General features: G+C 72.5%; 46 protein-coding genes and 4 tRNA genes (2 of these 50 only partly in view). 13 read left to right on the top strand and 37 right to left on the bottom strand.

What is annotated here, in order from left to right; all coding sequences use genetic code 11:
• The 11 genes from QSK34_RS10075 to QSK34_RS10025 all read right to left on the bottom strand — a co-directional run.
• Nucleotides 1-5,630, bottom strand: partial view of a type I polyketide synthase gene (locus QSK34_RS10075; protein WP_285582484.1) — the 5' end (the start) only. It extends 12,124 nt beyond the left edge of the window; the window shows 5,630 of its 17,754 coding nt (coding positions 1-5,630); its start codon is at nt 5,628-5,630; its stop codon lies off the left edge, out of view.
• Nucleotides 5,631-5,782: 152 nt separating this feature from the next.
• The gene (locus QSK34_RS10070) at nt 5,783-6,643 is read right to left on the bottom strand and encodes an alpha/beta hydrolase fold domain-containing protein (RefSeq protein ID WP_285582483.1); all 861 of its coding nucleotides are present in this window, start codon (nt 6,641-6,643) and stop codon (nt 5,783-5,785) included.
• A 2-nt stretch (nt 6,644-6,645) separates the two neighbouring features.
• Nucleotides 6,646-6,837 carry a ferredoxin gene (locus QSK34_RS10065; RefSeq protein ID WP_062343000.1) on the bottom strand — a complete coding sequence of 64 codons (192 nt, stop codon included), beginning with the start codon at nt 6,835-6,837 and terminating at the stop codon, nt 6,646-6,648.
• 26 nt (nt 6,838-6,863) lie between these two features.
• A complete protein-coding gene (locus tag QSK34_RS10060; protein ID WP_285582478.1) occupies nt 6,864-8,045 on the bottom strand; it encodes a cytochrome P450 in 1,182 nt (393 codons plus the stop codon).
• Entirely contained in the window at nt 8,042-9,190 is a 1,149-nt protein-coding gene (locus tag QSK34_RS10055; RefSeq protein WP_285582476.1) for an acyltransferase family protein, read from the bottom strand. The genes QSK34_RS10060 and QSK34_RS10055 overlap by 4 nt, the downstream gene beginning before the upstream one ends.
• 34 nt (nt 9,191-9,224) lie before the next feature.
• Nucleotides 9,225-10,814 (bottom strand): dipeptide ABC transporter ATP-binding protein, encoded by a 1,590-nt coding sequence (locus QSK34_RS10050; protein ID WP_285582474.1) that lies wholly within the window; start codon nt 10,812-10,814, stop codon nt 9,225-9,227.
• Nucleotides 10,811-11,617, bottom strand: a complete 807-nt coding sequence (locus QSK34_RS10045) for an ABC transporter permease (protein ID WP_161483958.1) — start codon at nt 11,615-11,617, stop codon at nt 10,811-10,813. The genes QSK34_RS10050 and QSK34_RS10045 overlap by 4 nt, the downstream gene beginning before the upstream one ends.
• Nucleotides 11,614-12,552, bottom strand: coding sequence for an ABC transporter permease (locus tag QSK34_RS10040; RefSeq protein ID WP_285582469.1), 939 nt, complete (start codon nt 12,550-12,552; stop codon nt 11,614-11,616). The genes QSK34_RS10045 and QSK34_RS10040 overlap by 4 nt, the downstream gene beginning before the upstream one ends.
• A complete protein-coding gene (locus QSK34_RS10035) occupies nt 12,549-14,180 on the bottom strand; it encodes an ABC transporter substrate-binding protein (RefSeq protein ID WP_285582467.1) in 1,632 nt (543 codons plus the stop codon). The genes QSK34_RS10040 and QSK34_RS10035 overlap by 4 nt, the downstream gene beginning before the upstream one ends.
• A gap of 52 nt (nt 14,181-14,232) precedes the next feature.
• Nucleotides 14,233-15,240 carry an LLM class flavin-dependent oxidoreductase gene (locus QSK34_RS10030; RefSeq protein ID WP_285582465.1) on the bottom strand — a complete coding sequence of 336 codons (1,008 nt, stop codon included), beginning with the start codon at nt 15,238-15,240 and terminating at the stop codon, nt 14,233-14,235.
• Nucleotides 15,237-16,670, bottom strand: a complete 1,434-nt coding sequence (locus QSK34_RS10025; RefSeq protein WP_285582463.1) for a DHA2 family efflux MFS transporter permease subunit — start codon at nt 16,668-16,670, stop codon at nt 15,237-15,239. Before QSK34_RS10025 ends, QSK34_RS10030 begins: the two co-directional genes overlap by 4 nt.
• A gap of 79 nt (nt 16,671-16,749) precedes the next feature.
• Here QSK34_RS10025 and QSK34_RS10020 point away from each other — a divergent pair, with 79 nt between their 5' ends.
• A complete protein-coding gene (locus tag QSK34_RS10020; RefSeq protein WP_161483962.1) occupies nt 16,750-17,403 on the top strand; it encodes a TetR/AcrR family transcriptional regulator in 654 nt (217 codons plus the stop codon).
• On the opposite strand, the gene QSK34_RS10015 is transcribed toward QSK34_RS10020, so the two are convergent.
• From QSK34_RS10015 to QSK34_RS09985, 7 genes are read right to left on the bottom strand one after another with little or no spacing between them, the layout of a single operon-like run.
• Nucleotides 17,398-18,441 (bottom strand): alpha/beta fold hydrolase, encoded by a 1,044-nt coding sequence (locus tag QSK34_RS10015; protein ID WP_285582462.1) that lies wholly within the window; start codon nt 18,439-18,441, stop codon nt 17,398-17,400. The two genes, QSK34_RS10020 and QSK34_RS10015, sit on opposite strands and share 6 nt — an antisense overlap.
• Nucleotides 18,438-19,172 (bottom strand): 2-oxo acid dehydrogenase subunit E2, encoded by a 735-nt coding sequence (locus QSK34_RS10010; protein ID WP_285582461.1) that lies wholly within the window; start codon nt 19,170-19,172, stop codon nt 18,438-18,440. Before QSK34_RS10010 ends, QSK34_RS10015 begins: the two co-directional genes overlap by 4 nt.
• Nucleotides 19,169-19,396: a hypothetical protein gene (locus tag QSK34_RS10005; RefSeq protein ID WP_285582459.1), complete on the bottom strand. Its 228-nt coding sequence runs from the start codon at nt 19,394-19,396 to the stop codon at nt 19,169-19,171. Before QSK34_RS10005 ends, QSK34_RS10010 begins: the two co-directional genes overlap by 4 nt.
• The gene (locus tag QSK34_RS10000) at nt 19,393-21,246 is read right to left on the bottom strand and encodes an HAD-IIIC family phosphatase (protein ID WP_285582457.1); all 1,854 of its coding nucleotides are present in this window, start codon (nt 21,244-21,246) and stop codon (nt 19,393-19,395) included. Before QSK34_RS10000 ends, QSK34_RS10005 begins: the two co-directional genes overlap by 4 nt.
• Nucleotides 21,243-22,265, bottom strand: coding sequence for a 3-oxoacyl-ACP synthase III family protein (locus tag QSK34_RS09995; RefSeq protein ID WP_285582455.1), 1,023 nt, complete (start codon nt 22,263-22,265; stop codon nt 21,243-21,245). The genes QSK34_RS10000 and QSK34_RS09995 overlap by 4 nt, the downstream gene beginning before the upstream one ends.
• Nucleotides 22,266-22,269: 4 nt before the next feature.
• The gene (locus QSK34_RS09990; RefSeq protein WP_030454064.1) at nt 22,270-22,674 is read right to left on the bottom strand and encodes an allene oxide cyclase barrel-like domain-containing protein; all 405 of its coding nucleotides are present in this window, start codon (nt 22,672-22,674) and stop codon (nt 22,270-22,272) included.
• Nucleotides 22,675-22,689: 15 nt separating this feature from the next.
• Nucleotides 22,690-25,200: an RHS repeat domain-containing protein gene (locus tag QSK34_RS09985; protein WP_285582452.1), complete on the bottom strand. Its 2,511-nt coding sequence runs from the start codon at nt 25,198-25,200 to the stop codon at nt 22,690-22,692.
• 276 nt (nt 25,201-25,476) lie between these two features.
• Here QSK34_RS09985 and QSK34_RS09980 point away from each other — a divergent pair, with 276 nt between their 5' ends.
• Nucleotides 25,477-28,179: an ATP-binding protein gene (locus QSK34_RS09980; RefSeq protein ID WP_285582450.1), complete on the top strand. Its 2,703-nt coding sequence runs from the start codon at nt 25,477-25,479 to the stop codon at nt 28,177-28,179.
• Here the strand turns inward: QSK34_RS09980 and QSK34_RS09975 are convergent.
• From QSK34_RS09975 to QSK34_RS09955, 5 genes are all read right to left on the bottom strand, one after another.
• Nucleotides 28,142-28,897: a thioesterase II family protein gene (locus QSK34_RS09975; protein WP_285582448.1), complete on the bottom strand. Its 756-nt coding sequence runs from the start codon at nt 28,895-28,897 to the stop codon at nt 28,142-28,144. The two genes, QSK34_RS09980 and QSK34_RS09975, sit on opposite strands and share 38 nt — an antisense overlap.
• The gene (locus QSK34_RS09970) at nt 28,894-29,667 is read right to left on the bottom strand and encodes an AfsR/SARP family transcriptional regulator (protein WP_285582446.1); all 774 of its coding nucleotides are present in this window, start codon (nt 29,665-29,667) and stop codon (nt 28,894-28,896) included. The genes QSK34_RS09975 and QSK34_RS09970 overlap by 4 nt, the downstream gene beginning before the upstream one ends.
• Before the next feature lie 112 nt (nt 29,668-29,779).
• Nucleotides 29,780-30,637 (bottom strand): LLM class F420-dependent oxidoreductase, encoded by an 858-nt coding sequence (locus tag QSK34_RS09965; protein ID WP_285582444.1) that lies wholly within the window; start codon nt 30,635-30,637, stop codon nt 29,780-29,782.
• 59 nt (nt 30,638-30,696) lie between these two features.
• On the bottom strand, nt 30,697-31,206 hold the full coding sequence (locus tag QSK34_RS09960; protein ID WP_285582442.1) for a TrmH family RNA methyltransferase: 510 nt from the start codon (nt 31,204-31,206) through the stop codon (nt 30,697-30,699).
• Nucleotides 31,207-31,322: 116 nt separating this feature from the next.
• Complete coding sequence (locus QSK34_RS09955; RefSeq protein WP_353051376.1) at nt 31,323-32,150, bottom strand: universal stress protein; 828 nt, start codon at nt 32,148-32,150, stop codon at nt 31,323-31,325.
• Nucleotides 32,151-32,258: 108 nt separating this feature from the next.
• Between QSK34_RS09955 and QSK34_RS09950 the strand changes: the two genes are divergently transcribed.
• Together QSK34_RS09950 and QSK34_RS09945 are read left to right on the top strand one after the other, a co-directional pair.
• The gene (locus QSK34_RS09950) at nt 32,259-35,036 is read left to right on the top strand and encodes an AbfB domain-containing protein (RefSeq protein WP_285582440.1); all 2,778 of its coding nucleotides are present in this window, start codon (nt 32,259-32,261) and stop codon (nt 35,034-35,036) included.
• 55 nt (nt 35,037-35,091) lie between these two features.
• Nucleotides 35,092-35,448: a YciI family protein gene (locus QSK34_RS09945; RefSeq protein ID WP_161483974.1), complete on the top strand. Its 357-nt coding sequence runs from the start codon at nt 35,092-35,094 to the stop codon at nt 35,446-35,448.
• A gap of 42 nt (nt 35,449-35,490) precedes the next feature.
• Here the strand turns inward: QSK34_RS09945 and QSK34_RS09940 are convergent, their stop codons facing one another.
• On the bottom strand, nt 35,491-35,910 hold the full coding sequence (locus QSK34_RS09940; RefSeq protein ID WP_285582436.1) for an SRPBCC family protein: 420 nt from the start codon (nt 35,908-35,910) through the stop codon (nt 35,491-35,493).
• Nucleotides 35,911-36,047: 137 nt separating this feature from the next.
• Between QSK34_RS09940 and QSK34_RS09935 the strand changes: the two genes are divergently transcribed.
• Entirely contained in the window at nt 36,048-40,091 is a 4,044-nt protein-coding gene (locus QSK34_RS09935) for an nSTAND1 domain-containing NTPase (RefSeq protein WP_285582434.1), read from the top strand.
• On the opposite strand, the gene QSK34_RS09930 is transcribed toward QSK34_RS09935, so the two are convergent.
• Nucleotides 40,092-40,496 (bottom strand): hypothetical protein, encoded by a 405-nt coding sequence (locus tag QSK34_RS09930; RefSeq protein WP_285582432.1) that lies wholly within the window; start codon nt 40,494-40,496, stop codon nt 40,092-40,094.
• A 235-nt stretch (nt 40,497-40,731) separates the two neighbouring features.
• On the opposite strand from QSK34_RS09930, the gene QSK34_RS09925 reads away from it, so the two are divergent.
• On the top strand, nt 40,732-41,160 hold the full coding sequence (locus QSK34_RS09925) for an SRPBCC family protein (protein WP_285582431.1): 429 nt from the start codon (nt 40,732-40,734) through the stop codon (nt 41,158-41,160).
• Between the two features lie 6 nt (nt 41,161-41,166).
• Here QSK34_RS09925 and QSK34_RS09920 read toward each other — a convergent pair whose 3' ends face one another.
• Nucleotides 41,167-42,219, bottom strand: coding sequence for an STM4015 family protein (locus QSK34_RS09920; RefSeq protein ID WP_285582429.1), 1,053 nt, complete (start codon nt 42,217-42,219; stop codon nt 41,167-41,169).
• Nucleotides 42,220-42,255: 36 nt separating this feature from the next.
• Between QSK34_RS09920 and QSK34_RS09915 the strand changes: the two genes are divergently transcribed.
• Entirely contained in the window at nt 42,256-42,597 is a 342-nt protein-coding gene (locus QSK34_RS09915; RefSeq protein WP_285582427.1) for a hypothetical protein, read from the top strand.
• 109 nt (nt 42,598-42,706) lie between these two features.
• On the opposite strand, the gene QSK34_RS09910 is transcribed toward QSK34_RS09915, so the two are convergent.
• Both QSK34_RS09910 and QSK34_RS09905 read right to left on the bottom strand, forming a co-directional pair.
• Nucleotides 42,707-46,183, bottom strand: coding sequence for a phosphodiester glycosidase family protein (locus QSK34_RS09910; protein ID WP_285582425.1), 3,477 nt, complete (start codon nt 46,181-46,183; stop codon nt 42,707-42,709).
• A 325-nt stretch (nt 46,184-46,508) separates the two neighbouring features.
• A complete protein-coding gene (locus QSK34_RS09905; protein WP_285582423.1) occupies nt 46,509-46,886 on the bottom strand; it encodes a VOC family protein in 378 nt (125 codons plus the stop codon).
• Nucleotides 46,887-47,347: 461 nt separating this feature from the next.
• On the opposite strand from QSK34_RS09905, the gene QSK34_RS09900 reads away from it, so the two are divergent.
• The 3 genes from QSK34_RS09900 (at nt 47,348) to QSK34_RS37745 (ending at nt 48,711) form a co-directional block, all read left to right on the top strand.
• Nucleotides 47,348-47,788, top strand: coding sequence for a hypothetical protein (locus QSK34_RS09900; protein ID WP_285582421.1), 441 nt, complete (start codon nt 47,348-47,350; stop codon nt 47,786-47,788).
• 454 nt (nt 47,789-48,242) lie between these two features.
• The gene (locus QSK34_RS09895; protein WP_285582419.1) at nt 48,243-48,452 is read left to right on the top strand and encodes a hypothetical protein; all 210 of its coding nucleotides are present in this window, start codon (nt 48,243-48,245) and stop codon (nt 48,450-48,452) included.
• Nucleotides 48,397-48,711 carry a helix-turn-helix domain-containing protein gene (locus QSK34_RS37745; protein ID WP_353051386.1) on the top strand — a complete coding sequence of 105 codons (315 nt, stop codon included), beginning with the start codon at nt 48,397-48,399 and terminating at the stop codon, nt 48,709-48,711. Before QSK34_RS09895 ends, QSK34_RS37745 begins: the two co-directional genes overlap by 56 nt.
• Before the next feature lie 218 nt (nt 48,712-48,929).
• Here the strand turns inward: QSK34_RS37745 and QSK34_RS09890 are convergent, their stop codons facing one another.
• From QSK34_RS09890 to QSK34_RS09880, 3 genes are all read right to left on the bottom strand, one after another.
• Nucleotides 48,930-50,411, bottom strand: a complete 1,482-nt coding sequence (locus tag QSK34_RS09890; RefSeq protein WP_285582417.1) for an MFS transporter — start codon at nt 50,409-50,411, stop codon at nt 48,930-48,932.
• A 112-nt stretch (nt 50,412-50,523) separates the two neighbouring features.
• Nucleotides 50,524-51,978, bottom strand: a complete 1,455-nt coding sequence (locus tag QSK34_RS09885) for an aldehyde dehydrogenase (RefSeq protein WP_285582415.1) — start codon at nt 51,976-51,978, stop codon at nt 50,524-50,526.
• Nucleotides 51,979-52,151: 173 nt separating this feature from the next.
• The gene (locus QSK34_RS09880) at nt 52,152-52,991 is read right to left on the bottom strand and encodes an oxidoreductase (protein ID WP_285582413.1); all 840 of its coding nucleotides are present in this window, start codon (nt 52,989-52,991) and stop codon (nt 52,152-52,154) included.
• Between the two features lie 158 nt (nt 52,992-53,149).
• Here QSK34_RS09880 and QSK34_RS09875 point away from each other — a divergent pair, with 158 nt between their 5' ends.
• Nucleotides 53,150-53,695, top strand: coding sequence for a TetR/AcrR family transcriptional regulator (locus QSK34_RS09875; RefSeq protein ID WP_285582411.1), 546 nt, complete (start codon nt 53,150-53,152; stop codon nt 53,693-53,695).
• A gap of 28 nt (nt 53,696-53,723) precedes the next feature.
• Here the strand turns inward: QSK34_RS09875 and QSK34_RS09870 are convergent, their stop codons facing one another.
• Nucleotides 53,724-54,113, bottom strand: coding sequence for a helix-turn-helix domain-containing protein (locus tag QSK34_RS09870; protein WP_285582409.1), 390 nt, complete (start codon nt 54,111-54,113; stop codon nt 53,724-53,726).
• Between the two features lie 391 nt (nt 54,114-54,504).
• On the opposite strand from QSK34_RS09870, the gene QSK34_RS09865 reads away from it, so the two are divergent.
• Nucleotides 54,505-54,666, top strand: a complete 162-nt coding sequence (locus QSK34_RS09865; protein ID WP_285582407.1) for a hypothetical protein — start codon at nt 54,505-54,507, stop codon at nt 54,664-54,666.
• Between the two features lie 77 nt (nt 54,667-54,743).
• On the opposite strand, the gene QSK34_RS09860 is transcribed toward QSK34_RS09865, so the two are convergent.
• From QSK34_RS09860 to QSK34_RS09840, 5 genes are all read right to left on the bottom strand, one after another.
• Nucleotides 54,744-54,818: transfer RNA gene (locus tag QSK34_RS09860), tRNA-Val, on the bottom strand.
• A 13-nt stretch (nt 54,819-54,831) separates the two neighbouring features.
• Nucleotides 54,832-54,903, bottom strand: a tRNA-Gly gene (locus QSK34_RS09855).
• A gap of 74 nt (nt 54,904-54,977) precedes the next feature.
• A tRNA-Cys gene (locus QSK34_RS09850) sits at nt 54,978-55,048 on the bottom strand.
• Nucleotide 55,049: 1 nt separating this feature from the next.
• A tRNA-Gly gene (locus QSK34_RS09845) sits at nt 55,050-55,121 on the bottom strand.
• A gap of 29 nt (nt 55,122-55,150) precedes the next feature.
• Nucleotides 55,151-56,539 (bottom strand): M14 family zinc carboxypeptidase, encoded by a 1,389-nt coding sequence (locus QSK34_RS09840; protein ID WP_285582405.1) that lies wholly within the window; start codon nt 56,537-56,539, stop codon nt 55,151-55,153.
• A gap of 67 nt (nt 56,540-56,606) precedes the next feature.
• Here QSK34_RS09840 and QSK34_RS09835 point away from each other — a divergent pair, with 67 nt between their 5' ends.
• Nucleotides 56,607-56,744, top strand: partial view of an amidohydrolase gene (locus tag QSK34_RS09835; RefSeq protein WP_285582403.1) — the beginning only. 1,251 nt of this gene lie beyond the right edge of the window; the window shows 138 of its 1,389 coding nt (coding positions 1-138); it begins with the start codon at nt 56,607-56,609; its stop codon lies off the right edge, out of view.

Raw genomic sequence — 56,744 nt, 5'->3', positions numbered from 1 at the left:
AGCTCCACGAGCGCCGTGCCGGGCAGCAGGACCGAACCGGCGATCCGGTGACCCGCCAGCCACGGGTGGGTCTCCAGGGAGACGCGCCCGGTGAGCAGCAGCCCGTCGTCGTCGGCGCGCACGACCGACGCGCCCAGGAACGGGTGGCCGGTGGGCGACAGGCCCAGCAGCTCCGGCCCGGCCTGCGGCCTGCTCGTCAGCCAGTAGCGCTCGCGCTGGAAGGGGTAGGTGGGCAGGTCGGCGGGCGCGGTGGCCGGGAGGTGCCAGTCGACGGGGTGGCCAGTGGTGTGGAGGGCGGCGAGGGTCCGGGCGATGGCGTGCGGTTCGGGGTGGTCGCGGCGGAGGGTGGGGTGGGCGTCGTGGTCGGGCAGCAGGGCGGTGAGGACGGCGTCGGGGCCGATCTCCACGAACGTGTGGACGCCGGTGCCGGTGAGGGTGGTGACGGCGTCGGTGAAGCGGATGGGTTCGCGGACGTGCCGGACCCAGTGGTCGGGGTCGTCGAGTCCGCCGAGGTGTCCGGTGCGGTCGGAGACGATGGGGATCGTCGGTTCGCTGAACTCCAGGGTGTCGAGGACCTGGCGGAACTCGTCGAGCATGGGTTCCATCAGGGGTGAGTGGAAGGCGTGGCTGACGGTCAGGCGTTTGACCTTCGCGCCGTGGGCGCGTTCGATGACCTGCTGGATCGCCTCCTCGGTGCCGGAGACAACGGTGGCCTGCGGACCGTTGATCGCCGCCAGGGATGCCTGGTCGGTCAAACCGGCCAAGAGTTCCAGCGCGGCGGTTTCACCGAGGGACAGTGCCGCCATGGCTCCGCCTGCCGGTAGTTGCTGCATGAGGCGGGCGCGGGCGGTGACGAGTTTGGCGGCGTTGGGCAGGTCCAGCACCCCGGCGACGTGGGCGGCGGCGATGGAGCCGACCGAGTGTCCGGCGACCGCGTCGGGGCGCAGGCCGTGGTGTTCCAGGAGCCGGTAGAGGGCGGTTTGGAGGGCGAAGAGGGCGGGCTGGGTGTGGCGGGTCTGGTCGAGCTGTGTGCCTTCGCCGAAGATGATCTCTTTCAGTCCGGGTTCGAGGTGGGCGAGGACGTCGTCGAGGGCGGCGGCGAAGACGGGTTCGGCCTGGTAGAGCTCGCGGCCCATGCCGGGGCGCTGGCTGCCCTGCCCGGTGAACAGGAAGGCGGTGCGCGGACGCCGCCCGGCCACGCCACGCACCAGCGCCGGGTGTTGTCCGTCGTCGGCCAGGGCCGTGAGCGCGGCCAGCAGTTCGTCCCGGTCGCCGGTGACGACGGCGGCCCGATGGGTGAGCGCGGCGCGACCGGTGGCCTGGAGATCGTTGGTGGTGAAGTGGTCCCGCAGACGGCGGGCCTGCGCCCGGAGGGCCTCGGGGGTGTGCCCCGACAGGAGCACCGGCACCAGGCCGGGCGTGGCCGGCGGCGCGGCCGCCGGTTCGGGTTCCTCCAGGACCACGTGCGCGTTGGTGCCGCTGATGCCGAACGACGAGACGGCGGCCCGGCGCGGCCGGTCGTCGTCATGGGGCCAGGCGACGGGCTCGGTGAGGAGCCTGAGGCCGTCGTTCCAGCGCACGTGCGGGGTGGGGGCGTCCACGTGCAGCGTCTTGGGCAGGAGGCCGTGCCGCATCGCCTGGACCATCTTGATGACGCCGCCGACCCCGGCCGCCGCCTGGGTGTGGCCGATGTTCGACTTCAGGGAGCCCAGCCAGGCCGGTCGTTCACGGTCCTGCCCGTAGGTGGCGATCAGCGCCTCGGCCTCGATGGGGTCGCCGAGCCGGGTGCCCGTTCCGTGGGCCTCGACGGCGTCCACGTCGGAGGGGGCCAGCCCGGCGTCGGCGAGCGCCTGGCGGATGACCCTCTCCTGGGCCGGGCCGTTGGGGGCGGTCAGGCCGTTGGAAGCGCCGTCCTGGTTGACGGCCGTCCCACGAACGACCGCGAGTACGGGGTGCCCGTTGCGGCGGGCGTCGGAGAGCCGTTCGACGAGCAGCAGGCCCGCGCCCTCCGACCAGCCGGTGCCGTCGGCCGCCGCCGCGAAGGCCTTGCAGCGGCCGTCGGCCGACAGTCCCCGCTGGCGGCTGAACTCCAGGAACATGCCGGGTGTCGCCATCACCGTCACCCCGCCCGCCAGGGCCAGGTCGCACTCACCCTGCCGTAACGCCTGGACGGCCAGGTGCAGCGCCACCAGCGAGGAGGAGCAGGCCGTGTCGACGGTGACGGCCGGGCCCTCCAGCCCGAACGTGTACGCCACCCGCCCCGACGCGATGCTGACCGTGCTGCCGGTGAGCAGGTAGCCGTCGAAGCCCTCGGCGGGTTCGTGCAGGCGGGGGCCGTAGTCCTGGGACGTGCCGCCGACGAACACGGCGGTCTTGGAGCCGCGCAGGGAAGCCGGGTCGATGCCGGCCCGCTCGAAGGCCTCCCACGCCGTCTCCAGCAGCAGCCGTTGCTGCGGGTCGACGGCCGCCGCCTCGCGGGGGCTGATGCCGAAGAAGTCCGCGTCGAAGTCGGCGGCGTCGTAGAGGAAGCCGCCCTGTCTGGTGTAGCTGGTGCCGGGGGTGGCCGGGTCGGGGTCGTACAACGCCTCCAGGTCCCAGCCCCGGTCGGCGGGGAACGGCCCGACGGCGTCGACGCCGCTGGCGACCAGCCGCCACAACTCCTCGGGTGATCCAGCGCCGCCCGGATAGCGGCAGGCCATGCCGACGATGACGACGGGATCGTCGGCGCGCGCCGCCCGCGCCGTGACGACGTGGCCGGCGTCTCCGGCCAGTTCCGCCCGCAACGAGGCGACGACCGCGTGCGGCGTCGGGTGGTTGTAGACCAGCCCCGCCGGCAGGTCCAGCCCGGTCGCCTCGGCGAGCCGCTCGCGGAGTTCGACGGCGGCCATCGAGTCGAAGCCCAGATCCTTGAAGGTACGGTCCCCGTCGACCGCGTCCCCCGTGACATGCCCCAGCACGATCGCGGTCTGGGTGCGGACGAGATCGAGCAGGTCGCCTCTGTCGATCGCGGTCCGCGAAACGGAGGCTTCGGGCGCGGAGGAGGTCGTCTCCTCGAACCAGTGGCGTTCCCGCTGGAAGGCGTAGGTCGGCAGCGGCACCGCCCGCCCGGCCGCGAACCCGCTCAGGTCGACGTCGACCCCGCGCACGTGCGCCGCCGCCAGGGCACGCAGGAGGGTGGCCCGCTCCGGACGTCCGCGCCGCAGCACGGCGTGACCCCCCGGCACCAGGGCCGACAACACCGCGTCGGGGCCGAGTTCGAGGAACGTGGTCACGCCGTCGCCGCGCAGGGTCGTCACGGCGTCGTGGAACCGCACGGCCTGCCGGATGTGCCGGGTCCAGTAGGCCGGATCGGTCAGCTCCTCCGCCGTCGCCACCCGCCCGGTCACGTTGCTCACGACCGGGATGACCGGCGGCCGGTAGGTCAGGGTGGCGGCGACGGCGTGGAACTCCTCCAGCACGGGATCCATGTGCGCCGAGTGGAAGGCGTGGCTCACCGTCAGGGCACGGGTCCGCCGTCCCCGCGCGGCGAACAGCCCGGCCACCCGCGCGACCGCGTCGGCGTCACCCGACACCACCACCGCGCTCGGCCCGTTGACCGCGCCGAGGTCCACCCCGTCGCCGAGGTGCGGCGTGATCTCCTCCTCGGTCGCCTCGACCGCCGCCATCGCCCCGCCCGAGGGCGCCGACCACATGAGCCGGGCCCGCGCCGCGACCAGCGCCGCCGCGTCGGCCAGGGACAACACCCCGGCGACGTGCGCGGCCGTCACCTCGCCGATCGAGTGGCCGGTGACGACGTCGGCCCGCACCCCACGGTGCTCCAGCAGCCGGAACAGCGCCGTCTCCAGGGCGAACAGCGCGGGCTGGGTGTAGCGGGTCTCGTCCAGGGGCCCGCTTTCGACGATCCCGGCCAGCGGCAGATCGAGATGGGGCGCGAACGCGGCGGCCACCTCGTCGAAGGCGGCGGCGAACACCGGCTCGGCCCGGTGGAGCTCGGCGCCCATGCCCGCGTACTGGCTGCCCTGCCCGGTGAACAGGAACGCCGTCCGCGACGGCCCCGCCTCCCCGCGCACGACCGACGGATGGCCGCGCCCCTCCGCCACCGCCCGCAGCCCGTCGGCGAACCCGTCGAGGTCCTCGGCCAGCACCACGGCCCGGCTCGCGAACCGGGTCCGCGTCACCGCCAGCGAGTACGCCACGTCGGCCGCCCGGCCACGCGCCTGGCCGGCCAGCCGCCCGGCCTGCGACCGTAGCGCCGCCGCGTCCCGCCCCGAAACGACGAAGGGCAGCACCGGCTCGCCTGCGGGAGCATCCGGAACCGGCGTCAGGCTCTTGAGAGCGGCAGCGGTCGAAGACGACGGCGCGTCGTTCTCCGGCAGGGCGGGCGTTCGTGACGGCGGCCCGGCCACCACGACGTGGGCGTTGGTGCCGCCCATGCCGAACGAGCTCACCCCCGCCACCGCGCGCCCCTCCACCGGCCACGCCACCGGCTCGGTCGCCACCCGCAACCCCAGGTCGTCGAGGGCGATGGCGGGGTTCGGGTCGCGGAAGTTCAGGCTCGCGGGCACCCGCCGGTGCCGGACGGCCAGCACCGTCTTGAGCAGCCCGGTCAGCCCGGCCGCGCCCTCCAGGTGTCCCACGTTCGTCTTCACCGACCCGACCAGCAGCGGGCGGGCCGAGCCGAGGGCGGCCCCCAGCGCCGCCGCCTCGACCGGGTCGCCCACGGGCGTGCCGGTGCCGTGCAGCTCTACGTAGCCGACGTCGTCCGGCGTGGTCCCGGCGCGGGCGTGCGCGGCGCGGATCACCGCCTCCTGGGCGGCCCGGTCGGGCACGGTCAGCCCGGCCGAGGCGCCGTCGTTGTTGACCGCGCCGCCGAGCAGCACCGCGTGCACGCGGTCGCCGTCGGCCAGCGCACGGTCGAGCGGCTTGAGCAGGACGGCCACCCCGCCCTCGCCGCGCACGTAGCCGTTGGCGCGGGCGTCGAAGGTGAAGCAGCGGCCGTCGGGGGACAGGGCGCCGAACCCGGCGCTGCGTGCCCCGCTGTCGGGGGACAGGATCAGGTTCACCCCGCCGACCAGGGCCAGATCCGACTCGCCCCGGCGCAGGCTCTCGCTCGCCAGGTGCACCGCCACCAGCGACGACGACTGCGCCGCGTCGACGGTCAGGCTGGGCCCGGTCAGGCCGAGCACGTAGGAGAGCCGGTTGGCGAGCACGCCCCGGTTCAGGCCGGTCATCGCGTGCCGGCCGGGCCGGGCGCCGCGCAGGTGGTGGAGGGTGGCGTAGTCGTCCCAGAGGGCGGCGGCGAAGACGGCGGTCCGGCTGCCCGCCAGGGAGGCGGGCACGATGCCGGCCTCCTCTATGGCCTCCCAGCCCAGTTCGAGCAGGAGCCGCTGCTGCGGGTCCATCGCCGCCGCCTCCTTCGGCGAGATGCCGAAGAAGGCGGCGTCGAAGCGGTCGACCTCGTCGAGGTAGGCCCCGGGCGCCTCGCCCAGGCCGCGCCCGGCGGGGGCGGCGCCGACCGCGTCGCGCCCTTCGGTCAGCAGCCGCCAGAAGGAGTCGGGGTCCGCCGCGCCCGGCAGCCGGCAGGCCAGGCCGATGACGGCGATGGGGGTGCTGGTGGGGGAGTCGGACATACAACGCAGCTTGGCCGGAACCGCTAAGGAAGGCCTTGAGGCGATCTAAAGGCCCACAGTCCTTCCGTTACGGCTCCCGCCTGGCCGGCCCCGCCCGCCGTCCCCGGCCGGGCCGGTGACCGGCGCCGACCGGTCGCGCACGGGCCGCACCGTCACGGCCACAACCCGCGCTTGAGCGCCGCCAGGTGCTCGACGGCGATTCGCTGTTGCTCCGACGGAAGGTCGGGCCCGCCGAAGGCGTGGTAGAAGCCCGGGTAGTTGTGCAGCTCGACCGGCACCCCGGCCTGCGCCAGCCGCAGCCCGTAGAGGATGCCTTCGTCACGCAGCGGGTCCAGGCCCGCCGTGGAGATGTAGGCGGGGGGCAGCCCCGACAGGTCCGTCGCCCGAGCGGGCGCGGAATACCCCGACGCCGCCGCACCCCCCAGGTAGAGACGCCAGCTCTCCAGCGCCAGCCCCCGGTTCCAGATCGGCGCGTCGGTCAGGGTGAGCATGGACGAGGTGTCGAGCCGGTCGTCGAGGGCCGGGGTCGCCAGGTGCTGGAACACCAGCGGCGGCCCGCCCCGGTCGCGGGCCAGCAGCGCCACCCCCGTCGCCAGCGCCGCGCCGGAGCTCGCCCCGGCCACGCCGAGCCGTCCGGCGTCCACCCCCAGAGCGCCGGCCTCGGCCGCGAGCCATTCGAGCGCCGCGTAGGAGTCCTCCAGCCCGGCCGGGTAGGGGTGCTCCGGCGCGAGCCGGTAGCCGACCGCCACCACGACCGCGGAGGCGTAGGCCGCCGCCTGCGCCGCCGCCTGGTGCACGTGGTCGACGTTCCCGAGGACGAACCCGCCGCCGTGCAGCCACAACGTCGCGGGCAGCGGCCCGGCCACGCCGCGCGGGCGGTAGACCCGCACGTGCACCGGCGCGGCGGGCTCGGTCACGTCCACGGAGTCGAACCGCGGCAGCGCGGCCAGCGGTTGTGGACGGGTTCCGGCGCGGTCGGCGACGGCGTCGGTGAGGGTTCCGCTGATCGGCATGGTCACGCCTCCAGTGACAGGGCCTGTGACGGGCAGAGGTCGAGGATGTCCCGGAAGCGCTGCTCGTCCCCTTCCGGCACCTCCGGATCGAGCACTTCGACCAGCCCGAGCTCGGACTGGTCGAAGCGGTCGGGCGCGGACAGCACGCACTGTCCCGCGCCCAGGCAGCGTCCTTGGTCGGCGCTGATACGCATGTGTGACTCCTGTTCACCGTTCCTGTTCACCAGGTGACGGGCAGTTCCCAGACACCCTGGACGCCGCCCGCCTCCTTGATCGGCAGGTCGGCGAGGTCCCTGGCCAGCCGCAGGCCGGGCAGCCTGCGGAAGAGCGTGCCCAGCGCGATCTCCATCTCGGCGCGCGCCAGGTTCTGGCCGATGCACTGGTGCACGCCGTGCCCGAAGGACACGTGGTGCCGCGCGCCCCGGTCGACCGCGAACGCGGCGGGGGAGGGGAACGCCTCCCCGTCGCGGTTGGCGGTGGCGATGACGACCACGACCCCGTCGCCGGCCCGCACCTGATGCCCGGCCAGGTCGGCGTCGGCGGTGGCGAACCGGGCGATGCCGTCGGCGATGGCCATGAAACGCAGCAGCTCCTCGACCGCCGTCGGCAGCAGCCGGGGGTCCGACCGCAACGCGGCGAGCTGGTCGGGGTGCTCCAGCAGGGTGACGACGCCGAGCGCGATGGCGCTCGCGGTGGTCTCGTGGCCGGCCACGAGCAGCAGCAGCGCGATGTCGACCAGCTCGGCGCGGGTCAGCCCGCCGGTCTCGACCTGCTCGGCGATGAGCGTGTCGAGCAGCCCGTCGCCGGGCTCGCGCTGCTTGCGCTGGATCAGGTCGTCCAGATAGGCCTTGAGCTGCGCGAACGCGTCGGCGCTCTCCTCCAGGGTGGTGCTGCCGGTGACCACCCGCCGCGACTGGTGCTCGAAGAACGCGTGGTCGGCGTACGGCACCCCGAGCAGTTCGCAGATGACGATCGAGGGCACCGGCAGCGCGAAGTCGGGCACCAGGTCGGCGACCGGGCCCTTGGCCTCGATCTCGTCGAGGAGCCCGTCGACGAGGGTCTGGATGCGGGGCCGCAGCGCGTTCGTCTTCTTCACGGTGAAGCTCGACAGCAGCATGCGCCGCTGCGCGGTGTGCTCCGGCGGGTCCATGCCGATGAAGTTGCGCACCTTGCGGGCCGACTCGAACCGGGGCGCCAGCGCCGGGTAGTGCGGGTGCACCCGGTCGGAGGAGTAGGTGGCCGGGTCGAGCAGCACCTGCCGCGCCTCGGCGTGCCCAGTCACCGCCCACACCTCGCGCCCGTTGTAGAGGCGCACCTTCGACACGGGGGCGTAGTCGGCGTATCCGGACGCCGGGTGGAAGGGGCAACCACGGGCCTGCGGGTACTCCGGCAGAACGGTCATTCGGCCGCCTCCTGAAGGGGCTTGGCAGCGGGCGCGGGCGGCCGTGGGGTCCGGTCCTGCCGGGACACGCTGAACCGCCGCACCGCCGGGGTCTCCACGAACGTGAACAGCGCCCACGCCAGCACCAGCGCGACCGCGAGGGCCAGCACCAGCAGCCCCGCCCCCGCGAGCGGCGTCAGGTCACGGCCGTCGACCAGGTACCGGTGCAGGTAGGTGACGGTCAGGCCGTGCACCATGTAGAACGCGAACGACCACTCCCCGAGCCGCACCAGCGCCCGCCCGCGGAACGGCGAGCGGGTCAGCTGGAGGTCGGCCCGCGCGGCGGCCACCACCAGCGGCGTCAGCCAGATGGCCGCGGTGCCCGCGATGCCCCACAGGTAGGGCACGTTCGCCTGCACCACATAGCCGCCGACCGCGACCAGCAGCGCGGGCGCCAGCCCGAACCGGGGCCAGGCCCCCTCCAGCGCGAGCCGCGCCGCGACCACGCCGAGCACGAACTCGGCCGCCCGGACCGGCGGGAAGAAGTACACGAACCAGATCTGCTCGAACGACAACGTCCCGTCGGAGATGAACGGCAGCGGCTGGCCGCCGATCAGGTACACCGACACCAGCGGCACGAGCAGCGTCACCGCCACCAGCGCGCCCGCCGTGATCCACAACGCGCGGGCCGAGAAGCGGTTCAGCAGCCGCAGGATCCACGGGAAGGTGAGGTAGAAGAACAACTCGCACGACAACGACCAGCTCACCGAGTTCATCGTGTTCGGCACGGTGAGGTCGGGGATCCACGCCTGGAGCAGGAACAGGTTCGCGAGCGTGCCGGTGGTGGTGAAGGCCTGCGCGGTCAGCAGCATCAGCGCCCCGGCCACGGCGAAGGTGACGAGGTGGTTGGGGAAGATCTTCACCACGCGCCGCCGCCACACCTTCGGCGCGGTGTCGCCGGGCCGTGCCGACCAGGTCAGCACGAACCCGCTGAGCACGAAGAAGAAGGTGACGCCGTAGAAGCCGGCGCTCTCGAAGACCGGGGTGTCGACGAACTTGGTCTGCCAGGTGGTGTGGAAGGCGAACACGAGCAGCGCCGCGAGGAAGCGCAGCCCGGTCAGCGACGGGAGCCGCGCGCCACGGGTCTGTTCAGGTGAGCTGGTCATGAGAGTGAGGCTGGCAGCGCGTTATTGGCCGGGTCTAAAGCCGTTCTTGTGCCGGTTCGCGAGCGGCGCGGGCCCGTCGCGGCACCGCCTCCAGCAGCGACTTCGTGTACGGATGGGCGGGCCCCGCGAACACGTCCTCGACCGGCCCCGACTCGACGACGACGCCGTCCTTCATCACCATCACCCGGTCGCAGACCTCGCGGACCACGGCCAGGTCGTGCGAGATGAACAGGGTGGCCAGGCCGAGTTCCTCCTGGAGGCGGCGCAGCAGGTCGAGGACCTGGGCCTGCACCGACACGTCGAGCGCCGACACCGGCTCGTCGCAGACCAGCAGCCGGGGCTTCGGCGCCAGGGCGCGGGCGATGGCCACCCGCTGGCGCTGGCCGCCCGACAACGCGGCGGGCCGCCGGTCGAGCAGGTCGGCGGTCAGGCCGACCCGCTCCAGCAGGACCACCGTGCGGTCGGCCCGCTCGGCGCGCGGCACCCCGCTCGCGGCCAGCGCCTCGCCGACGATCCGCGCCACCGGCCAGCGCGGGTCGACGGCGCTGAGCGGGTCCTGCGGCACGAGCTGGATCGTGTGCCGCCGCGCCCGGCGGGCCCGTTCCGGCACGCCGCTCCAGGGCCGGCCGTCGAGCAGCACCACGCCCTCGTCCGGTTCGGCCAGGCCCAGCACGACGCGGGCCAGCGTGGTCTTGCCCGAGCCCGACTCGCCGACCAGGCCGAGCGTCTCGCCCGGCCGCAGCGTGAAGTCGACGCCCGCGACCGCCGTGCGGCCGGCGAAGCGCTTGACCACTCCGGTGACGTCGAGCAGTGGCTCGCCTTCCGAGGGCCGGCCGCGGTTCGTGCGGGGCCGGCCGCCCGGCACGGCGGCGAGCAGTTCCTTCGTGTACGCGTGCTGGGGGTCGTCGAGCACCCGGTCGGTCGGGCCGGTCTCGACGATCACGCCGTGCCGCATCACCGCCACCTCGTCGGCCAGCGCCTCCACCACCGCGAGGTCGTGGGAGATCAGCAGCAGCCCGGTGCCCTGCTCCTTCAGCTCGTTCAGCAGGGCCAGCACCCGCGCCTGCACGGCGGCGTCGAGCGCGGTGGTCGGCTCGTCGGCGATCAGGATGCCCGGCTCGGCCGCGATGGCCGAGGCGATGAGCGCACGCTGGCGCAGCCCGCCGGAGAGCTGGTGGACGTACTGGCGGGCGCGCTCCTCCGGATCGGGCACGCCGACCCGGGTGAGCAGGCCGACCACCCGTTCGCGGGCCCGGTTCCTGGGCACGGTGCGGTGCGCCAGCAGCGACTCGGTGATCTCGGCGCCGATCGGGCGCAGCGGGTCGAGGGCGACCAGCGCGTCCTGGGAGACCAGCCCGATGTGCCGGCCGCGCACTCTGCGCCATTCACGCGGGCCGAAGTTCTGGGCGTCCTGCCCGGCGACGCGCAGCTCCGCGGCGGTAACCGTGGCGGTCGGCCCGGCCAGCCCGAGGAGCGAGCGGGCCAGCGCCGACTTGCCCGAGCCCGACTCGCCGACCAGGGCCAGGCAGCGGCCCGGCTCCAGCCGCACCGACGCGTCGCGCACGGCGTGCACGCGGCCTGAGGCGAACCGGACGTTGAGGTCTGTGGCCTCGACGAGACTCATGAGGCGTACCGTCCCTCGGATCGGTTCTGGGCGTGGCGACCGGCGACGGTCACCGCGATGACGGTCAGGACGAGCATCAGGCCGGGGAACAGCGCCGCCCACCACGCCAGGTGGAGGAAACCCTGGCTCTCGGTGAGCATCGCCCCCCACTCGGGCGTCGGCGGCTGCGCGCCGAGACCGAGGTAGCTCAGCGCCGCGCCCGTCGAGATCGACACGCCGAGCGTGACGGTGGCCAGCACCAGCAGCGGCCCGAACGTGTTCGGCAGCACGTGCCGCAGCACCACCAGCGGCCGGGGCACCCCCAGCCCGATGGCCGCCTCGACGTAGCCCGACCGGCGCACCACGAGCGCCTGGGCGCGCACGACCCGGGCGAAGCCGGGCGCGATGCCCACGGCCACCGCTAGCGTCGCGCCGACCACGCCCTTGCCGGTGATCAGCACGACGAGCAGGGCCAGCAGCAGGCCCGGCAGCGCCAGCAGCGCGTCGGCGACCCGCATCAGCACCGCGTCGCCGAACCGGCCCGACAACGCCGCCAGCAGGCCCCACACCACGGCGATGAGCAGCCCGCCCACGGTCGCCGCCGCGCCGATGGCCAGCGAGTGGCGGGCGCCGTGCACGACCCGGGTGAAGACGTCGCGGCCGAGCTGGTCGGTGCCGAACAGGTGCGCGGAGTCGGGCGGCAGGAAGGTGGCGAGCGGATCGGTCGCGGTCGGGTCGCCCCCCGCCAGCAGCCCGGGGAAGAGGGCCGCCACGACGAGCAGCACCAGGAACGCCGCCGCGGTCACGACGCCCACGTGTCTCATATCGCCTGCACCCCCGTCCTCCTGCGCAGGCGGGGGTCGACGACGGCGTACAGGAGGTCGACCAGCACGCTCACCGCGACGAACACCACCGCCGACAGCGCCACCACCCCCTGCACGACCGGCAGGTCCCGGTCGCCGACCGCCTGGAGGGTGACGCGGCCGATGCCGGGCCGGGCGAACACGTTCTCCACGATCACCGCGCCGCCCAGCAGCGTGCCGGTGAACCAGCCCGCCATGGTCAGCGCCGGCAGCGCCGAATGGCGCAGCGCGTGCCGGTAGCGCACCGCCGTCTCGGGCACGCCGCGCGCCCGCGCGGTCACCGCGAACGGCTGGTCGAGGGCGGCGAGCAGGCCCTCGCGCATCACCTGGCTGAGCACGGCCGCGATCGGCAGCGCCAGCGTGATCGTGGGCAGCACCAGCGACGCCACGCCGCCGGTCTCCGACACCGGCAACCAGCCGAGCCGGAACGAGAAGATCGTCAGCAGCATGATGCCGAGCCAGAACGACGGCGTGGACACCACCACGAGCTCCACCGCCGCCGACACCCGGCGCGGCCAGTTCCGCCGCCCCGAGGTCGCCACCGTCACCAGCACCGCCAGGAGCGGGGCCAGCGCGGTGGCCGCCAGCGCGAGCTGCACGGTCGGCCAGAGCTGGTCGGCCAGCACCGTCGCCACCGGCTGCTGGAGCTGGTAGGAGTCGCCGAACCGGAACGTCGCCAGCCGCACGACGTAGTGGAGGTACTGCACCACGAGAGGCTGGTCGAGGCCGTACTCCGCGCGGATCCGCTCGTGCTGCTCCTCGGAGACCAGCGCGTCGGAGCCGACGATGGCGTAGACCGGGTCGCCCGGGATGAGCTGCAGCACCAGGAAGGCGCAGGTGGCCGCGGCCCACACGACGAGGGCCGCGCTCACCAGCCGGGTCAGCACACCCCTCACGGGGCCTCGACCCAGGCGCCGTAGAACTCGGGGTGCGCCGAGATGCCCAGCCGCAGGTCGCGCACCTTCTTGCTGGCCCCGAGGTTCTGCGTGTCGACGTAGGTCGGCACCACCACCGCGTTGTCGATCGCCCACTTCTGCGCCTTGGCGTACTCGGCGGCGCGCTGGGCCGGCTCCTGGGCGGTCTGCGCCGCCGTCAGCCACGTGTCGACCTCGGGGTCGGTGACCTGGGCGAAGTTGTGGCCGCTGTTCTTGGACGTCTGGTCGGAGAAGAAGAAGTGGCTCAGGATGTCGCCGTCGCCGCGGGCCCATGACAACTCGACCACGTCGTAGCGGCCCTCGTCGAGGCGGCCGCCGATCTCGATCGCGTCGGTCGAGGCGAGCAGCTCCAGGTAGATGCCCGACTTCTTCAGGTCGCCCTGCACCGCCTGCGAGAACGTGCTGGCCTCGCCGTAGATCGGGGCGACCACGGTGAGCCGCTTGCCGTCCTTGGTGCGGTAGCCCTCGGCGTCGCGGCCGGTCCAGCCGGCCTCGTCGAGCAGCTTGGCCGACAGCGCCGGGTCGGGCGGCCAGGTGTTCTCCAGCGAGGCGTCGTAGCTGGCCGGGGTGGTCGGCGAGAGCGGGCTCCAGGCGCGCTGGTAGAGGCCCTGGAACACCGACTTCACGAGCGTGTCGATGTCGATGGCCCGCTGGAAGGCCCGCCGCACCCGCACGTCGGAGAACAGCGTGCCCTTCGTGTTCAGGTAGAAGGCGTTGACCGCCCCCGGCACCTGCTTGTCGAGCACCTGCAGGTTGGGGTCGGCCTTGAGCAGGCCGAGCTGGTTGGCCGGGATCGCGCTCGCGGTGTCGACCTGGCCGGAGGTCAGCGCCCCGACCCGGGTGGCCGCCTCGCCGATGAACCGGACCTTGAGGGTGTCGAGGCGGGCCGGTCCGCTGTGCCCGGCGCTCTTGGGCGCCCAGTCGTAGTCGGGGTTCTTGGTGTACGTCCGCTCCTGGCCGCGCACGTAGGCGCCCGACTTGAACGGCCCGGAGCCGACCGAGCCGTCACCGGCGGCGCACAGCTTGTCCGACCCGGCCTTGAGCGTGGCGGGGGAGGCGATGCCCAGCGCCGTGGTGCTGGCGGCCTGGAGGAACGGCACGTAGGGCCGGGTGAACTCGATCTTCACCTGGTTGGGGGCGACGACCGACACGCCCTTGTAGGGGCCGAGCAGCCCGGCCGCGTACTGCGAGTTGGTCTCCTTGGCGGTGATGTGGTCGAAGTTGGCCTTGACCGCCTCGGCGTCGAGCTTGGCGCCGTCGTGGAAGACGACGTCCTCGCGCAGCGTGAACGTGTAGGACTTGCTGTCGGGGCTGATCTCCCACTTGGTGGCCAGCCACGGCTCCAGCGCGCCGTCGGGCGTCTGGTAGACCAGCGAGTCGTAGACCGGGCGCTGCAGGAACGAGGTGACGTCCTGCGCGCTGACGTGCGGGTCCCAGCAGTCGGGCTCCTCGTTCACGGCGTGGGTGAGGGTGCCGGAGGTGGCGGGCTTGGCCGCCTGGCCGCCGCCGCCCCCGCCGGTGTTCTGCGTGCCGCACGCGGCGAGGGCGATAAGGACGACGGCCGCCAGTACGGCACGTGATGGAGGCATGGGAACTCCAGAGACGTTCGAAGTGCGATCGTTCGAACTATCGGGAGTGCCGCTAAAGCGGGGCTGAAACCACGATCCGCGCGGCCTCGGCCAGGAGCCGGAAGGACCGCAGCCGGTCGTCCTGCGACGGCACCACGGTCAGCGCCATCAGCTCGTCGGCCCCGGTCTCCCCGATCAGCCGCTCCAGCTTGCTCGCCACCGTCTCCACGCCGCCGATGAGCTGCGGTTCGACGATGCCCCGCACGAACTCCCGTTCGGCCGGCGACCAGCGGTGCGCCGCCGCCCGCGCCGCGGCCGGGAACACGTCGAAGTGGGGCGAGGTGCGCATCAGGACCTTGCCGAGCAGGTAGGAGGATGCCGTGGTGAGCGCCTCGTCGTCGGTGGGGGCCACGGTGACCAGCGCCGCGATCAGGGTGCGCGGCCGGTCGAGGTCGGCCGAGGGCCGGAACGCGTTCCGGTAGGCGGCCAGCGCCGCCGCCGTGTCGCGCGGGTTGATCTGGTGCGCGTACGCATAGGGCAACCCCAGCGACCCGGCGAGCGCGCCGCTGCCGGGGCTCGACCCGAGCACCCACAGATCGGGCCGCGCGTCGGCGGCCGGGACCGCGACGATGCCGGTCGACCGGTCGGCCGGCGCGAAGTAGCCGCGCAGCTCGCCGATCTCCCCGGCGAAGTCGGCCGCGCCCTCGGGCGAGCGGCGCAGCGCCCTGGCGGTGCGCGGGTCGGTGCCGGGGGCCCGCCCGAGTCCCAGGTCGACGCGGCCCGGGTAGAGCGCCTCCAGCGTGCCGAACTGCTCGGCCACCACGAGCGGCGCGTGGTTGGGCAGCAGCACCCCGCCCGACCCCACCCGCAGCGTCGTGGTCGCCGCCGCCAGCCGCCCGGCCAGCACGGCCGGGGCGGAGGTGGCCAGGCTGGTGGTGTTGTGGTGCTCGGCCACCCAGTAGCGCAGGTAGCCCAGCTCCTCGGCCTTCGGGGCGAAGGCGACGGTGTCGGACAACGCCTGGGTGGCCGAGCCGCCCTCGAAGACCGGGACGACGTCGAGAACGGATAAGGGCAGGGTCATGACAGGGCTCCTTCGGAGGAGGGCGCCGGCTCGGAGACGGGCTCGGCGGGGGCCGCCTCGGGCCTGCCCGGCAGCAGCAGCCCGGCGGCGAAGACCACGACCGCGGCGGCCACGGGCCACCAGAAGGCGTCGCCGAACGTGGCGGGGGTGGGCGCGGTGTGCGCGCCGCCGCCCTGGAGGATGAGCGCGACGACGGCGATGCCGAGCGAGGCGCCGATCTGGTTGAGGATGAAGACCGCGCCGGTCGCCCCGGCCACCGCGTCGCCGGGCACCGTGCGGTAGACCGAGCCCATCGTCGGCGCGCCGACCAGGCCGAGGCCGAACCCGGCGGCGAGCTGCGCGCCGGTCAGCAGCAGCTGCGAGGTGCCCGCGTCGGAGCTGGTGAACACCAGCGCGCCCAGGCCGATGAGCAGCGCGCCGACCGGCACCAGCCGCCGCGCCCCGAGCTTGTCGGCCAGGTTGCCCGCGACCGGCATGCCGACGAGCGTGCCCAGCCCGAGCGGGGCCAGCAGCAGGCCCGAGGCCAGCACCGACTCGCCGCGCACCTCCTGGTAGTAGAGCGGCAGCAGGAACAGCAGCGAGAACAGGCCGCCGCCGATGAGGAACATGGTGGTCACGCTGGCGCTGAAGCCCTTGCTGCGGAACAGCCGCAGGTCGAGCAGCGGCGTGCCGGTGGTGCGCAGCGCGTGGACGATGTAGACGGCGAACAGTCCCAGGCCGACGACCAGGCCGATCACCACCGAGGTGCTGCCGAAGCCCTCGGCCCCGGCCCGCGACAGGGCGAAGACGAGCGCGGCGAACCCGGGCGACAGGGTGAACACGCCGATCCAGTCGAGCGGCGCGGCCCCGCCGGGCGGGTCGGCCGGCAGCACGACCACGGCCAGGACGATCGCCGCGACCGCGAAGGGGATGTTGACCAGGAACATCCACTGCCAGCTGAGGTTGTCGAGGATCAGGCCGCCGACGATGGGGCCGACGACCGGGCCGAGCGTGATCGGGATGGAGATGAGCCCCATCACGCGGGCGATGCGGGCCGGACCGGCCGCGCCCGCGACGACGGTCATCATGATCGGGTCGACCATGCCGCCGCCGAGGCCCTGGAGGATCCGGAACGCGATGAGGCTCTCGGCGTTCCAGGCGAAGGCCGACAGCGTCGACCCGGCCAGGAACACGGTCAGGCCGAGCAGCCACATGCGCTTGGCGCCGAAGCGCACGGTCGCCCACCCCGCCAGCGGGATGGCCAGCGCGACCGCGAGCAGGTAGCCGGTGGTCACCCATTCGATGGTGGCCAGGGTCGCCTCGAACTCGGCGGTCAGCGTGCTGATCCCGACGTTGACGATCGTCGCGTCGAGGTAGGACATCATCCCGCCGAGCACCATCACGCCTATCAGCGTGAGCAGCGCGCGGTCGAGCCGGGCCGTGCCTGACATGACCACTCCTTTGAACCGGGGAGACAGTGAAAATGAACTGAGGAGTTCAATCGCCTGCCTGGGACGGTAGCATGGCCAAATGAGCGTTGGCGACACCGAGAAATCGACCTCCGACCGAGGGCGGCTGGACAAACGCCGGGCCATCGTGGAGGCCGCGCTACGGGTGTTCGCCCGCGTCGGCTACGCGCAGGCGAGCCTCGACATGATCGCCGCCGAGGCGGGGGTGGCGAAGCCGACCATCTACAACCACCTCGGTTCCAAGGAGAACCTGTTCCGCCACGTCATGACCGAGACCGCGGCGCGGGCCAACGGCAAGACGATGGAGGTCCTGGAGTCCTTCCCCGTCGAGGCCGACGGGCTGCGCCCCGGCCTCGAAGACGTCGCGGGCAAGCTCGTGGCCTGCTACACCGACGAGCAGTCCCAGGCCGTCCGCCGCCTCCTCTACGCCGAGGCGGTCCGCTTCCCCGACCTGTTCGACCAGGTCAGGGCGAGCGGCCCCGACCAGTTCATCGAGGCCCTGGCCGGGCGACTGGCCCGGCTGGCCAACGCCGGCCACCTGCGCATCGAAGACCCGGTCAGGGCGGCCAACCAGTTCATCGCCCTGGTCTACGAGGAGCTCCCCACGCTGAGCACCTTCGGCTCCCGCCCGCTCGACTCGCGGGACGCCGAGAAGGTCGCCGTCGCCGGGGTCGACACGTTCCTGCGCGCGTTCGGATCCTCGGGCGGGTCATGAGGCGTACCGGAGCTTGGAGAACTCCTTCGTGAGGGCCACCCGCTGGGGTGCGAAGCCGCCGTGGATGCGCAGCACCGACAGCAGCGTCCACAACCGGGTCTGCGCGAACGCCGACGGCGCGCCGTGCACGTCGTCGTGCTCCAGCACCCGCACCCCGCCGACCCGCTCGCGCAGCAGGGCGGCGTCGGCGGGCGGGATGATCTCGTCACGCAGGCTCGTCACGTGCGCGACCGGGATGCGCAGCGCCGACAGCTCCTCCGGAGTCAGCGCCCAGTCGCGGATCAGCGTGTAGACCTTGTCCGGGTCGGTCCCGGCGAGATGGGCCAGCGTCTCGGTGGTGATCCCGGGCACCCGCGCCTGCCAGGCCTCGTCGGTGAAGAAGTGGCGCAGCGGCGCGCCCGCGCCCACGACGCCCCTGATCCGGTCGTCGTGGAGGGCGGCGCGCAGCGCCAGATGGCCGCTGAAGCTGAGCGCCAGCAGGTAGGTCCTGCGGGTGTCGGCGCGGCCCTCGACCGCGTCGAGCAGGGCGGGGAAGAACCGCCAGGCGTCGGCGTCGTAGGGCACCGGGTTCTCGCCGACGCGGGGCATCTCGGTGACGATCCCCGCGAAGCCCAGCGCGTCGAGCTGCGGCAGCACCGCCGCCCACTGCTCCTTGACGGAGATGATGCCGCCGGTCAGCACCAGCAGCGGCCGGGGGACGGGGTCGTCCAGGCCGACCGTCCAGCCGGGGGCCGGGCCCTCCAGCGGCCTGATCGCCGGGAAGCCGGCCCGCCACCGGTCGAAGACGGCCCGGCTGCGCGCGGCGGCCTCCTGCCGGGCCGCGCCGTCGGCGTAGGGGAAGCGGGCCATGATGTAGTGGGCGTTGGCCTCCAGCGGGCGGTCGGCGGCGGCCAGCCGGTCGCCCTCGGCGCTCCACTCGCGCACCCACGCGTCGTCGTCGTGGATCCGGGCCAGGATCGCGGCCGAGTGCTCGGGCGGCATGCTCTGCGAGCGGGCGTGCGCGATCACGTAGTTCTTCAGCTCGTCCAGGTGGGTCATAGGGTCTCCAGGGCCTCTTTCACCTCGGTCAGCACGTCGGCGGCCTCGGCTCCGTCGATCACCCGGTGGTCGAACGCGAGGCTGAGCCGCATCACGGGCGCGACGGCGGGCGCGCCGTCCCGCACCACGATCCGGTCGGTGATCCGGCCGACGCCGAACGTGGTGGTGGTGCCGCCGACCGAGTGGAAGGAGTCGACCGCCCGGTGGCCGAGCGAGGTCACCGCGAACGTGCCGGTCAGGTGGGGGCGCAGGCGCAGCGACCGGGCGGCCTTGCGGAACCTCCGGCGGCCGAGGGCCCACGGCGCGGCGTGCAGCCGGCGTACCCCTTCGAAGTCCTTCAGCTTCTCGGGGTCGCCGTGGCGCACCCGCGTCAGATGGGCGTGGATGTCGGCGATGGCGGCCTCGTGGAGGTTCGGCACCACCGTGCCGAGCACGACCCGCCGCCCGTTGAGCGTGCGGTCGAGGGTGACCTTGCCGCTGACGAACGGATAGCGGGCCACCCGGGGGCGGAGCCGTCCCTGGATCGCCGCGTTGGCCTCCGGGTGCTTGGCCAGCACCCGCCCGGCGGCGTGCAGGACGTAGGCGGTGATCGCGTGGTGGTGGACGGCGCGGTGCGCCAGCACGGCGGTCATGTCGACCTCGGTGTCGAGGAAGACGGGGGAGAAGTCCCTGATGACCTCCAGGAAGAACAGCGTGTGCCGCCGCTCGCGGTGGGGCGGGACGCCGGTCACGACGCGGTCGCCAGTTCGTAGACCGCCGCCAGGCTGGGCGCCTCCAGCACCCGGGCGAACGGCAGCGGGCGGCCCGTCTGGCGCTCCAGCAGGGTGCAGAGCGTGAGCAGGTGCACCGAGTCCCACGTGTCGACCGTGTCGAGCGACCGGCCGAGGTCGTCCTCGGTGACCGGGAGGGCCAGTTCGTCGCGCAGCAGCGAGACGTACTCCTCGACGGAAATCATGGTTGGTGTCCTCCGAAATCGGCGCTGAGGCGGATGTGCGGCACCGGTTCCGGCGGCCGGGTCAGGTCGTGCCGGAACTCGGCCCCCGCCTCGTCGGCGTGCACGGTCGCGAACCCGGCCTCCGGATAGAAGCCGGCCACCCTGCCGTTCTTGGCGGTGCGCCGGTAGGCGGCCCGCACCTCGCGGGCGGCCGAGCGGCGGGCGTGCTCCAGCACCGCGCCCAGCACCGCCTGCTCGATGCCGCGTGCGAACACCCGGCAGCTCAGCAGGAAGTTCTCCACCCGCAGCACCGCGCCGTCGCGGCGCAGCAGCACCGCGCCGACGAGCCCGTGCTCGCCGAAGCGGTCGGCCGAGGCGATGGCGAGCACCCGGGCGTCCGGGTCGCCGGCCAGGTCGCGCACCTCGGCGGGCGACAACCGGCGGGTGGTCAGGTTGAACTGGTTGGTGCGCAGGGTGAGCTGGGAGACCCGGTCGAGCTGGGCGGGCGCGGCGGGGGCGAGCCGCACTTCCGTGCCGAGCTCGGCCAGGTAGCCCTCCAGGGAGTCGAAGCTCTCCAGGAAGCCGCGCCGGGCGCCCTCCTCGCGGTAGCGGGCCGGGCGGGCCAGGTCGTCGGAGGTGAGGCGGGGCACGTCGAACCAGCCGTCCCGCAGCAGCGCCGTGACGTGCAGCGCCGGTTCGTCGCTGAGGTCGACGACGGCGACGCCGGGCAGCTCGCGGCGCACCAGCCCGCGTTCGAAGGGGCTGTCGTCGGCGAACACGAAGCTGTCGGCGCCCAGGTTGAGGTCGGCGGCGAGCTCGGCCAGGTTGTCGTGCTTGGGCCGCCAGTTGGCCCGCACCTGGACGAAGTCGCCGTCCCGCAGCGTCATCCCGGGGTGGTCGCGCAGCACGCCGGCCACCGGCTCGGGGTCGTTCTTGCTGACCGCCGCCACCAGCACGCCCTGCGAACCGAGTTGCCGGACCACCCGCTGGAACCGGGTGAACGCCTCGCCCCGGTAGCCCTCGGCCACCTCGACGCCCTCCGGCCCCACCTCCCCGAGCACGCCGCCCCAGACCGTCTCGTCGAGGTCGAGCACCAGCACCTTCTTGCCCTGTCCGGCGGCCTGCCGGGCCAGGTGGCCGACCTCTCTGGCGTACGCGGCGAGCAGGTCGTCGGTCAGGTGGGCCTTGGCGTAGACGCTCTGCCGGGGGTCACGGGCGCGCACCCCTTCGGCGAGCAGCGGATCGAGGTCGACGACGGCCACCTCGGGGCGGTCGAGCCGCAGCAGCCGCGTGTTGGCCTCCCGCCAGGCCGCGCCGAGGGCGGCCCGTTCGCGCCGGTCGAGGAGCTGGGCGGTCAGCTCGCGGGGCAGCGGGAGGGTGTTGAGCACCAGCGTGGCCCCGTTCGCGGTCGACGCGAACGTCTCGGCCAGCTTCTCGATCAGCGCGATCTTCGTGTCGAGCACCCGGGCGGCGTCGTCGGCCCGCCAGGGCAGGGGCAACTCGGCGGCGACGATCTCGGGGCCGAGCACCGCCAGCGCGAACGCCGGGCCGCCGGCCTCGCCGAGGGTCGTGTAGAGATCGCTCGCCGGGTCGGCCAGGTCGCGCACCCAGGCGTCGAAGTCGGCGAGCGTGATGCCGGCCAGCAGGCCGTGCCGGGCCAGCTCCACGGCCAGCGCCGGGCGCAGCGCGGCCAGGGTGCCGTGCCCGGTGACGTACAGGGAGACGAGCGGCGTGGCCGGATGGGCGGCGAGCACCTCGGCGGGGTCGAGCCGGGCCAGGAACCGGCCGGCGCGCGGCAGCGCCTCGTCGGGCAGCTCGGCCAGCAGCCCGCGCACCGACGGCCACTCCGCGGGAGGCGGGAGGCCGCTCACGACGCGCCTCCTTCCAGCGCGAACCCGGCCTTGATCCACTTGCTCGACTCGATCGACACCCCGATCGCCCGCTCCCCAGGGGCCAGCTCGGCCAGCGCCCGCTCCAATTGCAGGAAGACGATGGCGTTGCCGCAGTTGCCCGCGTGGTCGACCACGGAGACCTCCCGGGCGGCCGGCAGCGCCAGCCGGTCGGTGATCAGCCGGGTCATCCGGCCCGAGAGCTGCGGCGGCAGCACCAGGTCGACGTCGCGGTCGGTCCAGCCGACGGCGCGCAGCAACTCCAGCAGCACCTCCTCGGTCATCTCGGGCACGTGCCTCTCGATCGCCTTGTAGTCCTCGGTCGCCGCCGGGCGGTCGTCGTCGCGGTCGGCGGGGCCGAACCACTCCAGCACCGCGCCGGGCTCCCGGCCCAGGCCGACCAGGCGGGTGAACAGGGCCCGCACCCGCGCCGAGCCGGGCGCGGGCCGAGCCGACACCACGGCCGCCCCCGCCGCGTCGCCGAACAGCACGTAGTTGACCAGCTCGGCCGGGGCCGCCCTGGTCAGGTCGCGGGTCACGTCGTAGAAGCGGGCGATCACGTCGCCGCCGAGCACCAGCACCGTCCCGGTCTCCCCGGCCAGCAGCAGCTGCCGGGCCACGTCGAGCGCCTGGACGGCCCCCGAGCAGCCCGACTGCAGCTGGAAGGTGCGCACCTGGTCGATGCCGAGCCGGTCGGCCACGACGTTCACGGTGGCCGGCATCAGCCGGTCGGGGGTCGCGGTGCCCAGGACGACGGCGTCCACCTCGCCCGCCGTCACGCCCGCCGCCGCCAGGGCGCGGGCCCCGGCGTCGGCGGCCAGGTCGGCGAGGGTCGTGACGACCTTGCCCGACTCCAGGTCGAGCGCGAGGTGGCGGGCGTGGGTGCCGATGAAGGCCTCCACCCACTGCTCCCACAGCGCGTCCATGCCGAAGCGCCGGGCCAGCGCCGCGTTGTCCACGGGCGGGCCGGGCAGCGCCGAGGCGGCCGAGAGGATGTGCATCGGCTCAGCCGGCGAGCAGGATGCGCGCCTCTGCCGAGGCCCGCACGCCGGTCATGCGCCAGGTGCGGAACCCGGTGAGGCCCTCGTACCTGCCGCCGGTGCCGGTGGCCGGGTAGTAGACCCACTCGCTGGTCCGCACGTCGTTGAAGTCGGCCCAGCCCTCGGCGTGGATGGTGCCGTCGGTCAGCGTGATGTCCTCGGTGTAGTAGGTCATCAGGCCGCCGTCGCCGGGGCGCACGTACTCGATCCGGAACGAGCCGTGGGAGGTGCCGAGGAGGTTGCCGTCCTCGTCGTAGATCTCGTCGTCGAACGTGCCGGTCTGCCCGATCTGCGGGTCGGCGACCGTGACGTCGTCGACCACCTTCACCACGATCTCCTTGGGCGCGCGGATCACGATCTGGTCGGCCATGATGAGGTCCTCTCGTCAGTCCAGGGGGAAGCGGGCCGGGGGTTCGCCCGCGATCAGGGGGATGCGGTCGCCCGCGCACTCCGGCAGGGGAGGCGGCGGAGGGCCGGGGAAGAAGCGCTCCACCGGGTGACCGCTCAGCACGGCCCAGAAGTCGTGCCGGGTCGTTGTCGCGGTGTTGACGGGGTCGTTGTCGCGGAAGGTGTAGGGGGCGTACGCCAGGCGGCGCGGGTCGGGCTGGGTGAAGCGGCCCCAGTGGCCGTTGTAGAGGTGGTCGTCGAGGACGTGCGCGCTGCGCAGGAGTTGGTAGGCGCCCAGGAACCGCAGCGGGTTCAGGGCGGCGGCCGGGCCCTCGGCGGTGACGGCGCCGTGGGGGGTGTAGCGGTAGCGGGCGGTGATCTCGCCTTCGGCGCCGACCAGGGCCGCCACCGAGCCCTGGTGGTCGGTCACGATCCAGTGGTGCGCTCCGCCGGGGGCCGTCAGGGCGATCGGCGTCCCGTCGGGCAGGCGCACCAGGTCGGTGGGCGCGCCGTCGTCCACGACGCGCAGCAGTCCGAGCTCCGACCAGGTCAGCACGTGGGTGACGGTCCGGCCGTCGACGGTGGTCTCGGTGATCCGGCGCGGGGCGCGCTGGTCGAGGCCGTCGTAGGAGACGTCCACGACCCGGACCCCGCCGAAGACGCCGGTGAGGGTCTGGTGGGTGGGGCTGTAGGCGAACGAGCCGGTCGGGTTGACCTCCTCGACGAAGTCGCCCGCGCCGTCGTAGGTGAACTCGGTGTCGCCGAAGCGGGTCACCTGCCCGGCCGCGTTGAGCGTGAAGGCGACCCGGCCCAGCCTGACCAGGTTGTGCGCGCGGTCGTAGGCGTACTCCGTCGTGCCCGCGCGCACCAGGCGGCCCAGCTCGTCGTAGGCGAACTCGACGGCCGCGCCGTCGATCTCGGCGGTGCGCAGCAGGCCGCCCTCGTAGGCGTAGCGGGTGGTCAGGAGCGGTTCGCCGCCGGGGCCGCGCACGGTGAGCGCGGTCCGGCGGCCCGACGCGTCGTGCTCGATCTCCTGTACGGCCGTCCCCAGGTCCACCCGGACCCGCCGGCCGGCGGCGTCATGGGTGAGGCGGGCGACGTGCCCGGCCGGGGTGGTCACCGTCGCGAGCCGCCCGAGGTCGTCGTAGGCGTAGGACGTGGTGCCGCCGGGGGTGGTGACGGCGAGCAGGTCGCCGTCGGGGGAGTGGTCGTAGCGCACCTCCTCGGCCGGTTCGCCGTCGGCGGTGCGGACCGACCGGCTGATCCGGGGGCCGCGGCCGGTCCGGGCCCAGATGTGGGCGTACGACCAGCCGGGGCCGGAGCGGCGGGTGATCCGGCCGAGGGCGTCGTGGGAGTACGCGGCCAGGACCGTGCCGGTCGCCTCGTCGACGACCTCGGCCAGGCGTCCGGCCGCGTCGTGGCGGTAGCCGACCGTGCGCCCGTCGCCGCCGGTGACGGCGGTGACCCGCGACAGGCCGTCGTAGGCGTAGCGGACCGGGCCGAGCGGCGCGGGCGGGGTGACCGTGGTCAGGTTCCCGGCGGCGTCGTAGCCGAAGGAGGTGGTGTGGCCGTTGCCGTCGGTGAACGTCAGCGGGCGGCCGTGCACCGGGTGGTAGGTGCGGATGTCGAGGGGTTCGTCCCGGCCGGGCGTCAGGGCGCGCACCGGGCGGCCCTCCTCGTCGGTGTCCAGCCGCAGTTCGCGGCCCGCCGGGTCGCGCAGGACGGTGCGCGGGCCGTACTCCGCGCCGCTCTCCTCCCCGGTGGGCAGCCGCAGCGTGGTCAGCCGGCCCTCGTGGTCGTACGCGCGGGTGACGACGCCGCCGAGGGGGTCGGTCTCCTCGTGGAGGAGGTCGTCGTCGGTCCAGGCCCAGCGGCGTCCGTCGCCGAGCGCGACCAGGCGGCCTTTCTCGTCGAAGTCGTGGACGGTCACCCGCCCGGCGGCGTCGGTCACCCTCGTGCGGCCGGGGGAGTAGGCGAAGGCGAGCCGGCCGCCGCCCCAGTCGAGCGTGGTCACCGCCCGCCCCTCGTACCCGAAGGTCAGCGTGCCGCCGGTGGGGTCCTCCAGGGTGGTCAGGCGGTCGTCGTCGTCCCAGCGGAAGAGGGTCGCCGCGCCGGCGGCGTCGGTGTGCCGGACGGGCCGTCCGGCCAGGTCGTACAGGAACACGGCGGCCTGTGCGCCCAGCGGGTCGACGATCTTCGTGATCAGGCCTCCGGTGTCGCGGTGCAGGGTGAAGACGCGCCCCTGGTCGTCGACGACGACGGGTTCGCCCGTCCGTCCCCGGACCGGCGCGGGGTCGAGCCGCCAGCCGGGCCCGAGCCCGGCCTCGTGCCGGGAGTCGCCCCGGTACTCGCTCACCAGCCGCAGATGGGCGCGGGTGCCCGCCACCACCAGCTCCAGCAGGCGCACGACCGGCGTGCCGTCGCGCAGGTCGACCAGCACCTCGGCGGCGTCGCCGAGAGGGACGCGGCGGACCGCGTGGCGGGCGTGGACGTCCCGGAGTGTGGACACAGGCTGTTCACCCCTCGAATCGGCCGGCATGGCGAGCCTCATCTTTGGCCCCGTTTCTAAAGCGCGACTTAACGCCCCCAGAATCCGGTTCGCGGCAATTTGCCGGGATGTTTCGTGCCCGGTCAGCGGGCGACGGGCCTCCGGCGAGGCCATTCCGGACAGGGACTATCCCGGTATTCCGATGGCGCGCTAATCGGGCGGGCCACGATGGTTGGTTATGCTATTCCCTAATTCCAGTAGGTTTTGTATAGAAACCTTGGGGAGGCTTCCGCGAAGATGACGGTCACCGTTCGCGTTCAGGAGATCCGGCGTCCCGCCCTCGTCAGACACGTGGAGTTCGACCGCCTGACCCATCTGGTCCGGGTCGCGCGCGACCGCCACGGCCGGGTCGCCGAACTGACCGGCGACCCCGGCGCGGGCAAGTCGTGGTTGCTCGACGGCCTCGCCGCGGGGGCCCGCAGGGACGGCGTCACGGTGTGGTCCGGCCGCTGCTCCGAAGCCGGGGCCGGCCAGCCCTTCCACCCCTTCCTCCAGGCCCTGGCCGCCTGGCGCGGGCCCGGGGGCCGCATCGTGCCCGCCGCCGCGACGCTGATCGACGTGCTCGGCGCGGCCGGGGACGCCGGGACCACCTCGTTCGACGGCCGCCACCAGCTCTTCGTCACGGTGCGCCGGGGGCTGGCCGACTGCCTGGCCGCCGCGCCCGGCGACGTGCTGCTGCTCCTCGACGACGTCCACTGGGCCGATCCGCTCTCCGTCGCGCTGCTGGAGATGCTCATCCGGCGTCCCGTCGACGGCCCGCTGACCACCGTCGTGGCCCACCGGCCCCGCCAGTCGCCGGTCCGGCTGCGCTCGGTGCTCGACCTCGGGGGCGTCGCCTCCGTCGCGCTGGGGCCGCTGAGCTACGGCCAGTCGGCCCGGCTGCTCGACGGCCTGGCGCCCGAGACGCTCCAGAACCTGCACGACGACGCCATGGGCAACCCGCTCTACCTCACGGCGCTGGCCGGTCAGCAACGCCCGGCCGACGACGGCGGCCCCTGGACCCGCGGCAGCCTCGGCGCCCGGCTCCTGGCCGAGACCGAGCCGCTGCCCGAGGGCGCCCGGCTGGTGCTCGACGCCGCGGCCGTGCTCGGCGACGTCGTCGACGTCGGCGCGGTGGCCGCCGTGGCCGGGGTCGACCGCGACGTCGCCTGCCGGGTGCTGACCGAACTCCGGCGGCGCGACCTGATCAGGCCCGTCCCGGGGAGTCCCGGCACGCTCACCTTCCGCCACCCGCTCGTCCGGCTCGCCCTGTACGGCGCCGTCGACCCCTGCTGGCGGTCGGCGGCGCACGGCAGGGCCGCCCGGCACCTGTCGGCCACCGGAGCGCCGCCCGCCGAGGTGGCCCGGCACGCCGAACGCTCGGGCATCCTCTCCGCCGACCCCGCGCTCCTGGTGGCCGCCGTCCACGACGCGCTGCGCCACGGCCGCCCGGCCGAGGCCGCCCACTGGGTGAGCTCCGCGCTGCGGGTGCACCGCGCCCACGGCGTCGAACCCGGCCCCGCGTTGTGGCGGCCGGTCGTGCGCGCGCTGGCCGCCACGGGCGACGCCGCCGGGGTGCGTGAGCTGGCCAGGCAGGTGCTCGGCGGCCCGGCCGGCGCCCGCTCCGTGGCCTTCCTGTCGTCGGTGACCGCCGCGCTCGGCGACGCGGGGGAGGCGCAGGCGCTCGTCCTGGCCGAGCTGACCGCCCGGGGTGACGCCGATCCGGCCGCCCGCGCCCTGCTGAACGTGCAGGCCCAGTTCTCCAAGGTGCTGGCCGGGCAGACCCCGGCCCGCGCCGACGTCGAGGCGCTGGCCCGCGACGCCGCCCACGAGGACCGTGTCACGAGGGCGGGCCGGCTGGCCCTGCTCGGCATGTGCATGGTCATCGGCGGTCACACCGTACGGGCCGCCGAGCCGCTCCGGACCGCCGCCCGGCTGCTCGACGGGGCGGAGACGCCGGCGGGCTCCCGGGAGGGCGGCCACCTGCTCGTGCTGGCCTGGGCCGAGGCGCTCATGGGGTGGTACGACCAGGCCCGTGTCCACGCCGAACGTGCCCTGTCGGGGGCCCGCGAACGCGGCGAGGCGCACCTGATGGCCCCGCTGCTGGGCACCCTCGGCTACATCCTGTACCACATGGGCCGGCCCGCCGACGCGCACACCGTGTCGCTGGAGGCGCGCTCGGTCGCCCACCGCATCGGCCGCGACGACCACGTCGGCCTGGCCGACGCGCTGATCGCCGCCTCCTGGGCCCGGCTCGGCCGCCCCACCCTGCCCAACGGCCGCGACGACGACCCCGTCGCGGCCAGGACCCCGATCAACGCCCTGCTGTTCGCCGAGGCCGCGCTGACGGGCGGCGAACCCGGCCGCGCGCTGGCGCTGCTGCTCCCCTACGAGCCGGAGCCGGGCGACCTGCCCGAGCAGGTGCCCGAGCCGGTCCAGGTCTACGCGGCCTGGTGCTACGAGCTGCTGGCCGCGGCGACCCTGCGCGCCGACGACGGCCAGCACGCCCGCGTCGCCCGCTGGGCCGAGGCCGCCGCCGACGCCGCGGTCGCCGTCGGGCTGCCGGAGGCCGCCGGATACGCCCGGCTCGCCAAGGGCCACGTGTTCGCGCGGGCCCGCCGGTGGGAACCGGCCGCCCGCTGCTACGAGGAGGCGCTGGCCCTGCTCGGCGACGGCCCTCCGGGGGGCGCGCGGGCCCGTGACCTCGCCCGCGCGGCCGTCCACCACCTGGCACTCGGCCCGCAGGCCGGCCTGGGCGAGCTGACGAGCCGCGAACGCGAGGTGGCCGACCTCGCGGGAGAAGGCCTGAAGACCAAGGACATCGCCGAGCGCCTGCGCATCAGCCCCCGCACGGTCGACGTCCACCTCAACCGCATCTACGCCAAGCTGGGCGTCGGCTCCCGTGCCGCGCTGGTGCGCCTGCTCAGCGTGTCGGAACCGCCCGGACCAGGTCCGCGATGAGGCGCGCCGTGCCGGGGGCGTCGTCGGCGATGAAGAAGTGGCCGCCGGGGAACACCCGCAGGTCGAACCCGCCGGTCGTGTGGTGCCGCCAGGCCGCGACGTCGTCGACCGGCGCCTCCGCGTCCCGTTCGCCCGCGAAGGCGGTGACCGGGCAGGAGACCGCCGCGCCCGGCGTGTCGCGGTAGCCCGCCAGGGCCAGGTGGTCGGCGCGCAGCGCGGGCAGCACCAGCTCCAGCACGTCGGGGTCGGTGAGGCGGTGGGCGTCCGTGCCGCCCAGCGCCCGCACCCGCGCCACGAGGGCGGCGTCGCCCGACGGCTCGGGGGAGGGCCGCCACCGCGACGGCGCGCGGCGGCCCGAGAGGATGAGACGTGCGGGCGCGCCGGGCCGGCCCTCCAGCCGGGCCGCGACCTCGTAGGCGAGGGAGGCCCCCATGCTGTGGCCGAGGAACACGCGCGGCCGGGCCGGCGGTCCGGCGAGCACCTCGGCCAGCCGGTCGGCCAGCGTGTGCAGGTCGGTCACCGGCGGTTCGCGGTGGCGGTCCTGGCGGCCGGGATACTGCACCGCCAGCGTCTCGATCCCGGGGGCCAGCAGCGCCGACAGCGGATACCAGTACGCCGCCGCGCCGCCCGCGTGCGGAAAGCAGACCAGCTCCGCCGCGGCCGAGGGGCTCGCGTGGTAGCGCCGCAACCAGATGCCGGCGGCGGACGGGGTGGTCAACTGGCCGCCCGCAGGTCGAGCAGGGCGTCGGAGGTCAGGATCGCGTGGTGCAGCCGCCGCAGCGCCGGGCACGGCTGCACCCCGAGCTCGGCCTGCAGCACCTGCTGCGCCGTGCGGTAGACCTGCAGCGCGTCGGCCTGCCGCTCCGACCGGTAGAGGGCCAGCATGAGCTGCCGGTAGAACGACTCCCGGAGCGGGTGCTGCGTGATCAGGCCGTTCAGCGGGCCGATCACCTCGCGGTGGCGTCCGAGCGCGGTGCGCGCCTCGATCGAGAGCTCCAGGCAGTCGAGCCGCTCCTCCTCGGCCCACGCGGCGAACGCGGCCAGCACCGGCCCCTCGGGCAACTGGTCGAGCACCGGCCCGCGCACCAGCCGCAGCGCCTCCTCGAACTGGGCGAGCGCCTCCTCGTACCGCCCGGCCTGGAGGTAGAGCCGGCCGTGGCCGACGGCCCGCTGGAAGTCGGCCACGTCGTACTCGGCGTCCCGCAGCCGCAGCACGTAGCCGGACGACCGGGTGACGATCGCGTCCCCCTCGCCGTGCCCGGCGGCGGCCAGGAACTTGCGGAGCTGGGAGATGTAGACGTGCAGCGCCGCCGAGGCCCGCTGGGGCGGCGACTCCCCCCACAACTCGGTGATGAGCTGCTCCTTGGTCGTGACCCACTCCGCCCTGACGAGCAGGATGGCCAGGGTCGTCTCCATCTTCGGAGCGCTGAGGAAATGGGACTCCCGGCCGTCGGACACACGGAGCGGCCCAAGCAGTTCGTAACGCATCGGCACCTCTGGCGGCAGTGGACTGATGTCCTCCACCCTGTTCGGCCGGGCCGCTCCGCACATCAGCGAAACTACGTATATCCCCTAAAAACCTACGTATTTTGTAGGGAAATCAGAGCAGGGCGGCGGCCGCGCTTTCCAGCGCCGCCAGGTGCTCGTCGACGGTGCGCAGGCCCGCGTTCATCGTGTTGACGCTGACGTGGGTCGCGCCGTGCGCCCGCCACCGCCCGGCCGTCTCGGCGAGCGCGTCCTGGTCGGGGGTCCACCGGAGGCGGCCGTCCATCCCGATGGCGGCCGGGTCGCGGCCCGCCTCGGCGGCGGCCCGCTCGACGGCCGCCTTCGCCTCCTCCAGGCCGGGGCCCGGCTCCATCTGCGGGAACCAGCCGTCGGCCAGCCGGCCCGCCCGCCGGTACGCCGGAGCGGACTGCGCCCCGAACCAGATCGGGATCGGCCGCTGTGCCGGCAGCGGGGCCAGCCCGGCCCCGGTCACCCGGTCGAACTCCCCGTCGAAGCTGAGCGACCGCTCGGTCCAGAGCCGCCGCATCAGCGCGACCTGCTCCTCGATCCGCCGCCCCCGGGTGGTGAAGTCCTGGCCGAGGGCCTCGTACTCGACCCGGTTCCAGCCCAGCCCCACCCCGAGCCGCAGCCGCCCGCCGGTCAGCAGGTCGACCTCGGCCGCCTGCTTGGCCAGCAGCGCGGTCTGCCGCTGCGGCGCGATGATGATCGCGCTCACCATCTCCAGCGAGGTCAGCGCCGCCAGGTAGCCGAACAGCACCATCGGCTCGTGGAAGGCGGTGTCCACGTCGTAGGGGCCCTCCCATCCTTCGTGGACGTCCGGATCGGCCCCCAGCACGTGGTCGTACGCCATCACGTGCCGGAACCCGAGTTCCTCCACCCGCTGCCCGTAGGCGCGCACCGCGCCGACGTCCGGGCCGATCTCGGTCTGGGGGAAGACGACGCCGATCCGCATGTCCGCTCCTTCGCATGGCCTTCGCATGGCCTGATGTCGATCATCATTCCGCGTTCGGGTCAGGCCATACCCGCCAGCTTGTAGAGGACCAGCGACCCCGCGACCGCGACGTTGAGGCTGGCGCCGATCCCGATCATCGGGATCTCCACCACGTCGTCGAGCAGGTCGAGGGCCTCCGGCGGGATGCCGTCCTGCTCGTGCCCCAGGACGGCGACGGTCGGCCGCCGCGCCATCGGCAGGTCGGCCAGCCTGATCGCGTTCTCGGCCAGCTCGACCCCGAGCACGTTCGCCCCGGCCGCCCGCCGCTCCGCGAGCCACGAAAGGGGCCGCACCCAGTGGACGCAGGCCGGCCGCCGCAGCGTGTTCCCCCGGGCCAGCGCCTCGGGCACCCACGGCAACCGGGGCACCGCCAGGCAGGCGCCCACGGCGTCACAGGTGCGGAGCAGGGTGCCCAGGTTGGCGCTGTGCAGGGGCCAGAGCGGGGCGGCGTACAGATGCCCGAGACATCCCGGCGGACGACGGCGCCGCTGACCGCGGAGATCCTTCGGGGTCCGCGTGCGGACGCTCATGACATCGCGCGGCGCACTCCCGCGGTGGTGTGTTCATCCATGAGAAGGGCGTTTCGTCGGCACGCCCGGAGCCATCGAAGAAGGTCGAAACCCGACCACCCGATCGTACCGAACCGTCATCTCCCGCGCACGACCACGATGGGGCAGGGCGCGACGTGCAGCAGGGCCTGGCTGACCGACCCCAGCACCATCCCGGCCAGCACCCCGCGTCCCCGCGACCCGACGACCAGGAGCCCGGCCTGGGCGGCGGCGTGACGCAGCACGTCCACCGGGCTGCCCTCCACCACCTCCGTCCGCACCCGGACGTCCGGGAAGATCTCCCGGCGGCCCGCCAAGGCCTCGGCCAGGGCCCGTTCGCTCGCCTCCGGCCCGCCGAGGGGGTCGCGCCAGTTCCACGCGGTGACGGCGCGCAGGTCGGCGTCGCGGACGGCGGCCTCGCGGAAGGCGAAGTCGAGCACCGCGGTCTGCGCCGCCGACCCGTCGACCCCGACCACGACCTCGGGACGGGGATCGGCCGCCGAGGCCCGCACCACGACCACGTCGCAGTGCGCGTGCCCGGCCACGCCCAGGGCGACCGACCCGACCAGGAGGCCACGCAGCGACCCCATGCCCGAGTCGCCGACGACGAGCAGGTCGGCGTCCTCGGAGACCTCGATGAGCTCCCGCCGGGGATCGCCGCCCAGCAGGGAGGTCTCGACGGCGACCGTCCCGGCCACCCGCCGGGCGGCGGCCGCCGCCTCCGCCAGGGCGCTCTTGCCGCCGTTGCGCATCCACGCCCCGATGTCGGCGACCGCGCCGGTCGGGCCGTCGTGCAGGCACCACGCCGGGACGACGTTCACGAGCCGCAGCGGCGCCGCGCGGACGACCGCCTCCCGGGCCGCCCACTCCACCGCCAGCACACCGGGCCGCAGCCCGTCGACCCCCACGACGATCACGGTGTCCATGTGATCACACCGAGTGGCGGACGTCCGGGACCTGCGAGTCGTCGTCGCGCACGCCGTGCCGTGGTGCAATGTGATCGGTTCGCGACCCCCCACCTTCGGAGAGGCGTCATGCGTACACGAGGAGTGCTCTCAGCCGTTCTGCTCGCGGTCCTGTTCACCGCCCAGCCCGCCCACGCCATCCCGGCGAAGACCCCGCCGCTGTCGACGCCGTGGACGAGCCAGGCCCTCACCGGAACGCCCCTGCCCGACTACCCCCGCCCGCAGATGACCCGCCCCGACTGGCAGAACCTCAACGGAGAGTGGCAACTACGCCAGTCGGCCACCGATGACGCCCCGCAGTTCGGCGTCACGCTGCCCGAACGCGTCAACGTCCCGTTCGCCGTCGAGTCGGCCCTCTCGGGTGTCATGCGCCCGGCGAACGACAACCGCTACTACCTCTTCTACCGGCGCACCTTCACCGTCCCGCCGGCCTGGACCGGCCGCCGGGTGCAGCTGCACTTCGGCGCGGTCGACTGGGAGGCGAGCGTCTGGGTCAACGGCCGTGCGATGGGCACCCACCGGGGCGGCTACGACCGCTTCGAGTTCGACGTCACCGACGCGCTCAACGGCGGCGTCAACGAACTCGTCGTCAAGGTGTACGACCCCACCGACTCGGCCCACAACGGCAGCCACCCGCTGATCGGCAAGCAGACCCGCACCCCGTCGAACATCTTCTACACCCCGGTCTCGGGCATCTGGCAGACCGTCTGGCTCGAACCCACCCCCGCGGCCTCGATCTCCGGCGCCGACCTGTACGCGAACCTCGCCACGAACTCGCTCCGGGTCCGCGTCCTCACCCGGGGGAACGTGAGCGGCCACACGGTGCTGGCCGAGGCCATGAACGGCACGACCGTGGTCGGCACCGCCACCGGCGGCTTCACCGAGTTCAGCGTCCCGGTCCCGGACGCCCGCCGCTGGACCCCCGACGACCCCTTCCTCTACAACCTGCGCCTGACCCTCCGGAACGCCTCGGGCCAGACCACAGACCGGACGACGCACTACTTCGGCATGCGCGAGGTCGGCACCCGCGTGGTCAACGGCGTGCTGCGCCCGACCCTGAACGGCGAGTTCGTCTACCACCTCGGCACCCTCGACCAGGGCTACTGGCCCGACGGCCTCTACACCGCCCCCACCGACGCCGCACTCGCCTTCGACCTGCAGAAGCACAAGGACCTCGGCTTCAACATGATCCGCAAGCACATCAAGGTCGAACCCCAGCGCTGGTTCTACCACGCCGACCGCCTCGGCCTCCTGGTCTGGCAGGACATCCCGTCGATGACGGCCGCCAACAAGGACGTCTCGCCCGCGGCCGCCGCCCAGTTCGAGACCGAGGCCCGCGAGATCGTCGACGAACACCGCAGCTCACCGGCGGTCGTCACGTACGTGCCGTTCAACGAGGGCTGGGGCGAGTGGAACCTGACCGACACCCGGCGCGTCATCCAGAACCTCAAGAACCAGGACCCCACCCGCCTGGTCAACGGCCACAGCGGCTTCAACTGCTGCGCCAGCCTGGGCGACCCCGGCAACGGCGACATGATCGACTGGCACGCCTACACGGGCCCGGACGCACCCGACCCGTCCGCGACCCGCGTCTCGATCCTCGGCGAGTTCGGCGGCCTGGGCCTGCGCACCCCCGGCCACGAGTACAGCCCGCACGGCGGCTTCTTCGCCTACGAACAGCAGTCCAGCGCCGCCCAGCTGAACGACCGCTACACCGGCATGGTCCGCGACCTGCGCGAACTCGTCGTGAAGAAGGGCCTGAGCGGCTCGGTCTACACCGAGATCACCGACCTGGAGGGCGAGTACAACGGCCTGCTGACCTACGACCGCCGCGTCCAGAAGGTCGACACCGCCCAGGTCCGCGCCGCCCACCAGTCCCTGCTGGCCGTGGCCGGGAACCAGAACGCGACCCCCAACCTGAAGATCGGCCACGTGAGGTCGTTCCGCGTCACCACGACGGGTTACACCGACCGCTACCTCCGCCACGCGAACTCGCTGGCCCGCACCGACGTCCTGACCACCGGGAGCGGAGACGGCCCGCGCCAGGACGCCTCCTTCCGCACCGTCCCCGGCCTGTCCGACCCGCGCTGCTACTCCTTCGAGTCGGTCAACCAGCCCGGCCGCTACCTGCGGCACGCCGCCTCGATCGTCCGCCTGGACGCCGACACCGGCGGCACCTTCGCCGCCGACGCCACCTGGTGCTCCCGCCCCGGCCTGGCGGGCGGCGGCACGTCGTTCGAGTCGGCCAACCAGCCCGGCCGCTACCTGCGCCACGCGAACGCGCAGGTCCGCATCGACCCCGACACCGGCGGATCCTTCGCCGCCGACGCGACCTGGGACGTCTCGGCTCCGGCGTTGTGGCGCAGCAGCACCCTGCTCCCGGTGGACGTCCGCCGCTCCCTCCAGGTCCAGACCTGGGGCTTCACCAACCGCTACCTCCGCCACGCCGACAGCCTCGGCTTCACCGAGGTCGTGGACGCGGGCAGCAGCACACTCCTGAAGAACGACGCGACGTGGACGATCCGCCGCGGCCTCGCCGACACGAGCTGCTACTCGCTGGAGTCGGTCAACTATCCGGGGAGATACCTGCGCCACGCGGCCTCCCGCGTGCGGATGGACGCCCACGACGGCAGCGCCCTCTTCGCCCAGGACGCGACGTGGTGCGCGCGGCCCGGACTGCAGGGCGGGGGAGTGACCCTGGAGTCGATCAACTTCCCCGGCTCCTACCTGCGGCATTTCGACGCGCAGGCCTGGTCGGCCAACGGGACGGGCGGGTCGTGGAACCGCCCGCAGACCCTGACGGCCGACAGCACGTGGAATCTGGCGAATCCCTGGGCACCGATGTAGAGAACCCGGCGGTGGCTCCGACTCACCCTCGGAAGCACACCGAAGGAGAGACGACATGAAGTTCCTCTTGATCATGCACATGAACCCGCGCCTCTGGGACGGCCTCACGGAGCAGCAGCGTGAGGAGGTGATGGCCGGCCACGGAGAGTTCATGGAGGCGATCACCAAGTCCGGTGAGATGGTCGGCACCGCCGCCCTGGCCGACCCGGCGCAGAGCGCCGTGGTCACCGTCCGGGGCGGCATCCCGGTGGTGACCGACGGTCCGTTCCTGGAGACGAAGGAGTTCTTCGGCGGCTACTACATGGTCGAGGTCGAGAACCGGGAACGGGCGCTGGAACTGGCGGCCCTCATCCCGGACGCCGGCGTCGAGGGAATGGGCGTGGAGGTGCGGCCGGTGGTCTTCGCGCAGTGACGCTGCGGGGCCTCCCGGACGACCCCGGGAGGCCCCTCGCCGTCAGGCGTCGAGCGTCCGGCGCAGGGCGTCGAGACCGCCGCTCAGCACCCGGTGGACGACCTCGACCGCCTCCTCTTCGCTGACGCCCTCCGGGGTGAACATGCCCGTCCAGTCGACACGTGACCTCTCCGGTTCGCCGGGCACCTCGTGGACCGCGATGGTGGCCCGGTAGTCCCGCACGGGCAGCCGCAGCTCGCCCGCGGAGTAGCCGTAGGTGCGGGCCCGCTCGTCGAAGTGCTGCAGGCGCTCGACGATGACGACGCCGTCCCTGGTGGTGAGCCTGCGCACGCGGCCACCTTCCAGGAGTTCGCTGCCCGTGATGGAGGGCAGCCAGTCGGGTAACGAACCGAAGCCGCCCATGAGCCCCCAGACACGGTCGGGGGAGGCGGCGAGGTCGGCGGACGCGGTGGTGCTGGCCATGGTGGTCTCCTGGAGCCGGGGGCGCTGCGGCAGAGTGCGCTCCCGTGAGTATCGATTCCTCCTTGACAGGAGAAAAGGGTCATGGCGAACCTGGACCACCTTGATCGACAACCCTGGCCCTGGAGTCGTGACGCCGGATGGAATTCCACGTACTGGGGACGTTGCAGGTCATCCGGGACGGCGGTGAGGTCTCCCTCGGCGACGCCCGCAAGCTGCGGCTGACGCTCGCCGTCCTGCTGGCCGGGGCCGGGCGGCCCCACTCGGCCGAGGCGCTGGTCGAGGCGGTCTGGGGCGACCGGCCGCCCGCCTCGGCGCGGCACAACCTCTACCTGTACGTCCACCGGCTGCGCCGGATCCTGGGCGACGACGTCGTGACACGCGGGCCCGGCGGCTACACCCTCCACGCCCCCGGGCTCGACGCCCGCCGCTTCCGCGACCTGACGGCCCAGGGTGAGGCGGCGCTGGAGGCCGGAGAGGCGGAACTGGCCGCCAAGAGGCTGGGCGAGGCCCTGCGGATGTGGCGGGGCGAGGCGTTCGAGGGGTTCGCCGACTGCCCGCCGGTCGCCGAGGCCGCCGGCGCCCTCGAAGAGGCCCGGCTCGCCGCGGCGGAGTCCTGGGCGGCCGCGATGCTGCGGGCCGGTCGTCCCGGTGAGAGCGTCGCCGAGCTGACCGAGCTGGTCCGGCGGCATCCCTTCCGCGAGGGGCTGCGCGGCCACCTGATGCTGGCGCTCTACCGGTCCGGACGGCAGGCCGAGGCGCTGGAGGGCTTCCACGAGGCCAGGGAGGTGCTCGACCGGGAGCTCGGCGTCGAACCCGGCCTCGATCTGCGGCGGCTGCACGAGGCGATGTTGCGGGGGGACGAGGAGCTGATCCCCCTGCCGTCCGACAGCGGTGAGTGCCCGTACAGAGGACTGGCGGCCTTCCAGGCGGCGGACGCCGCCTGGTTCTTCGGGCGGGAGGCGCTGCGCGACCGGCTGGTCGGCCTGTCGGACCGGCTGCCGCTCGTGGCGGTGTACGGCACCTCGGGCAGCGGCAAGTCGTCGCTGCTGCGGGCCGGGCTGCTCGGGGCCCGGCCGGACGGCGTGCTGGTCACGCCGGGGGAGCACCCGCTCGCCCAGGTGCCGGAGGAGACCGGCGTGCTGCTGGTCGTCGACCAGTTCGAGGAGGTCTTCACCCTCTGCGCCGACGAGGCGGAGCGGCGCGCGTTCGTGGCCCGGCTGCTGGAGCCCGGGCGGCGGGTGGTGCTGGGCGTCCGCGCCGACTTCCTGGGGCGGCTGACCCGCTATCCCGACCTCGTCGAGGCGCTCGTTGGCGAGGCCCAGGTGCTGGTGGGGCCGCCGTCGACGGCCGAGTTGCGGGACATCGTCGTCGGCCCGGCCGCGCGGGCGGGGCTGCGGGTGCAGCCCGAGATGCTGGCCGAGATCGTGGCCGCCGCCGTCGCCGAGCCGGGCGGGCTGCCGCTCGTCTCGCACGCCCTCCTGGAGACCTGGCGGGCTCGCGAGGGCACCCTGCTCAGCCTGGAGGCCTACCACGGCACCGGCGGCGTCGCCGGGGCCATCGCCCAGACCGCCGAGCAGGTGTACGCCGACCTCGGCCCCGAGGAACGCGAGGTCGCCCGGCGCGTCTTCCTGCGGCTGTCGGCCCTGGGAGAGGGCACCGAGGACACCCGCCGCCCGGTCGCCTCCACCGAGCTGGTCGGCATCGCCGCCGAACCGGTGGTCACCGGCGTGCTGCTGCGGCTGGCCGCCGCCCGGCTGGTCACCCTCGGCGAGGGCTCGGCCGAGGTCGCGCACGAGGCGCTGATCCGGAATTGGCCCCGGCTGCGCGGCTGGCTCACCGACGACCGCGCGGCGCTGCTGGTGCACCGGGGCGTCACCGAGGCCGCCCGGCTCTGGGACGACCACCGCCGCGACCCCGGCATGCTCTACCGGGGGTCGCGGTTGTCGTCGGCCCTGACGTGGGCCGAGGAGCACCCGGGCGAGCCGAACACGCTGGAGGCCGCGTTCCTGGCCGCGTCCCGGTCCGCCGAGCAGGCCGAGATCGTCGCGGTGCGCCGCCGCAACCGGCTGCTCAAGCGGCTGGTCGCCGGGATCGCGGCGCTGCTCCTGCTGGCCTTCGTCAGCGGCGGCGTCGCGGTCGGCCAGGGCCGCGAGGCCGAGCGCCAGCAGCACATCGCGGCCTCCGGCCGGTTGTCGCTGACGGCCCGCTTCCTGCTCGACACCGACCCGGGACTGGCGGGCCTGCTCGCCGTCGCCGCCCACCGCCTCACGTCCGACGCCGAGACGGTCGGCGGGGTGCTGAGCGTCGCGGCGGCGGCCCGGCGGCGGGTCGAGGTCAAGCCTGACGGCCCCGGCGTCTACGCGCTGGCGTTCAGCCCCGACGGCGGCATGATGGCCGCCGCCGGGGTCGACGGCACCGTCGCCGTGTGGGACCGGAACCACCGCAGGATCGCCACCCTCAAAGACCATCTGACCGACGTGCCGCTCTACGTCAGGAGCGCCGCCTTCAGCGGCGACGGGCGCTACCTCGCCTCGACCGCCCGCGAACCGGTCGCGAAGGGGGCCCGCGGCTCGGTCGTCGTCTGGGACACCACCACGATGAAGGCCGTCTTCACCGAACGGCTCACCGAACTCACCCCCGCCATGGCCTTCGCCACCGACGGCCGCACGGTCGCGGTCGGCCACGACGACGGTACCGTCGAGATGTGGACGCTGCCCGCCCGCACCCGCCGTTCGATCGACACGGGCGGGCCGTCGATCGGCTCGCTGGCCTTCGGCGCGGGCAACTCGCTGCTGGTCGCCACCGGACCGGAACAACCGGTCGTGCTGGACGTCCGCACGGGCCGCCGCCACGCCGAGGTGCCCACCCGGCGCGTGCACCGGGTGATCGTCTCGGGCGAGACGCTGGTCACCGCCTCCGACAGCGGCGGGGCCAGGTTCTGGCGGCTGACCCGCGACGAGGTCACCTCCCTGTTCGCGCTGCCGACGAGCGGCCCCTACGCGTGGGAGGTGTCCGCCCCCGCCGGCGACCGGGTGGCGGTGGCCGACGAGGACGGGATGATCACCGTCTGGGACCTGATCCGCAAGCGACCCGTGGAGACCTACCTCGACCGCAGCCGCGCCGAGACCCGGGCCCTGGCCCTCAGTGCCGACGGCTCCCGGCTCGCCTCGGGCGGCATGGGCCCGTCGATCGTGATCCGCGAGCACGCGGTCCCGCTCTTCGGCGGCCACGATCAGGCCGTCAACGACCTCCAGATCAGCCCCGACGGCACGACCGTCGCCTCGGCCGGCAGCGACCGGACCGTCCGCCTCTGGGACCTGACCGGGCACCCCCTCGCCATCCTCGACGGACATCCCGACCAGGTCAGGTCGATCGCCTACAGCCCCGACGGCCGCGTGCTGGCGGCCGTCGGCCGCGACCACAGCCTCACCCTGTGGGACGTCCCCACCCTGCGGCGGCTGAGCGAGACGCACTACGCGGGCACGGGCGCCACCACCAGCGTGGCCTTCGACCCCTCGGGCCGCACACTGGTGACGACCGCGATCAGCCGGTTCCGCTGGGACGTCACCGACCCCGCCGAACCCAAGCAGGCGCCGTTCGACGCCCCGCCCTACCTGTCGACCGTGGTCGCCTACAGCCCCCGCGACCCGCTCCTGGTCTCCGTCGGCCCCTCGGACATGCTGCTGCTCTGGAACACCGCCACGGACAAGGAGATCTCCCGGGTACGACCCGGCCACGGGTCGATCCTGGACGTCGCCTTCAGCCCCGACGGAACGATGATCGCCACGTCGGGCGCCGACCGGACCGTCAAATTGCACGACCCGGCCGGCCGGACCGTCGACACCCTGACCGAACACACCGCCCCCGTGCACGCCGTCGCCTTCAGCGCCGACGGACGGCTGCTCGCCTCGGCCGGTGAGGACCGCACGATCATCGTGTGGGACCTGGCCGGCCGACGCCCCTTCGCCCGGCTGACCGGCCCCACCCTGCCCGTCAAGGCGCTCGCCTTCACCCCGTCGGGCGAACTGATCAGCGGCGACGACTCCGGCCGGATCATCCGCTGGTCCCTCGACCCCACCGAGGCGGCGGCCCGGTTGTGCCGGGAGTCCGGACGCGACCTCACCGCCGCCGAGTGGGACACCTACGCCGCCGGGCTCCCCCGCCAGGCGGCCTGCGGCTGATCAGCAGGGACGCAGGCCCAGCGTGTAGTTGCCGATGTCGTTGCTGATGCGGCCGTAACGGACGGGCTCGCCGTCCAGGCGCAGCTTGTAACTGCCGTAGAGGCCGGACACCTTGGCGTACCGCGCGTAGCCGTAGGGGACGGACGAATGCCAGAAGTACTGTCCGGTGCCCACGTCCTGGAGCTTGATGGCCAGGCTCTTGCCCCCCAGCGGGCCTGGGCAGTTCGTGGCGATGATCATGAGGTCGTGGGTGGAGGAGTTGGCCGACACCGTTCCGGTCGTGCAGGTGGTCCAGGCCGGCGGGACATAACAATCTGAACTGGCGGCCATCGCGGGAGGCGCCGCTCCGAGGAGAAGCGCCGAGATCGCCCCCGAGACGACGGCCAGCTTGTGGATCTTTCGCATTCCGCTCCTTCAGGTCGGTTGAGCTGACGGGCGGAACACTGGGCCATCGGCTTATACGCGAGCTATATCGGCTGGTGTCGATGGGTGGAGCCCCCGGTCTTTGCCCGGAGCGGAGTGCCGATCCCGCACCGGCGGGGCATTCTCGGCCTGGTCAGTCCCGCCGCGCCCCTCCCGGGCGGCGTCTGACGGCACCTGATCCACCCGCACCGCCACGACGACCCTCAGGAGAACGACCATGGCATCGACCTCGGTCAGCCGCGTCCTGCCCGCCTCTCCGCAGCAGGTCTGGGACCTCATCGGCGGGTTCCACGCCCTGCCCGACTGGCTCCCGTACATCCCCGAGAGCACCATGCTCGACGGTGGGCTCGTCCGCCGGCTGGTGACCCCGGACGGCGGGGTGATCGTGGAGCGCCTGCTGAGCTTCAGCGACGCCGAACGTCACTACAGCTACGCCATCCTCGAATCGCCCTTCCCCGCCACCGGCTACGTCGCCACCCTGCGGGTCTACCCGATCCCCGGCCGCGCGGACGCCGCCGAGGCGTTGTGGTCCGGATGCTTCACCCCGGAGGGAGTGAGCGACAGGGAGGTGGTCGACCTGTTCACCACCATCTACCGCGACGGCCTGGAGGCCCTCCACGACACGCTGGCGAACCGAACCCCCTGACCGGGGTCACTCAGCGACGGAGATGTACGGTCCCGCCCGGCGGTCGTGCGGTTCGGAGAGGTCGATCTCGACCCCGGGCAGGGCGGCGCGGAGGCGTTCGCCCATGGGCTCGGAGACGAAGTGGTGGTGCAGGTCGAGCCGGCGCAGGTGGGTGAGGGGCTGGCCGGTCAGCAGGGCCTCGACTCCGTCGTCGGTCAGGCTGCCCATGGCCAGGCTGAGCTCCTCCAGCCGGGAGACGACCGGCGCGGCGGCGAGGGCGGCGGCCACCTCGTCCTGGAACTCGCAGTCGCACAGGCCCAGTCGCCGCAGCGCGGGCAGGCCGGTGCCGTCGAGGATGCCTTCGAGGTCGCCCAGCGTCGCGCCGCCGCCGTATTCGGGCGTGCCTAGCCACAACTCCAGGTGCTCCAGCGTGGGCAACTCGCTGTCGCCGATCGCCCGCACGACCCCTTCGGGCAGCCCCCCGGTCTCGAACCGCAGGATCCTGAGCGACGCGTGGCTCACGGGCATCAGCTCAAGGCCGTCACCGCCCCGGACGTCGAGCCGCTCCAGCAGGGGGAACGCCTCCAGGATCGGCGTGATGTCACCCTGGGCGATCCAGGAGATCTGGTACTCGGGATTGGTGCAGCCGAGGAACAACGATCGTAACCGGGGGAGCCGGTGGGCGTTGGCCGCGAGCACCGCGGGCGCGTGGCGGGCGCTGATCCCGGGGACCACGACGGCCCCGATCCGCGACCCGTCGGCGACGGCGAGCAGATCCTCCAGCGCGGCGGCGTATCCGGCCTCGTCGGCCTCCTCGTACATCTCAGCGCCGTGCAGGGGCCAGGCCACAAGGGCGGGATCGGCTTTGACGCGGCCGTTGAGCAGCCGATATCCGGCGACGGGAAGCCCGGCGAAGGTCTCCCGGTGGGCACCCATCCGGTCGATGTCGTAGAACCCGGATTCAGGCACGAACGTCTCCCCGCAGTCGCGCGGGTCGGCCGCTCTCCCGCGATATTGCGCGTCGAGATAGCGGTCGTGCTCACGGTCGTCGGCGTACCACTCGTCGCCCTCGAAGATCATGCGCCATCCTTACCAGGAATGGCCGACAATTCGACGGTGAGAAGACCGGCCGTCTGCGCCGCCCTGCTGACGCTGGTGGCCTGCGGGCCCAGCCATGAGGATCTTGTCCTGCGCTCCCTTCCCGAACTGGAACGGGTGGCCGAGACGATCGGCCCCGACGCCTCCGGAAAGCGCACGATCGCGGGGATCGAGTTCCTGGACGTCTACCGCTTCCGCGACCGCGTCTACTTCGTGACGGGCGAGGCCGTGGAGGGAGTGGACCCCTTTGGCTATGTCTGGAGCCCGAAGAAACCACCGGCCCACGAGATCAACGGGGGCGCCGCCTCGACCTTCGAACATCTGCGGGGCGAGTGGTACAGCTGGAGCGCCAGCTACTGAGCCCAGATGCGCCGGTGAGTCGGCCGGGCAACACTGAGGGCGAGCACGTACGTGCTCGCCCTCAGTCGGGCCGCCGCTCAGGAGCCGATCCGGGCGGTCGCGGCCACAGTCACTTGCCGCGCACGACCCGGATCGTCTTCGACGTCGTGATCGGCGCGAGCGAGCTGTCGTCGGTGTAGGCGCGCATCGAGTCGTTCGTCACCATCACGGTCACCGTGCCGGGGTTCAGCGCGGTGAGCGTCCGGGTCCGCGGGTCGAGGATCGCGACCCTGCCCTTGCGGAGGGCCGTGTCGATGGCATCCTGCCCGCTGCCGATCGCCAGGTTGGACGAGCCGCTCCAGCCGACCGACATCGGGTACCGCAGCGGCACCACACGCGTGCCCGTCGACACGCCCGCCGGCTGCACGATGCCGCCCGAGAGTTGCGCCGTCTCGTCCACCTCGAGCGAGTCCGGAGTGGTGAGCGTGACGGACTGCGCGAAGGCGCGCACCTCGGCCTCGAGCCACTGCTTGTCCGCGTCCCGCCGCGAGTCGACGGACCAGTTGACCCACCCGGTGAATCCGCCGCGGTCCGGCGTGCCGTACGGGTCCTTGCCCGACGACGGCAGCACCACGTACGGGACGCCTTCGAGGCGGTGGACGTCGGCGATCTGGGCGTGGGAGCCGACCATCGCGGCGCCCTTGCCCGTGGAGTCGCGGAAGTCCGTGAGCATGTTCTCCACGAGCGCGACCTCGTCACGGTCGCCGAGCTGGCTGGAATCGGTCTCGGCGGGGTCGTCCACCGGGTGGTGGGCGAACACCACGACGTTGCGCACCGACGCGTCCTTCTCGGCGTCCTGGAGCGCCTTCTGCAGCATCGGGAGCTGGTCCCACGCCGTCGAGCGCAGCGAGCCGAGCGAGCTGGCGAGCAGGATGAACCGCGTGCCCTTGTGGTCGAACGTCCGGTACGGCCGGCCGAACTCGTTGGTGAAGTTCGTCAGGTCGGACTGGACGTTGTTGAGGCCGTAGGACTCGTGGTTGCCCGGCACGTAGTAACACGGGATCGAGCCGGCGTCCGGGTCCGGCGTGCTGTCCGCCGACGGCTCCCGGCCGACCGGGACGAGGTCGCACCCGGCGTCGGTGAGCACCTGGCGGGCCAGCGTGAGGTCCTGCGGCAGGCCGCGGTCGGTGATGTCACCGTTCAGGATGATCAGGTCCGGTTCCGTCTTGCGGATCCGCTTGACGGCGGCCGTCGCGACCTGGGTCAGCGCCGGGTTGTCGGCCGTGAACTGCACGTCCGACAGTGTGGCGAACCGCCACGTGCCGGGGCCCTCGGGCAGCGAGCCGTCGTCGGAGATCAGCGGGTCGGGCCGGAGGCCGGGCTGGGCGGGCAGGTCGATCGACGTCGGGACGTCGGCCTCGATGCGGTCCAGGACGAACGTGCCGGCCTTCTGCTGGGGGACGCTCGTGTTGATGCCCTGGAAGCCCGAGACCGAGATCGGGAACGGCGTGTTCGCCGGCAACGTGAACGACGCGTACTGCCAGTCGTCGCTCGCGGTCAGGGCGGTGCCGTAGACGCCGGTGCCCTTGCCGGTCGCGTCGGTGTAGGCCAGGTAGGTCAGGCCGTTCGGCACGCTGATGCTCGACTTGATCCGCATCCGCAGGCGCAGCGGCTGGCCGGGCACGCCGACGCGCCGGGCCGCCGACGCCGCCGTGATGCCCACGTTGCGCATCGCGGTGAAGTCGATCCGCAGACCGTCGGGGTCCACCGAGAACGTCGTGGCCGCGGTGCTGTTGTTGCGCCAGCGGGCCAGCACGTCGTCGTCGAAGTCGTAGACCGTCTTGGTCTCCACGCCGACGGTGATTGGCAGCTGGACCGACGTGCCGCCGACCGCGACCGTCAGGATCGTGCCCGCGGCGGTCAGCGGGGTGATCTTCAACTTGCCGTCCACGGACTTGATGTCGACGACGTCGTGGTCGTAGTCGAGCGCGAGGTCCCGCGGGTCGATCGGGGCCGTGTACCCCTGGGCGTCGCGGCCGGTCACGGAGACGGTGACCGCGTTGGCGGGCGTCGCCTCGGCGATCGAAAGTCGCTGGGACGACAACTCGACGCTGCTGAGCGGGTCGAGCACGGTGACCTTCGCGGGCCGCGCCACCGTGGGACCCACCCGAGCGTCGACGGTGATCCGGCCGTTCGGCTCGGCCGGCGCCACGAGTGTCCCGCCTTCGACGGACCCTCCGTTGGCCGACCACCGTACGGACTCCGGGTCGACGCTCACCGGCGTCAGGTGGTCGTCGACGCCGTCCGCGACGAGCGGAAGGTGCAGTCCCGGGAAGACCTTCAGGCCGCCGTCGGCCGACGCCGCACCCGGCGCGGGCCGGATGAGCAGCTCGTGCAGCCTGCCGTCGCCCTTCGCGACGAACACGCCGACGCCGTTCGGGTCGTTGCGCTCCCGCCCGTCGGACGGGACGTTGCGGACGGTCGCCTCCTCGCGCCCGAGCGCGCGGGCGACCATCGTGGTCGAGCCGCCCCCGTCGAGGTTGACCGCGGTCTCCACGCCCATCGCGACGAGGTCACGCGCCTCCTTGTCGATCCCGACGCCGCCCTTGCCGGTGCCGCCCGGCCCGTCCCAGGTGGCGAGCACGAGCGTGCGACCGCCGTCCTTGAAGCCGAGCGCGGTGCGCGGGGCGATCGAGGGGTCCAGGCCGCCGACGACCCGGCCGCCGGTGACGATGGTGCCGCCGTGGCCGAGCGCGAACTTCATCGTCTTCGCGACGTCGTCGGCGAGCTCGTAGCTGAGCGTCACCGGCTCGCCGGGCCGCAGCGCCCGGATCGCGGTCGCGGCGGCACCACGCCCGACCAGCACGAAGCCGTCGTCCGGGATCGCCCCAGACCCCGCGGGACCGGCAGGCGTGACCGACACGACGGACCCGTTCTGCACCAGCACCTCGGCGATCTGGTCGTTCGCCACGCCCGTCAGGCCGCGGTTACGGCTGTAGTCGCCCCACGCGGACGTGAACGCGATCAGGCCGTCCGCGGGCACCCCGCCGCCGTTCGCGGCGTTGACCGACAGGACCGTGTGGTCCGCGCCCGCGAAGTTCGCGGCCGCGTCGACCATGAGGTTCACGAGCTGGGCGACGCCGTCCTTGCTGACGCCGACGTGCTGCCGGCCGCCGATGTCGGCGGTCTTGACGAGCCGCCCGTCCTGAATCTCGCCACCGAGCGCCGCGTTGGAGTTGCCGATGTCGAAGAACTCGCCATTGACACCCGCGACGGCCCCGGCCTTGTTGGCGGCCACGCTGAGCGGCCCGCCGAACGCGACCGGTCCGGCGGTCAGCAGATCGGTGCCGACCGCACTGTTGGACAGGTCCACGCTGAGGAACTGCGCGTCGTACCAGCCCTTTTGGTCGACCGCCTTCACGTGCCGTAACTCGATCCCCGGACCGATCTTCTCAGTCGTGTTGATCAGGGGAATTCCGCCGGTCACCGGCGCGGGCGGACCGCCGTCCGCGTAAGCGGCGGCCGGCGCGACCGCCAGCGTGCTCGCCGCGGCGAGCGCCACCAGCAGCAGCTTCGTACGTGGATGGTTCGAGACCATCGATTTCATCGGTACCTCGGGTCAAGTGATGACACGGGGGAAACACCCCCGCTGCGCCCAGTTGGATCAAGGGCACAAGCACCTGATTGAAGAGATCACCGAAGAAGCCCTGGTGACGCCACTACGAGCAGGCAATGAAGCCTGGCGGAAGAGGCGTCGGCCGGCATCGCTGAAGATGACCGGCGGCGCACAGCAGGCTCGGGACCGGATCAGCTCGATAGGGCGTGTGGTCAGCGGATAGACACCACGAATCTGAACGAGACCGGCGTGCTCACCAGCGGACGCAGGCTGCGTGTCCTGGATCCGGCGTAAAGATCATGCGTGGATCCCGTGCTCATCCCCCGTACGGCCGAGTGATGATCTCCAGGTTGTGGCCGTTGGGGTCGGACCAGTACAGGCCGCGACCGCCGTCGTTGGTGTTGATCTGATCCGGCCGCTGGTGGAACGGGTCGGCCCAGAAGGTGAGCCCGCGGCCCTTGATCCGGTCCCGGATCTGGTCGAACTCCTCCTCGGTGACCAGGAAGGCATAGTGCTGGGGATGCACGGGACCGTCGGTTCCGGCCACGTCGAGGGACACCTCGTTGCCGAGGTCGACGACGAGGAACGGCCCGAAAGCCGTCGCGGGCGGCAGACCGAGAATCTCCGTCAGAAACGCGGCGGTCTCCTCACGGTCACGGGCCGCCACGATGGTGTGGTTCAACCGCACTGACATATCGATCTCTTTCCCAGATGGTCCCCGACCACAGGGGGGATATGGCAGAGGCCGCGTTGTCTTCGCCTTCTCATCTTCATGGTAGGAGGGCCCGTCAGGCCGGGTGGGACCAGCCGGGGCACAACAGTTCCGGTTCCGACAGCCCACCACCACGACCGAGCCGCCCCGCAGTTCGCCGTCCGACCGCGCGCTATTCCACTGACATGACCAGCGCCGATCTCCGGGTGACGTGCTCGCCCATTGATCCGGATCCGCCCGGACGGCGACGCGGCGGGATTCACCCGCGCCCGCCCCGATCCCCGGGCACCCAAAGCGCGTCCCACCTGGGCATATATCGCGTCTATACCAGACGATCCGATGCTCAGCGCGAGTCCGTGGTCCGCACCGGAGCGCCACGGCCGATTCAAGGGGAAGGACGAGGAGTGATCGAAACTTCCGATGCCCGTGGTCTACCTGACCGCATGGCCCAGGTCCCGCACCGCCGCTGGGTCACCCTGCTCACCGCGCTGGCTCTGCTCATCGCCGCCGCGACGGCCGCGGTGGGTGCTGCGGGACCGGCGTCCGCGGCCGCCGGCCCGATCAGCTGGTACTGCAGCCAGGTGACCGAGACCCCGCACGCCGGCGGCAGCTCGATCGAGTTCCGTGGCCACATCAACTGCAACAGCGAAATGTTCAACCGGGTCGAGATGACGGTCATCGCGTACCGCGACGGCAGCATCGTCAGCCAGCGCACGACCACCTGCTACTACCCCACGGTGGGTTACTGCTTCGCCAACCTGTGGGTCTCTGACCCGGCCGGTAACCAGCGTTACTGCAACTACGTCAGCAGCTGGGTCTGGCTCAAGAACGGCGCCTCCGGCAGCTTCCAGGGCAAGAGCTGCGAGGACTGGACCACCCCCTGACCGACGAACAGGTGCGGTGCCGGAGTTGTCCGGCACCGCACCCTGCACGGGCCGCATTGTCGCGACCTGATCTCAACGGAATCCAGACATGTCACTAACCAGTGGTCGCGCCCGCGGATTCGTTGGGGGTGGCGGTCGAGCCAGGCCGTAGTGTCGCCGAGGCAGAGGCCGCAGGCGCAGCCGAGGGCTTCCTGCGGGGTGCCGACCGGGTAACCGCTGGGCAGGACGGACTTCTCGTAGTCGTCGTGGCCGGCGCGGTAGACAGCGAAGCCCCAGCTGGTGGCGGATCCGGCGTAGCGGATCCGGCAGAGCGGCAGGATGGCGCCATCGGGGAGCCGGCCGGAGACGTAGGCGAACTCGCCGTGGTAGCGGACGGTGATGCCGGCGAGCTGAGGCCAGCGCTGGCGTGCCCTCGCGGCCAGGCGCTGGCGCAACGAGGTCTGGTGGCCTTGCCATGCGGGCCATCGTGCCCTACCGATCTGGCCGCACCCTTGGCGAGGCTGAGCGCGCTGAGCTGGAGTCCCTGTCCCGGCGCGCCTCCGCGCCGTTTCGCCTCGTGCTTCGATCACAGATTGTGCTGCTCGCCGCGGCGAACCGGGTGATCGCGGATCGGCTGCGCATCTGCCAGGACACGGCCCCGAAAAGGGCGGCGCCGGTACTGTGAGCGGGGCATCGAGGGATCGGCCGACGCGCCGCGCCCCGGCAGGCCGCGCGTGTTCTCCGCCCGCGTTGTGGACGAGGTGAAGGCCCTGGCGTGCGAACTGCCGGCATCGAGCGGAACGCCCCTGTCGGCGAGATTGATCGCAGACAAGGCGAAGCGAGGCCTGTCGAGGGAGCGCGAGGGGCGGAGCCGCTCGCAAGGAGCGAGAGCGACCCGGAGCACCAGCGACGTCGGGAGCGCGAAGCGGGCCGGGGGAGCGTGAGGGGGCGAAGGCCCCTGACATCGGGAATTCGGGGGGTCGTCCCCCCGTATAAAGGAAGGAGACCCGTGGCAGATGCCCAAAGGGCATCAACCACAGCTCTCCACAGAGCACGATCACCGGCCGTCACGGCCTGCCTGAAACCGTCACCCAACGCACAGTACCTCCGTCGGGAGTCGCACGGCCTATGTCGGGGCCGCTCAGCCCAGGGTGGTCCCTGTTTACTCTGCGACGGCCGGAGTCGGCTGTAGGTGGGGCGTACGGACGGCTTTGCGGGCCGGGGCGAGGGCGGCGGCGAGGGCGGCTCCGAGCAGGAGGAGGGTCAGCGCGGAGAAGCTGTGGGTGTAGCTGGAGTCGTACGGCAGGCCGGAGGGCTGGAGGTGGCTGGTGACCAGGAGACTGGTGATCGCGGTTCCGATGGCGCCGCCGACGGAGCGGAGGTTGGTGTTCATGCCGGTCGCGGCGCCGGTCTGCTCGGCAGGTACGCCGCTGACGATGAGGTTGGCCATGGAGGCGAAGGCGAGACCGACGCCGAGGCCGAAAACGCCCGCCGCGACGGCGATCTGCCACTGCTGGGTGTGCCACAGGGCGAGGATGGCGCAGGCGACCGCGGCGGAGACGGCCCCCGAGATCAGCAGGCGTCTGGCGTCGACCTTGGGTTCCAGGCGTCCGCTGACCACACCGGCGACGAACATCGCGATCAGCATGGGCGACATGAGCAGTCCGGACGTGGTGACACTGGCGCCGAATCCGTAGCCGGCGGAGCGGGGTGTCTGTACGAAGCCGGGCAGGAACGACCAGACCGACGACAGGCCTGCGCCGAACAGCAGAGCGGCGGCGTTCGTGGTCCACACGGACCGCACGCGCATGATGCGCAGGTCGATCAGCGGGCTGCGGGAGTGGGACTCCGCGAACAGCCACAGGGCGAAGAGCGCGACGGCCGCGGCGAACAGCGCGATCACAGCAGCGGAGCTCCAGCCCCACCGGCTGCCGCGGCTGACCGGCAGGAGCAGCGCGACCAGCCATCCGGACAGCAGCACCGCGCCGGACCAGCTGACCCGTCCCTTCGCTCGTCGGGGCGACTCGGGGACATAGCGCAGGGCCAGCAGGGCGGTGACGGCGACGATGACGACGGGAAACCAGAACAGCCAGCGGTAGTCGAGCCCGGCCACGATGGGACCGGCAGCGACTATGCCGACGCCGCCGCCGGCGGCGATCACGGCGGAAAGGGTGCTGATGCTGCCGCTGACCCTGCCGGGTTCGAACTGGTCGCGGATGATGCCGAAGGACAGTGGGAACACCGCGCCTCCGGCGCCCTGAATGACGCGGGCGATGATCAGGACGCCGACGTTCGGAGCGAGGGCGGCGAGCAGACAGCCGGCGAGGACGGTCAGCAGGACTGCGACGAGGGTGCGCTTCTTGCCGGCCAGGTCGCCGACCCGGCCGATGATCGGGGTGCACACCGAGGCGGACAGTAGGTAGGCCGTCATCACCCATGTGGCGGTGGATTGGGAGGTGTGCAGTGCGTGTTGGAGAGTCGGCAGAGCCGGCGCGATCAGTGACTGCAGCATGGAGAACACGCCGGCCCCGCTCGCGAGGACTGCGAAGATGAGGCGGGTGGACTTGCTGGGCATGGGGTTGTCTTTCCGGGGAAACGGGGGCGTCCTGACGACGGCGCGGGGCAGGTCGTGGGTCTCGCGCATGTGGGTTGCACCCTGGTACAGCGATTGCGGGGAGCGGTCACGGCCAGGAGGTGGGCCTGCCGACCGCACTGCGGGTGGTTCCGGCCCGGTAGGTATGCGCCACTCCGGTCGGCTACGGCTGCCGAAGCCGGGTGATGGACTTGTGCTCGATGTAGCCGGTGAGTCCGACCTTGCCGTACTCGCGGCCGAGGCCGCTGGCCTTGTAGCCGCCGAAGGGGCCGTCGAAGCTGATGGGCGATCCGTTGAGGGTGATGGTTCCGGTGCGCAGCTTGCGGGCGACGGCCAGGGCGCGCTCGGGGTCGGCGCTCCAGATGCCGCCTGAGAGGCCATATTCGGAGTCGTTGGCGATGCGGACGGCGTCGTCCTCGTCGTCGTAGGCGATGACGGCCAGGACCGGGCCGAAGATCTCCTCCTGGGCGATGCGCATAAAGTTGTCGACGTCGGCGAAGAGGGTCGGGGTGACGTAGTTGCCCTTTTCCAGGCCCTGGGGGACGTGCGGGCCGCCGGTGACCAGGCGGGCGCCCTCCGCTATGCCGATGTTGATGTAGTCGATGACGCGCTGCTGCTGGTCGGGGCGGATCATCGGGCCGATGAAGGTGTCGGGGGCGGAAGGGTCGCCGACCTTCAGCGATTCGACCATGTCCTTGAGCGCGGCGACGACCTCTTCGTGACGCTCGCGGGGGACCAGGATGCGGGTCTGCAGGATGCAGGCCTCGCCGTTGTTGCCGAAGGAGCCGAAGCGCAGGCCCTGTACGGCGGCGTCCAGGTCCGCGTCCTCCAGGATCAGAGCCGCGGACTTGCCGCCCAGCTCCAGGCTGACCCGCTTGAGGTGCTCGCCGGCGATGGAGGCGATGCGCCGGCCGGCACGCGTGGAGCCGGTGAAGGCGATCTTGTCGACGTCCGGGTGGGAGACGAGGTACTCGCTGGTCTCGCGGTCGGCGGGAAGGATGCTGAGCACGCCCGCGGGAAGCCCTGCCTCGTGCCACAGGTCCGCCAGCAGCATCATGCTGAGGGAGTTCTCCGGGGAGACCTTCAGAACAACCGTGTTGCCGGCCAGCAGGGCCGGGATCAGCTTGGCGGTGGCGGCGGAGAACGGCGAGTTCCACGGGATGACCGCGGCGACCACGCCGATCGCCTCCCGCCGCACGATGGTGTCGAAGGCCACCGACGGGTCGGAGGGTTCGATGACCTCCTCCCAGCCGAACTCCTCGGCCGCCTTGAGGTAAGCGTTGACCTGGCGGGTCAGGAAGGACTGGCCGACCTTGGTGAACCAGCCGGCCGAGCCGTTCTCGACGGAGATCGCCGCGGCGACCTCGTCGGCGCGGGCGGTGCGCAGGGCGTCGTAGCGCCGGATGATCTCCTGCCGCTCCTCGGGCGTGGTGCGCGGCCAGGGGCCGTGGTCGAAGGCCTCGCGGGCCGCGGCGACGGCCGCGTCCACGTCGGCGGGTGCGGCCTGGGCCACGCGGCCCAGCACCGACTGGTCGTGGGGGGAAAGGATGTCGAGCAGCTCCGGGTTGCTGGGGGTGACCCAGGAGCCGCCGATGTAGAGCTTGTCGCGAACAGTCATGTCTGTCGATTTCTTCATGTGAAACGTGGTGGGTGCAGGGCGCGGGCGGGAGTGCGTCCAAGGCCGCAGGAGTGGAGGAGACCACCGGAGAGAGCGGGTATCCGCGCTGTCGCCGGGCCCGTGGTCGCGTGCCGTCGGGCAGGCGACCGACGGCACGCGAAGCTGCAGGGTCGTTACGCGGTCTGGTGGTCGGTGGAGCGGCTCGCTTCGGCCCATGTGTCGGCCTCGGCCAGGCGAGCCTTTTCCGCGCTGACGGCGATTTCCAGGGCATCGCTGCCGAGAAGGAGCCGGCGCGGGGGCTCGGGCGCGTCCACGGCGGCGATGACGGCCCGGGCCATTCGGACGGGGTCGCCGGGCTCGTTGCCGCTGTAGGCCGCGAACTGCTCCAGCCATGCGCCGACCGTCTGCTGATAGTCAGGAGCGATGGGTCCGGACGGCTTCGCGGCGCCGGCGGCCCAGCCGGTGCGGATACCGCCCGGCTCCACGATGATCACCTTGATGCCGAACGGGGCCACCTCGTTCGCCAGCACCTCGGAGAAGCCTTCGACTCCGAACTTCGCTGTCTGGTAGGCGCTGAGCCCGGGCGTGCCGCCGACCCGGCCGCCGATGGACGAGATCTGCACGATGTGCCCGGACCGCTGGCCACGCAGTACGGGCAGGGCCGCCCGGGTCACGTTGATCACACCGAACAGGTTCGCCTCGACCTGCGCCCGGAACTCGTCCTCCGGGAAGTCCTCGATCGAACCGCTGGTGGCGTAACCCGCGTTGTTCACAACGACGTCGACGGTGCCGAATCGCTCCACTGCGGCCGCCACCACGCCCCGAGCCTCGGACGGCGATGTGACATCCAGCGCCACGGTCTCCAGCCGCTCCGGATACTTCGCCTTCAGATCAGCCAGAGCCTCCGGCCTGCGGGACGTGACGACGACTCGATCACCGTCCTCAAGAGCCTGAATAGCCAGGGCCCTGCCCAGCCCCTGGGAACCACCGGTGATCAACCAAGTCCGTGACATGGCGTTCTCCTCATCTTCTCGCCGTCCTTCTGGGTGCGATCTCAATGTAGACGTTTGCTCATCAACTGCAACAGCGATGTTGCAATAAATAGCTGAGATGTATCTCACCATGGGATGATGGCGCTGTAATCACCACTGCTGGTTAGGATCGCCGGATCATGAGAGCCGATGCCGCACGCAACCTGTCCTCCGTCCTCCGCACCGGGGCCCGCCTCCTGGCGGAGGATCCGAGCACGTCGATGGCGGCCATCGCCGCTGCGGCGGGTGTCGACCGCACCACCGTTCATCGCCGCTTCGCGAATCGGGAGGCGCTGCTGCGCGCCGTCTTCAAGGCCAAACTCGACTCGGCCGAGCGGGTGTTGGACGAGGCGCGGCTGACCGAGGCCCCGGTGCCGGTCGCTCTCCACCGCTATCTGGAGGGGATCATCCCGGTCGCCCGCGAGTGGCCTGTCGACACGCGCCGCATGATGCAGAAGGACCCCGAAGCCAGCGCTCGCCGTGAAGCGCAGAGTGCGCGCCTGAGCACTTTCATCCAGCGCGCTTGCGATGAGGGCTACCTGCGCGCCGAGATCGATGCGGCCTGGGCACGCGCGGTTCTCGACGCACTCGTCGACAGCATCGCCCACCGGTTCCCCGCAGTGGATCCCCCGCAGGCGGCCGACCTCGTCGCGGACGCCTTCCTGCGCGGCCTCGGAGTGACCTGACCCTGCGGGTGAGCCGGTCGCCGGCGCTCTAGCCTTCTTCCGCGCCGTCGCCGTCCAGCATCAACCCGCACGCATGCAGCCACCCGTGGTGCGCTGATCCCGCCACTCCGGCGGGTGGTGGCCGCCGCGATGACGAAGTCCTCATCATCGCTGGTGATGTGGCGGGACGGCCTCCCGCCCAGTTAGGGTCCAGCGCGGACAGTCCGCGCTCGTCGAAGGCGTGGATGACATCGCGCACGGTGTCCTCATCAGCGGCGACCAACCGCGCGACGGCCCCGACCGGCGTCCCTCCGGCGGAGGCCATGATGATCAACGCGCGGCGGACCCGGATCGAGCCGTGCGCGCCACGGCGGATCAGCCGTTGGAGAGTCTGGCCTTCGTGATCGGACAGCCGCCGTGCCCGCACGGGTTCGGCCATGCGTGTCTCCCACCACCGTCATCTCTGTCGGTACGACGGTGGAGGACAACCCAGCGAAAGCCTCACAAGCCGGACGGCGTAGGCACTCTGCATCCTCGCCACGCTCGTGGCGGCCTCACCAGGCTGTGGTCGGCGATGGTGCAACCGCGATCCTGGTGGTCACGCTCGGGGTCCGGTGCTCATCGCCTGCGCCACCACGTCCTCGGGATGGTCGAATGGGCGATGAAGTGCGTTACCTTCTGCAGGTCTGGCCCGAGGCCTACCGGAAGCCCGTCGTCGTCAAGTCGACGACCGAATCCTTCCGATACCGGCTCCACGTGGGGTGAACCCGACCGGCCAGCCTCGACGACACGTAGACGCACGCGAACTCCGGCACTCATTCGTCTCGATCATGAGAGCTCGCGGCGTCCGCATCGAGACGATCGCCGATCTCGTCGGCCACGCCGGCGCCCGCGTCACGGAGTCGGTCTACCGGCTCCAGCTCAGCCCCGAGATCGCGCAAGGCGCAGAGGCAATGAACGAGATCTTCGGAGCACAGGGTAAGTCCGCCTGAATTGGCTCCCCGCGACCTTCTAAGATCAAAAAAGGGCCCCGGAGAATCTCCGGAACCCTCAATGACCTGCATTAATCTGGTGGACGATACAGGGATTGAACCTGTGACCTCTTCCGTGTCAGGGAAGCGCTCTCCCGCTGAGCTAATCGTCCAAGCAAACTTCCGAGCGGAAGACGGGATTCGAACCCGCGACCCTCACCTTGGCAAGGTGATGCTCTACCCCTGAGCCACTTCCGCGTGGTCGCCTCGGATTTACCTCCGCGACACCTGTCTTACTCTAGCGGACTTCACGAGACTCCGTGACGACCTCGAGGTGGAGACGGGATTTGAACCCGTGTACGCGGCTTTGCAGGCCGCTGCCTCGCCTCTCGGCCACTCCACCGAGCGGAAGACGGGATTCGAACCCGCGACCCTCACCTTGGCAAGGTGATGCTCTACCCCTGAGCCACTTCCGCGTGATCCGCCGTTCCCTTCCGGGTCGGCCTCACGAAGAAGACTTTAGCGTGTTTCCCGGGTGCTCGTGCGCACCAAGCGCGTGCCGCGCGCCCGCGAGGATCGCTCCGTACTGGATGGCGACCAGGTGGGCGATCGGAATCGTCTGGTCGGACATCTCGTTTTCGGCGTCCACGCACCATTTTTCGTACGTCTCCGACAGGGCCCGGCAGCCGCGCCGGATGGCGGGAGTGCCGTTGCCGATGGCCATCTCGCCCTCCAGGGCGCGCAGCAGCATGCCGCCGAAGCGGAGGCGGTAGCTGTGCACGAGGTCGCGGCAGGAGGAGACCTCGGCGGCGGTGGCGGGGCGGGCGGCGCCGGGGGCGGTCGAGCGGTTCTCGTCGGTGGCGGCGATGCTGGCGAGCATCGGGATGAAGAAGCGGGAGGCGCGGAGGAAGGGGGAGGAGCTGACCAGGTCGGCGGTGACGCCGGTGAGGGTCTCCTCCAGGATCGTGGCGGTCTCGCGCAGGTGGGCGGCCTGGGTGCGGATCAGTTCCCCGTACGCGATCTCCGTCTCCGAGGTGTCGCCGGCGGCGGGGTCGACCCAGTAGGGGAGTTCGGCGGTGAGGCAGAGGGTGCCCCAGCGGGCGGCGTAGGTGTCGGAGGCGGTGCCGGTGATGACCTCCGTCGGGTCCTGGCCGAGGGCCTCGACGTAGTCGTAGGTCTCCTCCATGCGGGGGGTGAGGAAGATCGCGGGGGCCAACTGGCCGATGGCCGGGTGTTCGGGTTCGCCGACGTGCAGGGGGAGGCCGAACAGGGCGGGGAGTTCGGTCAGGACCGTCTGGAGCTCGGGTTCGGGGCGGGACAGGTAGTAGAAGACGCCGCCGAGTTCGCCGTTGTGGAGGGTGGTCAGGAAGGCGGGGCGGGTCCGGTCGATCAGCCGCATCAGGGCCAGGGTCTCCGGCAGGACCCGGTCGAAGTAGGAGCGTTTGTAGGTGAACGGGAAGGTCCATTCGACCTGTTCGTCCCCGGCGGGGCGGTAGAAGTGCCGGCCGTAGTGGGCCTTGGTGTACGGCCCGGCGAACCAGCCCTCGTTGAGGCGGGTGCCGTCGGGGTCGAGGCAGCCGACGATGTGCCAGCGGGCGCCGTTGCGAAGCGTCGTGTCCGCGCAGAGCCGGGAGGCCAGGTGCATCACCGTCAGGCCGCCGATGGGCTCGTTGGGGTGGGGGCCGGCGGCCACGACGACGTCGCGGTCGCCCTCGCCGATGGTGAGGCACAGCAGGGGGTCGCCCAGGCGTGAGGTGCCGATCCGCTCGATCGTGGCCAGGTCGCGGTGGGCGGCGGCCAGGCCGGTCAGGTACTCGTTGACCTCGTCGACGGTGGCGAACCGGTCGTACTCGGGGACGGTGCCGAGTTCACGCGTCAGGTCTGGAGCAAGCATCCCTTAAGTTTGCACACGGACCATACCCCCTATAAAGACACAAAGTCTGACAAATAAGGTTCAGGGCATGTCTCTCCTGTTCAGGAACGCCCGAGCCGGGATCGGCGGGCCGCTCACCGCCTTCGCGATCTCGGCCGGGCAGGTCGTCGCCCCCGGCGACGTCACCCCCGACGAGATCGTCGACCTCCAGGGCGCGACCGTGCTG

Origin of the sequence: Herbidospora sp. NBRC 101105, from assembly GCF_030269205.1 — a bacterium.
Classification (GTDB): Bacteria; Actinomycetota; Actinomycetes; order Streptosporangiales; family Streptosporangiaceae; genus Herbidospora; species Herbidospora solisilvae.
This window is presented reverse-complemented; position numbering and strand designations above follow the sequence as displayed.

Bases quoted from the DNA above. Each gene is read 5' to 3' on its own strand.
- QSK34_RS10070 (WP_285582483.1), bottom strand. From the start codon at position 6,643: ATGCCGATCAGCGGAACCCTCACCGACGCCGTCGCCGACCGCGCCGGA.
- QSK34_RS10065 (WP_062343000.1), bottom strand. From the start codon at position 6,837: ATGCGTATCAGCGCCGACCAAGGACGCTGCCTGGGCGCGGGACAGTGC.
- QSK34_RS10060 (WP_285582478.1), bottom strand. From the start codon at position 8,045: ATGACCGTTCTGCCGGAGTACCCGCAGGCCCGTGGTTGCCCCTTCCAC.
- QSK34_RS10055 (WP_285582476.1), bottom strand. From the start codon at position 9,190: ATGACCAGCTCACCTGAACAGACCCGTGGCGCGCGGCTCCCGTCGCTG.
- QSK34_RS10050 (WP_285582474.1), bottom strand. From the start codon at position 10,814: ATGAGTCTCGTCGAGGCCACAGACCTCAACGTCCGGTTCGCCTCAGGC.
- QSK34_RS10045 (WP_161483958.1), bottom strand. From the start codon at position 11,617: ATGAGACACGTGGGCGTCGTGACCGCGGCGGCGTTCCTGGTGCTGCTC.
- QSK34_RS10035 (WP_285582467.1), bottom strand. From the start codon at position 14,180: ATGCCTCCATCACGTGCCGTACTGGCGGCCGTCGTCCTTATCGCCCTC.
- QSK34_RS10030 (WP_285582465.1), bottom strand. From the start codon at position 15,240: ATGACCCTGCCCTTATCCGTTCTCGACGTCGTCCCGGTCTTCGAGGGC.
- QSK34_RS10025 (WP_285582463.1), bottom strand. From the start codon at position 16,670: ATGTCAGGCACGGCCCGGCTCGACCGCGCGCTGCTCACGCTGATAGGC.
- QSK34_RS10020 (WP_161483962.1), top strand. From the start codon at position 16,750: ATGAGCGTTGGCGACACCGAGAAATCGACCTCCGACCGAGGGCGGCTG.
- QSK34_RS10015 (WP_285582462.1), bottom strand. From the start codon at position 18,441: ATGACCCACCTGGACGAGCTGAAGAACTACGTGATCGCGCACGCCCGC.
- QSK34_RS10005 (WP_285582459.1), bottom strand. From the start codon at position 19,396: ATGATTTCCGTCGAGGAGTACGTCTCGCTGCTGCGCGACGAACTGGCC.
- QSK34_RS09995 (WP_285582455.1), bottom strand. From the start codon at position 22,265: ATGCACATCCTCTCGGCCGCCTCGGCGCTGCCCGGCCCGCCCGTGGAC.
- QSK34_RS09990 (WP_030454064.1), bottom strand. From the start codon at position 22,674: ATGGCCGACCAGATCGTGATCCGCGCGCCCAAGGAGATCGTGGTGAAG.
- QSK34_RS09980 (WP_285582450.1), top strand. From the start codon at position 25,477: ATGACGGTCACCGTTCGCGTTCAGGAGATCCGGCGTCCCGCCCTCGTC.
- QSK34_RS09970 (WP_285582446.1), bottom strand. From the start codon at position 29,667: ATGCGTTACGAACTGCTTGGGCCGCTCCGTGTGTCCGACGGCCGGGAG.
- QSK34_RS09965 (WP_285582444.1), bottom strand. From the start codon at position 30,637: ATGCGGATCGGCGTCGTCTTCCCCCAGACCGAGATCGGCCCGGACGTC.
- QSK34_RS09960 (WP_285582442.1), bottom strand. From the start codon at position 31,206: ATGAGCGTCCGCACGCGGACCCCGAAGGATCTCCGCGGTCAGCGGCGC.
- QSK34_RS09955 (WP_353051376.1), bottom strand. From the start codon at position 32,150: ATGGACACCGTGATCGTCGTGGGGGTCGACGGGCTGCGGCCCGGTGTG.
- QSK34_RS09950 (WP_285582440.1), top strand. From the start codon at position 32,259: ATGCGTACACGAGGAGTGCTCTCAGCCGTTCTGCTCGCGGTCCTGTTC.
- QSK34_RS09945 (WP_161483974.1), top strand. From the start codon at position 35,092: ATGAAGTTCCTCTTGATCATGCACATGAACCCGCGCCTCTGGGACGGC.
- QSK34_RS09940 (WP_285582436.1), bottom strand. From the start codon at position 35,910: ATGGCCAGCACCACCGCGTCCGCCGACCTCGCCGCCTCCCCCGACCGT.
- QSK34_RS09935 (WP_285582434.1), top strand. From the start codon at position 36,048: ATGGAATTCCACGTACTGGGGACGTTGCAGGTCATCCGGGACGGCGGT.
- QSK34_RS09930 (WP_285582432.1), bottom strand. From the start codon at position 40,496: ATGCGAAAGATCCACAAGCTGGCCGTCGTCTCGGGGGCGATCTCGGCG.
- QSK34_RS09925 (WP_285582431.1), top strand. From the start codon at position 40,732: ATGGCATCGACCTCGGTCAGCCGCGTCCTGCCCGCCTCTCCGCAGCAG.
- QSK34_RS09920 (WP_285582429.1), bottom strand. From the start codon at position 42,219: ATGATCTTCGAGGGCGACGAGTGGTACGCCGACGACCGTGAGCACGAC.
- QSK34_RS09910 (WP_285582425.1), bottom strand. From the start codon at position 46,183: ATGAAATCGATGGTCTCGAACCATCCACGTACGAAGCTGCTGCTGGTG.
- QSK34_RS09905 (WP_285582423.1), bottom strand. From the start codon at position 46,886: ATGTCAGTGCGGTTGAACCACACCATCGTGGCGGCCCGTGACCGTGAG.
- QSK34_RS09900 (WP_285582421.1), top strand. From the start codon at position 47,348: ATGGCCCAGGTCCCGCACCGCCGCTGGGTCACCCTGCTCACCGCGCTG.
- QSK34_RS09895 (WP_285582419.1), top strand. From the start codon at position 48,243: ATGCGGGCCATCGTGCCCTACCGATCTGGCCGCACCCTTGGCGAGGCT.
- QSK34_RS09890 (WP_285582417.1), bottom strand. From the start codon at position 50,411: ATGCGCGAGACCCACGACCTGCCCCGCGCCGTCGTCAGGACGCCCCCG.
- QSK34_RS09885 (WP_285582415.1), bottom strand. From the start codon at position 51,978: ATGACTGTTCGCGACAAGCTCTACATCGGCGGCTCCTGGGTCACCCCC.
- QSK34_RS09880 (WP_285582413.1), bottom strand. From the start codon at position 52,991: ATGTCACGGACTTGGTTGATCACCGGTGGTTCCCAGGGGCTGGGCAGG.
- QSK34_RS09875 (WP_285582411.1), top strand. From the start codon at position 53,150: ATGAGAGCCGATGCCGCACGCAACCTGTCCTCCGTCCTCCGCACCGGG.
- QSK34_RS09870 (WP_285582409.1), bottom strand. From the start codon at position 54,113: ATGGCCGAACCCGTGCGGGCACGGCGGCTGTCCGATCACGAAGGCCAG.
- QSK34_RS09865 (WP_285582407.1), top strand. From the start codon at position 54,505: ATGAGAGCTCGCGGCGTCCGCATCGAGACGATCGCCGATCTCGTCGGC.
- QSK34_RS09840 (WP_285582405.1), bottom strand. From the start codon at position 56,539: ATGCTTGCTCCAGACCTGACGCGTGAACTCGGCACCGTCCCCGAGTAC.